Genomic DNA, 57,300 nt, shown 5'->3' with positions numbered 1-57,300 from the left:
ATTCCCCGATTATTGCGGAATACATCGAACTGCTGGGGATCGCGCCCGCGATGCTGCCAGCCGATCCGAAAGCGGCGCTGGCGATGAAGCAAACAGAAGCCCTGGCGGACGGCATTATGGACGCGGCACTTGCCTCCGTGCGCGAGCAGGCAAGGCCAGCAGCCCAGCAGTCGGAAACGGAGCTGCTGCGTCAGCGGGAAAAAATCAGCCGCAGCCTGGACCATTGTGAACAGCTGATCCGGGACGGGAAAATTCAGAATGACGATCTCAACCTGGGAACCATTGCCATTGCCTGCGCCATTGGCTACCTCAACTTCCGCCGGGTTTCGCCTGGCTGGTGCGTAGACCGTCCGCTGCTGGTGAAGCTCGCTGAGACCCTTTTCCAGCGCGAAAGCTTTGCCCGTACCGAACCGCCAAAGGCTTGATGCGGGTTATAACACTTAGCGGCCAGAGGCGTTACAATCCCTCCCATGTTAACTCCCTCTCCCGTCGGGAGGGGGGATGATATCCATTCGCCGGGCGCATCCATGACTACTCATCGTTCTCTCTACAGCCACATTCCTGCTACCGATCGGCTTCTGCGTGATCCCCACTTCTTAACCGTCGTCGACCGTTTCGGCCATACCGCGACGGTCGATATACTGCGTCTGCTTCAGGAAGAGGTGCGGGAACATATTCAGGCAGAGAATGCCTTACCGGACTGGTGCGCGGACTGGGGGCAGGAGGCGGAACGGCGGCTGTCGGCTAACGCGCAGGGTGCTCTGCGTCCGGTGTTTAATCTGACGGGAACGGTACTGCATACCAACCTGGGTCGTGCGCAGCAGGCCGAAGAGGCGGTCGCGGCGGTTGCTCAGGCCATGCGTTCGCCGGTCACGCTGGAGTATGATCTGGATGGCGCTGGCCGGGGCCATCGCGATCGGGCGCTGGCGGATTTGCTCTGCCAGCTCACCGGTGCTGAAGACGCCTGCATCGTGAATAACAACGCGGCGGCTGTGCTGCTGATGCTGGCAGCGACGGCCAGCGGCAAAGAGGTGGTGGTCTCGCGCGGCGAACTGGTGGAGATTGGCGGTGCGTTCCGCATCCCGGATGTCATGCGTCAGGCGGGCTGTGCGCTGCACGAAGTGGGCACCACCAATCGCACCCATGCAAAAGATTATCGCGCGGCGGTCAACGAAAATACCGCGCTGCTGATGAAGGTCCACACCAGCAATTACCATATTGAAGGTTTCACTAAAACGGTCGACGAGGCCGGGCTGGCCGCTATCGGGCGTGAACTGAACGTGCCGGTTATTGCCGATCTCGGCAGCGGTTCGCTGGTGGATTTAAGCCAGTACGGGCTGCCGAAAGAGCCGATGGTGCAAGAGACGATTGCGGCAGGCGTAAGTCTGGTGAGCTTCTCCGGCGATAAGCTGCTGGGCGGGCCGCAGGCCGGGATCGTCGTCGGCAAACGTGAGCTGATTGCGAAGCTGCAACAGCATCCGCTCAAGCGCGCGTTGCGTGCCGACAAAATGACTCTTGCAGCGCTTGAAGCGACGCTGCGGCTCTACCTCCATCCGGAGAAGCTGGCCGAACGGCTACCAACGCTGCGTCTGCTGGCGCGGGATGCCGCCTCGATTCGTGCGCAGGGCGAGCTACTGCTGCCGCAGGTTGCCCCGTACTATGCCGGGTTTGACGTGCGCGTTGAATCTTGCCAGTCGCAGATTGGCAGCGGCTCGCTGCCGGTAGACAGACTGTCGAGCGCCGCGCTGACGTTTACACCACGCGACGGACGCGGCAGCCAGCTTGAGGCGTTATCGGCCCGCTGGCGTGCGCTGCCTGCGCCGGTTATCGGACGCATATACGACGGACGCATGTGGTTAGACCTACGCTGTCTTGAAGATGAAGAACAGTTTCTGGAGATGCTGTTGAAATGATTATTGCCACCGCCGGTCACGTTGACCACGGAAAAACCACCCTGCTGCAGGCCATTACCGGCGTGAATGCTGACCGCCTGCCGGAAGAGAAAAAACGCGGCATGACCATCGATCTGGGCTATGCCTACTGGCCGCAGCCGGATGGTCGCGTGCTGGGCTTTATTGATGTGCCGGGGCACGAAAAGTTTTTGTCGAACATGCTGGCCGGGGTCGGCGGCATCGATCATGCGCTGCTGGTGGTGGCCTGCGATGACGGCGTGATGGCGCAAACCCGCGAACATCTGGCGATCCTACAGCTCACGGGCAATCCGCAGCTCACCGTTGCCCTCACCAAAGCCGACCGCGTGGATGACGCACGCAGGGACGAGGTCAGGGAGCAGGTGCAGGGCGTGCTGCGCGAATACGGTTTTGCCGATGCGCCGCTTTTTGTCACCGTGGCGACCGAGGGGCGCGGGATAGATGCCCTGCGCGACCATTTGCAGCAGCTGCCGTCGCGCCAGCGCGCGAGCCATCACCGCTTTCGCCTGGCCATCGACCGGGCGTTTACCGTCAAAGGGGCGGGTCTGGTGGTCACAGGCACTGCGCTGAGCGGCGAAGTGAACGTCGGCGATACGCTCTGGCTGACGGGCGTGAATAAGCCGATGCGCGTGCGTGGTCTGCATGCCCAGAATCAGCCGGTGGAACACGCCCATGCCGGGCAGCGCATCGCGCTAAACATTGCGGGCGATGCCGAAAAAGACCGCCTTAACCGTGGCGACTGGCTGCTATCCGCTGCGCCACCGGAGCCGTCTGAGCGGGTCATTGTCTCTCTGCACAGCTTCACGCCGCTGACGCAGTGGCAGCCGTTGCACATCCATCACGCCGCCAGCCATATTACCGGGCGGGTATCGCTGCTGGAAAACAACCTCGCCGAGTTGGTGCTTGATTCCCCGCTGTGGCTCGCGGATAACGACCGCCTGGTGCTGCGCGATATCTCGGCGCGGGAAACGCTGGCCGGGGCACGGGTGGTGACGCTGGATCCGCCCCGTCGCGGGAAGCGTAAGCCGGAATACCTGCAATGGCTGGCGGCGCTGGAGCAAGCCGACGATGATAAAGCCGCGCTGCTGACGCATCTCGAACGCGGCGCGGTAAACCTGAGTGATTTCGCGTGGGCGCGCCAGCTGAGCGGTGAAGGCCTGGGGGAACTGGCGCAGGAAGAGGGCTTTATCCAGGCCGGAAACAGCCTGCTCAATGCCCCGGTCGCAGCACGCTGGCAGCGTAAAGTGTTGAACACGCTCGCCACCTACCACCAGCAGCATCAGGATGAACCCGGTCCGGGACGCGAGCGCCTGCGTCGCATGGCGCTGCCGATGGAAGATGAAGCGCTGGTGCTGCTGCTGATTGAAAAAATGCGCGAAAGCGGCGCGATCAAAAGCCACCACGGCTGGCTGCACCTGCCGGAACACAAAGCCGGCTTCACCGCCGAGCAAGAGGCGATATGGCAAAAAGCGGCGTCGTTGTTCGGCGATGAGCCATGGTGGGTGCGCGATCTTGCGCGAGAAACCCACACCGACGAGCAGACCATGCGTCAGGTCTTACGCCATGCGGCGCAGCAGGGGCTGATTGTGGCGATCGTGAAAGATCGTTATTACCGCAACGATCGCATTCTGGCGTTTGCAAACCTGATACGCGATCGCGATCGGGTGCAGGGGTCAACCTGTGCGGCGGACTTCCGCGACCAGCTGAACGTGGGGCGCAAGCTGGCGATTCAGATCCTCGAATATTTCAACCGGACAGGCTTTACGCGTCGTCGGGGCAACGATCATCTGCTTCGCGACGCGCAGCTGTTCCCGGAACAAGGTGAGGCGCGTTAAGCGCGGTTCTGCTTTGCCAGCCAGACGGCACCCAGGCGGCCCGCCTGATTGCCCAGTTTACACGGCAGGATCGGCACCTTGAGCGCCTCCCACTCCTCAAAACGCTGTAAATACTTATCGAGCAGGAGATAGACTTTCTCCTGCTCGCTGATGCCGCCGCCAATCAGCACCGCCTGCGGATCAAACATGGAGATCACGCTGTAGACGCCGCGGGACAAAAAATGCGCCCACTCTTCAATGGCCTCACGCAGATGAACGTCGCTGTCCATACGTTTAAACAGCTCTTCACCGTGGGGCATTTCATCTTCGCTGAGCCGTAACGCGCGGCTGCAGGCCTTCATCAGGCCGCTGGCAGATGCCACCTCGTGCATGCATTCGCCGTTATTGCCGACGGGAAGCACGCCAAATTCACCCGCCCGATAGTGCGAGCCGCGATAAAGGTCGCCTTCCATCACGATCCCGCCGCCGATACCCGTGCCGATGGTGATGCAGACGAAATGCTCGTAATCTTTCCCTGCCCCTTGCCAGCGTTCGCCCAGCGCCGCGCAGTTGGCGTCGTTTTCGATGGTCACGGGCAGGTCGGTCAGCTCTGCAAAAAGCGCACACAGGTTTTTGCCGTCAAGATACTCAAGCGCGCCTGCTTTCGCCGCTTCGCCGGTATGGTGATTGATATGGCCTGGAAAGCTCACCCCGATGCCGACAACGTCATGCTCCTGCTGGTACGCTTCCACCACCGCTTTCCATTTCTGTTTAAAGGATGCTTCATCCTCCGGTGTGTCGTACTCCTCAGACGTCAGTTCCTTGCCGTTTTCATCAATCACGCCGTGTTTGATGTGGGTTCCGCCCACGTCAAAGCCAATAAATAGCTGCATCGCATCGTTCCTCATGAGCCTTTAAGCTATTAAGTATGGCTCAGCGGCAGAAACGAAACGTAAAGTACGGTAATCCGTGATACGGCTCGTAAACCCGTCACCGGCTGGCGAGAAAATAGCCAGCCGGAACTACCCTTGATGTACACCAACAGCAAGGAGACGGTCATGACAAATAATCCTCCCTCATCGCGCATTCAGCCTGGCGAGTATGGTTTTCCTCTTAAGCTAAAACCCCGTTATGACAACTTTATCGGCGGCGACTGGGTGGCCCCCGTCGACGGCGAATACTATTCCAACCTGACGCCCGTCACCGGGCAGCCGCTGTGTGAAATTGCCAGCTCCGGCAAGCGTGATATCGATCTGGCGCTGGATGCGGCGCATAAGGTCAAGGATAAGTGGGGACAGACCTCTGTGCAGGATCGGGCTGCCATCCTGTTTAAAATCGCCGACCGGATGGAGCAAAACCTGGAGCTGCTGGCGACAGCGGAAACCTGGGATAACGGTAAGCCGATCCGCGAAACCATGGCGGCAGACGTTCCGCTGGCGATCGACCACTTCCGCTATTTTGCCTCCTGCATCCGCGCCCAGGAGGGCGGTATCAGCGAGGTCGACAGCGACACCGTGGCGTATCACTTCCACGAGCCGCTAGGGGTGGTGGGGCAAATCATTCCGTGGAACTTCCCGCTGCTGATGGCGAGCTGGAAAATGGCCCCCGCGCTGGCAGCGGGCAACTGCGTGGTACTCAAGCCTGCACGCTTAACGCCGCTCTCCGTGCTATTGCTGATGGAGGTGATTGGCGATCTGTTGCCGCCGGGCGTCATCAACGTGGTCAACGGCGCAGGGGGCGAAATTGGCGAATACCTGGCGACCTCAAAACGCATCGCCAAGGTGGCCTTTACCGGGTCGACGGAAGTGGGCCAGCAGATCATGCAGTATGCGACCCAGAACATCATCCCGGTTACGCTGGAGCTGGGCGGGAAGTCGCCGAATATCTTCTTTGCCGACGTGATGGATGAGGAAGACGCCTTCTTCGATAAGGCACTGGAGGGGTTTGCGCTGTTCGCCTTCAACCAGGGCGAAGTGTGTACCTGCCCCAGCCGGGCGCTGGTTCAGGAATCGATTTATGAGCGCTTTATGGAGCGGGCGATCCGGCGCGTAGAGTCGATTCGCAGCGGCAATCCGCTGGATAGCGTGACGCAGATGGGCGCGCAGGTCTCCCACGGGCAGCTGGAAACCATCCTTAACTACATCGATATCGGTAAAAAAGAGGGTGCCGATGTGCTGACCGGTGGCCGTCGTAAGCTTCTGGGCGGCGATCTGCAGGAGGGCTACTATCTTGAGCCAACGATCCTGTCTGGCAAGAACAGCATGCGCGTCTTCCAGGAGGAGATTTTCGGCCCGGTGCTGGCCGTGACCACCTTCAAAACCATGGAGGAGGCGCTTGAAATCGCCAACGACACCCAGTACGGCTTAGGGGCTGGCGTATGGAGCCGTAACGGTAATCTGGCCTATAAGATGGGGCGCGGCATTCAGGCGGGACGCGTGTGGACTAACTGCTATCATGCCTATCCGGCGCATGCGGCCTTCGGGGGCTATAAGCAGTCAGGCATTGGGCGGGAAACCCACAAGATGATGCTGGAACACTATCAGCAGACGAAATGCCTGCTGGTCAGTTATTCCGATAAACCGTTAGGGCTGTTCTAATCATCCTGTTCAGGCCGCCCGGGGGTGGCCTGAACCAGCTGCTGGCGCAGGCAGTCAAGAATGGCGTCCAGGACGTACTGGACGCGCCAGGGCTGGTACTCGCGTTTTTTGAAGATGGCGGTGAGATCGAGCCACCACTCGTCCTGGTGTGGAAAGCAGGGGACGAGCGTCCCTTGCGTTAACTCGCTTTTCAGGCTCACTTTCGGAGCAAAAACAATGCCCAGATTATTACGGGCCAGCTCCAGCGCGGTTTGGGTATTATCGCAAATATAATTGCCGGTGACTTTATAATCGCAGATGTCGTTACTGCCAGGGACGCGGAAAGGCCAGATATTGGCGTCATTAACCATCATCGAATCGATGAGAATGCAGGAATGATCTTTTAAATCCTGCGGGCTGCTAATAGGATGTTGTTTTAAGTAATCGACCGTTGCAAACGCCGTAACGGAATACTTTCTCAATACCGTTGCCACTAAACTTTCATCTTTTGGCGGGGCGTAGGTAATTAAAATATCGCAGTCGTCGGGAAAAGAGACGCCCTCGGAGAATTCACTGCGCTCAAGATTATAGGTTTTCAACGAGAGGCGGATGTCGCCAATGTCTTCAATAAGATGGATAACGTTGCGCGCCAGGTAGGTCACAATGCCCGTCGGGGCGTATATCGTCACTTTTCCTCGCTTCTCATGTTTATAATCAGCAATGAAATTAACGAGTTGGTTGTTCTTATCCAGTGACGCATTGATGTAGGGCAACAGCGCCTCGCCGAACGGCGTGAGCGCGAGCTGGCGCGTGGTGCGCTCGAACACCTTAAGGCCAATGCGGTTTTCAAAATCAGCGAGATATTTGCTGACGTTGGCCTGCGCCATCCCCAGCAGAGCGGCGGCATCCCCAATGCTGCGCGTTGCGGCGATAATAGAAATTATTTTTAAATCTCGCGGCTTTAACTGCAGGTTAAGCATCTTGCGTATCCATTTATATCATTGCCGATATACTATTATATAATCAGCTGCGTTGCTTTGGTAAATTTGTAACCATTATTATGCGTCTCGTTTACCTGCGTATAAATGGATTACATGGAATGACTGTTAAATATAATTTACTGATTGCTGTCGTGTTATTTTCGTCATTCTCCGCAATGGCTGACGGTTTTTCTCTCGGGGCGGGGGCGGTATTTAATGAATCGCCTTACAAAGGGTATAACCAAAATACGACCGCCTTGCCGTTAATCAGCTATGAAGGCGATCGTTTCTACGTGCGTCAAACCACCGGTGGGTGGATTATGTGGAAGGACGACAAAAACGAACTCAGCCTCACTGCCTCCTGGATGCCCCTGCATTTTGATCCGGACGACAATGACGACCACCAGATGAAACGCCTGGACGAGCGCAAGGCATCCGCTTTCCTGGGCGGCGCATATTATCGTCATGAGCGCTGGGGCAGCCTGAAACTGGCGCTCTCCGGCGACGTGATGGATGAAAGCGGCGGCACGATCGCTGAAATCTCGTATTTCCACCCGATTCGCATGGAACGCCTGATCCTGACCCCCTCCGTCGGCGTGTTCTATAGCGATAAAAGCTATAACGACTATTACTATGGCGTATCCGACAGCGAGTCTCGCCGCTCAGGGCTGGATGATTACACTGCGGATGACAGCTGGACGCCATACGTTGGCCTGGCGGCGAAATATCAGCTGACAAAAAGCCTGTTCATCACGGCCAGCGCGGTATACACGGTTTTACCGGACGACGTGAAGAACAGCCCGATGATCGACCGCGACGACAGCGTCGCGCTGATGACCGGCGTGGCCTGGCGTTTTTGATGTCGAAAGCCGGGTGACGGTTTACGCCCTCTCTCGTGGGAGAGGGCAACAGGCTAGCGCGATTTAGCCTTCATCGACCCAAATCCGCATTTCCCCTTCTCCCCGGTTAGCCCAGCTAAACCACGGAATAAAGGTCAGCGTGCGTGGCTCACGATGTACCGGGGCGCGATCGTACTGCCAGAGCGCGTCTGAATTGGCCTGCGCGGCGCACCGCGCGACGCCCTCTGCCTGAATCACCATTTTATGGGCAAACATGCCTTTTCCTTCAAAAACACGGAATTCGCTGTCAGCGGGCAGGGACAGGTTGTGCAGCCCGGTGCCGTTGTCTGCTTCCTCCAGACAATAGACCAGCGGACCGCGCTGCAAAGCGACTTTACCCGCCTGCTGGCGAACCTGGGGATTACCGTACACCCGACGAACCGGCATCGGCAGCGTCAGCGTTAACACATCGCCCTCCTGCCAGCTGCGGCGCAGGTAGAGGTAGCCACGCGATACCTCACCCGTCACCGCTGCGCCGTTCAGCGATACTTCGGGATTTTCGCACCAGTCCGGCAGCCGGAGCGCCAGCGTGTGGGTGACCGGAACGGGCGAGGCGATCTCAATGTTAACCTGCTCATGCCACGGGTAATTTCCGCTGATACGCAGCCGCAGCTGCTGATCGCCAACCGGGACGGCGATGTCGTTCCCGACATACAGATTGATGAATAACGTTTCCGGATGAAGGGTATAGATGTAATGACCCAGCGACGTCAGCACGCGCGCGATGTTCGGCGGGCAGCAGGCACAGCCAAACCAGCGCTGGCGGACGGGTTTGACATGGTCATAAATATGGTTAAACGCCAGCGTTTTGGGATGCACTTCAAGCGGGTTCACGTAGAAAAAATGCTTACCGTCGAGCGCCATTCCGCCCAGCACCGTGTTGTATAACGCCCGCTCCATCACGTCGGCATACTGGCTGTCTGCCTCCATCTCCAGCATCCGGCGGGCAAACATCATCAGGCCGATAGAGGCGCAGCTTTCTGCATACACCGTATCGTTAGGCAGATCGTAATCGCTGCTGAAGGCCTCGCCGCTGCTTTGCGAGCCGATCCCGCCCGTGATGTACAGCTGGCGCTGGGCCATATTTCTCCACAGCCGCAGGCAATCCTGGCGTTTGCCGTCGTCGTTACTCAGGCGAGCCAGATGCGCCATGCCCGCCATCAGGTACACAAAACGCACCGCATGGCCGATAGCCGTTTGCTGTTCTGAAAGCGGCTGGTGGGCCTGGCTGTAGGCTTTGTCTTTGACCATCCAGGCCGGGCCGTAGTTATGCCAGTGCGAGGTTCTGCCGCGCTTCTCGTATTCGATATCATAGAAATGGGGCGTCGTGCCGCGCGCCTCAATAAAGTAATTCACCAGCGCCATGTAGCGCGGCTCTTGCGTGACGTCATAGAGCCGCATTAGCGCCAGCTCAATTTCCGGATGGCCTGGATAACCATGCAGCTGTTTTTCCCCTGGCCCAAAGACGCTGTCGATATGGTCCGCCAGCTTACAGACGACCTCCAGCAGGCGGCGCTTTCCGGTACCCTGAAACCAGGCCACGCCCGCTTCAATCATGTGTCCGGCGCAGTAAAGCTCGTGGCATTCGGCGAGGTTGGTCCAGCGCTCGCCGGGGGCTTTGACCGTAAAGTAGGTGTTCAGATAGCCGTCCTCGCACTGCGCCGCTGCGACAAGTTCGATCACCTCATCTGCGGTTTGTTCCAGTTCGGGATCGGGTTTTTGGCACAGCGACCACGCCACGGCCTCAAGCCATTTCGCCACGTCGCTGTCCTGAAACACCATACCGTAAAACTCCCCGTCCTCCAGACCTGCCGCAATGCGGAAGTTGGTGATGGCGTGGCTTGTCTCCGCATCCGCAACGCGGTCGTTCAGCGCATTCCACTGATACGGGATCACCACGTCGCGAACCAGCCGCTGGTACTGGCCGAGAAACGGATCGTTAATTTTCAGGTTATGCAGGTTGGCTTCCATTAGGGTCATGACATTCTCCTCAGGACGAGACGTGACGCTGGCGCAGATCGGTGGCAATGCGCGACATCATCGGGTTGTTAAGCCTGCACCAGCGGATAGAGACCGCCAGCAGCAGGTGGAAAAGAGCAGGGAGCAGCGTCTCCATGGCGGTAATGCCCTGCAAAGAGGCCGGCGTCTGGTTACCCGCGCCCGGCTGGTAGGCGACTGCGATGAACACCAGGCTGATGATCCCGGCGCTGGACGCCCACGCAAGCTTGATGAAAAACAGATTGAAGGCGAAGTTCATGCCTGATGAACGCACGCCGTTTTTCCACTCGCCGTAGTCATCGGCGAAGGCCATCAGGGAGAAGTGCAGTGGCAGGGTAAAGCCCAGGATCACGCCGTTGCTGAGAATGACGACCAGCCAGAGCGTTTGATGGGCCGGCCCGCCCGGCAGGAACCACATGCCCAGGGCAACAGCGGCCAGCACCAGGTTGGTGTAATAGTAGAGTTTGACGGTATCAATACGCCGGGACAGCGGATTGACGATCACCGCGCCCAGGATCGCCGCAAAGGTCACCATGGTGAAAAACAGTGAGGTATAAACGGTACTTCCCTGCAAAACGTAGGTGATGAAGTACATGTATCCGCCGCCGCGAATGTTAAAGACGTTTATCAGCAGAAATGACATCACCAGCATCAGCAGTAGCTGATCGTTTTTACGCAGGCCTGCGAGATGCTCGCGTAGCGTGAATTTGCCCATCAGCGCCAGCGGCACGCGCTCTCGTACCCAGAAGAAGCAGCACAGGAACATGATCACGGCGATGGCGCACAGCACGCCGACCCCAAGCTGGTAGCCACGGGCGGTGTTACCTTGCCCCAGCTCAGCGACCAGCCACGGCAGCCCAACCGAGACCAAAAACCCCGCGACGCCGCACAGCACAAAGCGCCATGACTGGCAGGCGATCACTTCGTTGTGACGGGTGGTCATGGTGTTGATCAGCGCGCAATAGGGCACGTTGATGGCGGTATAACCTACGGACAGGAGCAGATAGGTTCCGAACGCCCAGGCGATTTTGACCCCCATGCTGGCGTCCGGAACGGTAAAGGTCAGAACGCCGATAATCCCGATGGGAACCGCCACCCACAGTTGCCAGGGACGAAAACGCCCCCAGCGGCTCTGCGTGCGGTCGGCAATAACCCCCATCACCGGATCGGAAATGGCGTCAAACACGCGCAGCGCAATAAACAGTGTCCCCACCAGCGCGGGGGTCAGGCCAAAAACGTCGGTATAGAAAAAGGTAAGAAAATTCATAATTAAGCAGGTAATCACCGTTCCGCCCGCATCGCCGAGGCCATAGCCTATTTTTTCGCGAATGGATAAACGGTCATCTCTCGCCCGCTGTGCAACATCAGACTTTGTAATCGGTGTGGAAGTCATCAGGTCACTCCTCGGTAATCGAATTTTATTATTTTTTGCAAGGTACCTCTTTTATTCTGCATTGAACGGCTATGCCAACAAGGGAAGGGAAAAGTATAAAAAGATGACGATTCCGACCTGATGATGAAAATGTGAGTTCGATCGAGCAGCGCTGGCACTATTTGTTATTATTCAATAAATAAACGCAATTTCTTCGGAGATAAAAGCGGAATGGTGAATATCTATGCTTGAATTATCCATAGCGCTTCCGATTAAAGTACAAAACGGAGGGTTATTTATTTCCCGGGGCGTGGGACGCCATCCGTCGCGTAAATTAACGTCGTGGGAAATTATCTTTGTCGAAAAGGGGACATTAACGATTCAGGAAGACGACAGGGTGTTTGAGGTAAAAGCGGGCGAGAGTTTACTGCTGTGGCCGGGCCGTCGACACGTGGGGACAGAAGACTTTCCGGGGGATCTGCGTTTCTACTGGCTGCACTTTGATATCGAGCGCGTTAATGAATCCCTGCCGCAGGCGTTTCCGCTCGAAATAGAGCAATATTGCGTTGTCAGGGATCCGCAATATGTCATCGCGCTATTTCGACAATTCCTGAGCGAACAGGAAAAATTACAGCGAAGCGTGGCGCTGGAAATCATCGTGCTGCTGATTTTACAGCAGGTCTCACTTTCCCGGAGCTACGAAGATAAAAGCGATGAAGCGAGTACGGCCATTGCGTGGAAAGCCAAACAGCTTATTCGCACGCAATTTCATTTGCCGCTTTCCACCTCGCAGCTGGCAAAAGCGTTGCACTGTAATGCCGATTATCTCGGCAGGGTATTTCGTAAAACCTTTCATTTAACCCTGACCGAGGCCATTCACCGCCAGCGCATCAGGGCAGCAGAAAAGCTGTTATTAAGCGATGCAGCGTCAATAACCGAGGTTGCCACCCGATGCGGATTTAACGACGTTGGCTATTTCCGGCAGATATTCTCTAAACATACCGGGCTGACGCCCGCCGTCTGGAAACGGCGGTACTGTAAGGAACATATTAATTCCGGGTAATTACTGGCCGTAATAGGCATTCGCGCCGTGCTTGCGCAGATAATGCTTGTCGAGCAGCGCCTGCTGCATGTCCGGTAGCTGCGGTGCAAGCTGGCGCGAGAACAGGCCCATGTAGGCACACTCTTCCAGTACGACGGCATTATGTACCGCATCGGCAGCATCTTTGCCCCACGCAAACGGGCCGTGAGAGTGCACCAGCACCGCCGGAACCTGCATTGGGCTCAGGTCTCTTTCTTCAAAGGTTTTAATGATCACTTCACCCGTCTGGTACTCATATTCATCCTCAATTTCTGCCGTGGTCATCAGCCGGGTGCAGGGTATTGCGCCGTAGAAGTAGTCCGCGTGGGTGGTGCCCCAGGCCGGGAGATCTAACCCTGCCTGCGACCAGATTGTGGCGTGGCGTGAGTGGGTATGGACAATGCCGCCAATCTCCGGATAACGGCGATAGAGCGCGAGGTGGGTTGGCGTGTCTGATGAGGGTTTTTTGCTGCCCTCAACCACCTGGCCCGTGGCGATATCCACGATAACCATATCTTCAGCGGTCATCACGTCGTATTCCACGCCGGAAGGCTTAATCGCCATCAGACCGCTTTCACGGTCAACGGCGCTGACGTTGCCCCAGGTTAATGTCACCAGCCGGTGGGCGGGAAGCGCCAGATTGGCCGCCAGCACTTCGGCTTTGAGTTGTTCTAACATGTCATGCCTCCTTCCTGCATACGGGCTTCAATCCAGCGGCGTGCCTGGATAATCTCCAGCACCGGTTCTTTTGCTTTTTCGGTCCACATTTCAACCAGAAATGCGCCGCGATAGTTCAGCTTCTTCAGCGTGGAAAACACGCCCACGAAATCGACGCAGCCCTCGCCAAACGGTACGTCGCGGAACTGTCCGGGACTTTGTGCGGTAACGGGCTGGGTGTCTTTCAGGTGAATAGCCGCGATACGGTCAATACCCAGCGTCAGTTCGGCGGTGACGTCGTTGCCCCACGCGCTCAGGTTGCCGACGTCCGGATAGACGCTGAACCATGGGGATGCCAGCATCTCGTCCCACTTTTTCCACTTGCTGATGGAGTTCATAAAGGCGGTGTCCATGATCTCCACCGCCAGCATCACCTGCGCGGCAGCCGCCTGCTCAACGGCCCACGCCAGCCCTTCGGCAAAGCGCTGCTGCGTGCCTGCGTCATGCTCTTCGTAATAAACGTCGTAACCCGCCAGTTGAATGGTACGAATGCCCAAATCGCGCGCCAGCCTGATGGCTTTGGTCATGATCTCGCGGGCGCGTTCACGCACGGTTTCGTCGCGGCTGCCAAACGGAAAGCGACGATGGGCGGACAAACACATCGACGGGATCGACACGCCTGTCTCCAGCATGGCTTCGACCAGAGAGGCGCGCTGCGTAGTATTCCATTCCAGACGCGATAGTCTCTCGTCCGTCTCATCAACCGACATCTCAACAAAATCAAACCCGCAGCTTTTCGCCAGAACTAAACGTTCCGGCCAGGAGAGAGCTTTCGGCAGCGCTTTTTCGTATATACCCAACGGATGCTGTCGCATGGTTACTCTCCCCAGATGTCGCGGATTTGCTGGTGGAATACCTGTGCCACCTGCGGCGGATGTTCTGCGCCTGCCAGGGCGCGCCCGGCGATAAACGCCTTAACGTTGATTGACTTAAACAGCGGCAGGTCGGCGGGGGTAATGCCGCCGGTAATCGAGAGCTGCAAACCGATATCGGAGAGGGCCTTCATTCTGGCAAGATCCGCTTCGCCCCACTGTTGCCCACTGGCCTGTGCGTCACGTCCGCGGTGATAAATCGCCTGCTTAACGCCAGCGCGGTGCCAGGCGCGGGCATCTTCCAGCGTCCAGTTGCCAAACAATTCCATCTGGATTTCGCCGCCGCAGCGTTGAGCCACCTCATGACCTTTTTCGACGGTGGCCAGCGGTGCGGCGCAGATGATGGTCATCCAGTTGGCGCCTGCGCCGAACGCCTGTTCCGCCAGCGTCCCTCCGGCGTCGGCCACTTTCCAGTCCGCGACGATGATGTTGTCCGGGCATTGCTGACGCAGCGCACGCACCGCATTCAGCCCTTCGGTCAGACACAGAATGGTGCCCGCTTCGACGATATCAACGCAGTCCGTTAATAACGCGACATCGCGCTGTGCAGCTGACAGTGAAGTGTGGTCGAGCGCCAGCTGAAGTAATGGTCGGCTCATAAGTCATACTCCTTAACGCGGGCGTGATAGCCCTGTAGTGCTGATATCAGTAACTGGTAGCGGTGGTATTTACGCTGGTAGGCCGCATGCGCGTGCATATCGGGTTCGATAACCCTGCAGGCATGGGTGAGGGCGCGCTGCGCGGTGTGAAAATCGGGATAGACACCCGTTCCCACGAGTGCGGCCAGGGCCGCGCCGGAACAGCCGGTCTCCTCTACCTGCGGCAGTTCGATAGCCAGACCACTGACGTCCGCAAGCATTTGCATCCACACATCCGAATGAGCAGGGCCGCCCGTGACGCGCAATGCCCGCACCTGGGTAAAGCGCTCCAGCAACCGGTTAAGGTGAGTCATATGGCTGAACACCACGCCTTCGTAAACGGCCTGGAGAAGGTGCGCGCGAGTGTGCAGCGCCTGCATACCGTAGAACCCGCTGGTCATCTCCAGCCCGGCATTGCTGCCGTAGAGAAATGGCAAGAAGATCACCTCACTTCCGGCTTTCGGCAAGCTGGCGACGGCGCGGTTTATCTCATCAAATGACATATCGCCCCATTGCGCTGTCAGCCATTCGAGATTGCCGGAGGACGTCGGGCTAGCTTCATGGACGATGTAATGCTGCGGGTGAACATAGCGGCCATAGACATAAGGAAATGGCTCGTTGTCGCGAATGCCGTTGGCGATACCGCTGGTGACGGCCCATGTACCCATTACGGCATTCAGGGTGTGTTCATCATGCAGCCCGGCGCAGATCGCGGTGGAAACCACATCAAACAGTCCACCAACGACGGGCGTGCCCGCCGCGAGACCGGTCAGTGCGGCTGCCTGAGCGGTGATTTCCCCGCAAATTTCTGCTGAACCGACAATGGGCGGCAGCGCGCCGTCGATTTCATCAATACCCAGCCAGCGCGTGAGCTGTGGGTCGTACCGGCCTGTCTGCATGTTGTAGAGGTTGGATTCGGAGATATTGCTCTCTTCGCAGCCTTTTACGCCCGTGAGGCACCAGCGCAAATAGTCATGCGCCATCATCACGCAGCCAATCTGTTGATACCGCTGCGGTTCGTTTTCTTTGACCCAGCGCAGAAGCGACACGGGATGCCCCGTCCACAGCGTCTGGCGCGTATGCGGATAGAGTTTTTCGGGAATGCCGTCCTGCTGCCAGCGCTGCACAATCTCCAGGGCCCGGCGGTCGGAGGAGAGCATCGCGTTGCCGAGCGGTTTATCCCGTTTATCGAGAAGAAACAGCCCCTTGCCCTGCGCAGAAATGCCAACGCCTTTGATCTGTTCGCCGTCTACGCCTGAATTTTTCAGCAACCGGGCGACGGTTGCATGGCAGTGCTGCCAAAGCGCGTGCATATCCCGCTCGGCGTAGCCTGCATGTGGGCTGAGCGTGGCCACCGCACGGCGTTCGATACAAACTTCTCTGCCCTGGCTGTTGTACAAACCGGCTTTCAGATAAGTACCGCCACAATCGATACCCAGCCAGAAGGGTTCTTTTTCACTCATCTTTGCTTCCCTTGCTTGCCGGGTGGCGCTTCGCTTACCCGGCCTACGATTTGGTTTTTCCCCTCTCCCGGTGGGAGAAGGGGAAGGACATCAGGCCACATGCTTATGCGGGTTCACCGAGGGATGAGGCTCTGCTCCGGCATCGCATTTTGCCGGTAATAGCAGGGCCAGCAGTGCGGCCAGTGCCAGTGATACCGCCAGGCAGTAAACGCCGGCATCTTTGCTGTAGAGGGTGATCAGCACGCCGACTGCATACGGGCCGCAGAACCCACCGAGATTGCCCAGGGCGTTAATCACGCCGCGCGCGCCGCCCGCCATCTCGGCGCTGAACAAACGCGCCGGAATCGTCCAGAACACCCCTGCGGCCGATTGCAGGAAGAATCCGCAACCCACCAGCGCGGCATAGGCCAGCCAGATGTTCTCTTTTAAGGTCACCGAGAGGAACATGCAGAGCGCAAAACCAATCAGCGGCAGGGAGACGAACAGCTTGCGTTTACCGGTGCGGTCCGAGAGTGATGAGAACAGGAACATGCCTGCAATCGCGCCGACGTAAGGCAGAACGGCGAGCATCCCCACCTGACCGATGCTGGTATGCGTCAGCTCTTTCAGGATGGTGGGCAGCCAGAGGGTGTAACCGTAAATACCGGTCTGATAGAAGAAGTTCAGGGCGATCAGCTGCCACATGGTTTTGTCGGAAAGCACAGCGCTCAGTGACGCGTTTTTTACCTCTTTACCGGCAATCGCGCGCTGCTCTGCGGCCAGCGTTTGCACCAGATAGCGCTTCTCCGCTTCAGAGATCCAGCGAGCTTCCTGCGGTCGGTCGTAAACGGTGAAGGCCCACAGCACCAGTACTACCACGGACATCAGCCCTTCGATGATGAATAACCAACGCCAGTCGAGCGCGGTGATGATCCAGCCCGATAACGGTGCGGTGATGATCCCGGCGATAGGCACAAACATAATCACAATCGCATTCGCGCGACCGCGCTCGGCATCCGGGAACCAGTTGCTGATCATCGTAAGTACCACGGGCAGCATCCCGCCTTCCGCCACGCCGAGTAAGAAGCGCAGGACCAGGAGCTGGTACTGGTTCGTGACGAGGCCCGTCAGCACCGAAATAACCGCCCACGCCACGAGCGACCAGCCGATGAATTTCTTGCCACTGCCGTGAACGGCAATCTTGCCGCCCGGTACCTGGAGAAACAGATAGCCGATAAAGAAGATGCCACCCGCCAGGCCCGCCATCGTGGCGGAAATACCGAGTTCTTCGTCCATACCACCGGGCATAGCAAACGCAATATTTACGCGGTCCATATAGGAAATGATGCAGGCGATAAGAATAGGGGGAATGATTCTTAGCCAGCGCTGGCGCGGAATGTTCGCGTGTAGAGCATGATTAGAAATATTCATATTTAATATCTCAGTGAATGTAACCGGAATAAGTGTTTTTATTTTTATTGTGTTGCGTTATGGAGAGCGCTAATGCCGTCGCGCAATATTGCGATGCGATGGCTGACATCAGCATTAGCATTTATTTCCAGTAATTTAATACCGGAGAATTTCAGGGATGCGGCGTTCGCCGCAGTAAAAAGTGTTTTTGCATGTTCGGTGCTGAGTAAACTGTCGGTGCAGAACGAAGAAAACGGCGCATGCAGATCCTGCCATTCACCGTATTCCCCGCGGGTGGTCGTACCCGAAAACATCAGCGCCCCCAGTTTTTCTGCCCTGACTGCCGCCTGGACATGCACAAGCGGAAGGGTGGTGTTGCGACCTTCGATAGCAGAACGCGCCCAGTTGATGCAGACGCTGATATTCGTTGTGCTCACCACGTCAAGCACCTGCTCTAAAGGTAAGAATCCCTTACGTGGCGCGGGGCCGGTCATGGAATCGCAGTGTTCCAGTATCAGATCGCAGGGCCAGTCCCAGCCCGCGATCTCCTTGATGGAACGGGAGAACGCCTCGGTGGCTTGCCCTACATTGTCGTTGCCCGCCTGCGGTGCCGCCTGCATTTCCAGCGCGATTACTTTTCCCGGAAAACGGGCGTTCACGGCGGTAATTTTCTGATGTAGATGGCGGTAATATTCAACGCAGGCTTTACGCTGGTCTTCGTCGGCTGACGCCAGGCCAAATGCGCCGTTGGTAGCGCGGCGACGCATGGTTTCCATCACTGCTGTCACCACCATGCGCCAGTCGCCTGGGGTGTGCCGGAATAACCATTCATCGCCAAACGGATGAAGGTTTTCAAGGCACGGTTGTTCCAGACCGCGTATATAAGGCGTGTCGGCAAGTTCCCGCCAGAAGGCTTGCTCTTGTTGTTCCCCTTTCTGGTGAAACGAGGGTGCGCAGGGGTACGCACCAATAATAAAACCGGTGTTGGTCATTTCGCGTTCCTGTATTTATCAGTAAATTACTGTAATTCGCTGACTGCTACTTTCACCACAATCTTACGAATTTCAGAACTTGTGTTCTTAATACAGGCAGGACGGTGCACATCCTGCGGGAAAAATATGGCATAGCTGCCGGGTATCATTTCGATAAACGATTCATGCTCGCTGTCGTGATAAAAAATAATATCCCGCTGTTCGAGCAGTGATTCGCTGATTTTGTTATTACCGGTATCAATGGCGATACCTATTTTCTCTTCACCCGATGCCAGAAATTGAATATCCAGATAACGACGATGTACTTCCGGGCGATTTTCATGCGGTTCCCGGGTCGTCAGGTCGAGCACTTGGGCAAAAATAGTGCGTCCATCAATTTCGACGACACCTGGCTCAAACGTGGCGAAATCGGTAGTGCGCAGGAAATTAAGTGCTTTTTCAATTGCCTGCGGCAGGCGGCACGGATTTGGCTGTGAAATATGTCCGAATATCATGGCCCCTCCTTACAGAGACTGGATTTTCGCCCACACGCTGTCGTCGATGGTGATGCCGTCCCGGCGGTTCTCCTCCAGCAGGCGCGTAAACTCATGCCCAGGCAGACGGACGGCGACGTTTTCATCGGCGCGTTCGGCGGTGGTGATGAAGTCCATAATGCGCTGCAGTTTGGCGTCACGGGTTGGGCCGTCGATCAGGCGATCTACCTCGATGGCAATGAAGATTTGCGATACGCCGTACTCATCGCTGTTGTCCTGGGTTACTTCCGCCACGGAGGAGCCGTTGGAAAGCAGGGTGGCGATCATATCCAGCACGATAGAGAGGCCAGAACCTTTCCAGTAACCCATCGGCAGAATGCGGCGATTTTTCTCAATGACGCCCGGTTCACGGGTCAGGTTGCCGTCGTCGTCGAATCCACCGTCCACCGGCAGCTCGCGCCCCGCCAGGCGATTCACTTCCAGCATGCCGTAAGAGAACATCGACATTGACATGTCCACCATGGTGATGGGGTTAGACGGGATCGCCACGATCAGTGGGTTTGTGCCGATACAGCACGCTTTTGATCCCCAGGCGGGCATGACGGCAATCGAGTTGGTCCAGCAAATGCCGATATATCCCTTCTCCGCCGCCTGCCAGCCGTAGCTGCCGCCGCGCATCCAGTGGTTTGCGTTACGAAGTGCTACCAGACCTATCCCGTGATCGGACGCCAGCTCGGTAGCACGATCCATCATTTTCTTTGCCGTCAGGTTACCGATGGCGCGTTGCGCATCCCACTGTTCAATGGCGCCCAGCGTGGTGATCCGTTTTGGCTGGGCGTCAGGAATGATGTCGCCAGCATCAAGTTGCTGAATAAAACGCGGGAAACGGTTCACACCGTGGGAATAGACGCCGGATTCCGTGGTGCGGGCGAACATCTCCGCGCAGGCATCTGCAGTGTCTGCTTGTATGCCGCGCGCGATCAGTACCCGATTGAACGCCGCTTTCAACTCATCAAAGGTCACTTTCATCCCTGTTCTCCTGTGCTTTTAAGGGGCAAGTGTGAGTGCTTTTTTATCTCTAAATTTCACTATGCGAAATCTGATTTCAAATATAACGATCAATTTTTGTCAGATCAACGACATTTATGATTTTCAAAATCGATTAAAATCAACTGGTTGTGTTTTTTCTGTTGAGATCGTGAACTGAGCCACACTTTGCGCTACCATCGGAGCGCGAGAAGAAAGGAGCTAATCAATGAGCATGAAAGAGAGCGAAATGACGCAAGAAAAAGAGAGGCCAGCAGGTAGCCAGAGCTTGTTTCGCGGCCTGATGCTGATTGAGATCCTCAGCAACTATCCGAACGGGTGTCCTCTTGCCCATCTCTCCGAGCTTGCCGGGCTGAATAAGAGTACGGTTCACCGGCTATTGCAGGGGTTGCAGTCCTGCGGGTATGTCACGCCAGCTCCTGCGGCGGGCAGCTATCGTTTGACCACCAAATTTATTGCCGTCGGGCAAAAGGCGTTGTCATCCCTGAACATCATTCATGTGGCGGCACCGCATCTTGAGGCGCTGAACATCGCGACCGGCGAGACGGTGAACTTCTCCAGCCGTGAAGATGACCATGCGATCCTGATTTATAAGCTTGAGCCGACAACCGGAATGCTGCGCACCCGCGCCTATATCGGCCAGCATATGCCGCTCTACTGCTCGGCAATGGGCAAGATTTATATGGCATTTGGCCATCAGGATTATGTTGCAAGCTACTGGGAAAGCCATCAGGACCAGATCCAGCCGCTGACGCGTAACACCATCACTGAACTGGACGCGATGTACGGCGAACTGGCAGAGATCCGTGAGCACAGCATGGCGCGGGATAAAGAAGAGAATGAACTGGGGGTATCCTGTATCGCCGTGCCGGTCTTTGATATTCATGGCCGCGTGCCGTATGCCATCTCCATTTCGCTGTCGACATCGCGTATGAAGCAGGTGGGCGAAAAGAACTTGCTTACCCCGTTGCGTGAAACCGCAGACGCTATCTCAAAAGAGCTTGGGTTTACGGTACGCGAGGGATAACAGACGAATCGGGCTGGTGGGAACCATGCCCGAGCGCTGAACCGCTTCAAAAACGCCAGATTTCGCGCTGAACGGCAGCGAAATCTGGCGAAAGATGCTACTGGCCGCCTTCGCGCCAGGCGTTCTCAATCTCTTCGGCGAGAATTTTCACGCCCGCTTCGATTTTTTCCGGATCCGGCACGTAGTTCATGCGCATGCATTGATGCGTGTGCGGCCACGGCTTATCCAGCCCGGGGAAGAAGTAATTGCCCGGCACCATCAGCACGCCGCGTTTTTTCAGGCGCTGGTAGAGCAGTTCGGTGGTGATCGGCAGGTCTTTAAACCACAGCCACAGGAAAATGGCACCTTCAGGTTTGTGGATCAGGCAGCGTTCTTCCGGCAAATAGCGGCGAATGATCGCGATTGTCTCCTGAACGCGCTGGTAATAGAACGGCTTGATCACCTCATTGGACAGGCGCAGCAGGTCGTTATTTTTAATCATCTCGCACATCATGGCCGGGCCTATACCGCCGGGAGAGAGGCTGATAATGCCGTTCATGTTGGTAATGGCGGTGATGATTTTTTCATTGGCAATAATGATGCCGCAGCGGCTGCCCGGCAGGCCGAGCTTGGAGAGGCTCATGCACAGAACGATGTTCGGGTTCCACAGCGGGCGTGCTTCGCTGAAAATAATGCCCGGGAACGGCACGCCGTAGGCGTTATCGATAACCAAAGGGATGTTGTGCTGATTGGCGAGCGCATCCAGCTTCATCAGCTCATCGTCGGTGATGACGTTGCCGGTCGGGTTGGTTGGCCGCGAAACGCAGATCATGCCCGTCTCTTCACCGATGTGCAGGTGCTCGAAATCGACGTGATATTTGAACTGGCCTTCCGGCAGCAGCTCAATGTTCGGGCGTGCAGAGACAAACAGGTCTTCTTCGAGGCCGGAATCGGCGTAGCCAATGTACTCCGGTGCCAGCGGGAACAGCACTTTTTTGGTGGTGCCGTCGGCGCGACGTCCTGCGAACAGGTTAAACAAGTAGAAAAATGCGCTCTGGCTGCCGTTTGTCAGTGCAATATTCTGCGGTTCGATATCCCATCCGAGCTCGTCACGCAGCATGTTGGCGAGGAGCTTCAGCAGTTCGGTTTTGCCCTGGGGGCCATCGTAATTGCACAGCGCGTCGGTAGCTTTGCCGCTTTCCAGCATCTGCGCCAGCAGCGTCTGGAAATAGGTATTCATCTCTGGGATCTGCGCCGGGTTTCCGCCGCCAAGCATGATTGCGCCCGGGGTGCGCAGTCCGTCATTGAGATCTTCCATCAGGCGGGTAATGCCTGAATGGCGGGTAAATTTGTCGCCGAAAAGTGAAAACGTCATAGCAGGTGTTCTGTCTGGCTTATTATGAAAGTGGGTAACCATAACGCTAGCATCGGACAGGTGCAAATCGGGAGGAGAGGGCAGTGTTGATGTTTTATATGGTGGGTTTTGATTTATTCAGTGTATTGTTCTGATGCTTTTTTCTCTCCTCACCCCGGTCCTCTGCCCAAAGGGGCGAGGATTAGGGTGAGGGGGACGTAGCGCTTAATTTCCTGCCCACACCACCATCGCTTTATCGCCGTTGTGCTCGCGCACAAAGCCGTATCCCTCCTTAAGCGACAGCGTTTTTTGTACGCCTTCGCCTATTGCCGGATGGCGGGCGCGGAACTGGCCTAAAATCTGCCAGTGAGCGACGGTGGCGGCATTTTTACCCGTGACGTCCTGCCAGTTCATGTCCGATCGCGTTCCCTGCAGCGGGTCGGAGCCGGTGGGACCAAATGGCCGCTCTGATTCATCGCCGTAATAGATCTGCACACTCCCCGGTGCGAGCAGGAGCAGCTCTGCCGCACGCTGGCCCCCTTCGCGGAAAAGCCGCGTATCATGCGACGAGAGATAGCTCAGGACGTTAAAGCTCTGCAGTTTTTCGGCCATCTGCTGCCAGATCAGGTCGATGTCGGCCAGGCAGTCCACCGCCTTCGCCGCCTGCTCCTGATAATCAAAGTTGATCATCGCATCGAAACCGTGGCGGTAGTAATCGCTCTGCATAACGCCGTGGCCCCAGGACTCTCCCGTCATCCAGAACGGGGCGTTATCGACTTTTTTATCCGGGTTAGCGGCTTTCCACGCCGCCAGGGCCTGGCCTGCCTGGTCTTTTAGCTGTTGCCACGCGTCAAGCTCAACGTGCTTCGCGGTATCGACCCGAAAACCGTCAATGCCGTAATCACGCACCCACTGGCTAAGCCAGTGCGTCAGGTAGTCACGCGGGGTGAAGCCCGGAATGGCTTTCGCGTTCGTATCAGGCTTGTGCTGATAAAAGTTCGGCAGGCCGGAAGCCTCGGTCGATTCCGTTTTCAGATCCGGTAAAAAGGCCAGCGACATCGTTAAATCGTCAAAGCCAGGGTTGTCATAATCGCCGATGTCGGTGCGGATCCATTTTTTACCCCACCATGCTTCCCACGCGGCTTTATCGCTGAAATTAATGTAATCGTTAAAGCTGTGCCAGCTTTGTCCGGCCCCTGGTTTCCAGTCCGTCCAGCGCTCGCCCAGGGTTTTCTTCAGCTCATCACCCTGCAGGTATAACGCGCCAAACTGAAACGCCTGCATGTCTGCCAGCGTGGCGTAGCCCGCGTGGTTCATCACGATGTCGAACAGAATACGGATGCCGCGCTTGTGCGCTTCATCGACCAGATGGCGCAAATCATCTTCGTTGCCCATGTTGGCATCGAGGGTGGTCCAGTCCTGGGTGTAATAGCCGTGATAGGCGTAATGGGGGAAATCACCTTTGGTTCCACCGCCCACCCAACCGTGGATCTGCTCCAGCGGGGAGCTAATCCACAGCGCATTGACGCCGAGCTGCTGCAGGTAGTCGAGTTTACCGGCAAGCCCTTTGAGATCGCCTCCGTGGAAGGTTCCAATTTCCTGCATGCCGTCTTTATGGCGGCCATAGCTGTTGTCATTGGTAGGATCGCCATTGACGAAGCGGTCCGTCAGCACGAAATAGACGGTGGCGTTTTGCCAGCTAAACGGCGCGGGTTTATCGGTTTCGGCGCGCTCAAGCAGCAGCAGGCCGTTGCTGTTCGCCGCGGGCTGGAGGGTGATTTTGCCGTTTTGCACCGTCGCCGTCTGCTTGCTGTAAAAATCACGCACCACCGAGCCTTCCGGGAAGGTGTGGCTGACGTCGAGCGTAAGCGGTTTGCCGTCCCACGCTGGACACTGGCGGATAACGTTCGCGACGGTTTTTTCCGCCTCGCGTTGTACCGTCAACATCAGCGTCGGCGTGCCTGAGCGGGTATCAATCCGCATCTGGTAGCTGCCGTCGCGAAACAGACGCCACTGCGGCGGCGTGCCTTCGCAAGGTTTGAGCGACAGCATCTCGTTGAGTTTTATCGCATCGGTCGGCTGCCAGCACGCGTTGTCAAAACTGAGCGTCAGTGGGCGGGTACCCTTCGTCAGCGTTGCCTGGCTGGTAAAAACGCCGGTGCCTTCAGCCTTAAACGCGGCAAAGCCCGGTGATGACCAGTCTGCCTGCGCCAGTGCCGGTAAAAGCAGAAAAGCGAGTGCGGTGCGTTTCATTCCAAATTCCTTCGCGGCTTTTTTAACCAGTGTGCCATCGGGAAGACGGGAGCAACTCCTCCCCGCGCACGTTCTGCCAGGAGGATGCGAAAGGATGAGTGATCCCGCGCAAAATTAGGCGGTTATCTGCGATATCGCGCACATTTTTTCAGAATTGATGATTTCGTGAACACGTTTCAGATGACATGGTTTCGGATTTGGACTATTTCTATACGTGCTCTTGAAGTCTATTTTTGCTATGATTTGAGATTCCGCTCTCAAATTCGAGAAAAAAATAAGGTGTTGGAATGATGAAATCCGACCAGGAGACCTAATGATATCGACTCCCATTCGACGATATGGGGCCGCGATACTCATGTTACTCACCATGGCATTTTCGGGTGAGGTGCTTGCGAAGACGCACACGGATACAACGAGTAAGAAAGCCCACGTAATAAAGACGACAAGCAGTAAGGTTAGCAGTAAACAAGAGTATTCTCGCAATAGTGCAAAGAGTAGTTCACTTCCTGATTTGCGAAAATACCCTTCCGGGACACCACGAAAAAAAGCGTTTCTCCGGACAGTAATGCCTTACATCAAAAGTCAAAATGCTGCGATTACCGCAGATCGTAACTGGCTGATCTCGAAACAGTACGAGAGCCGCTGGTCGCCGTCTGAGCGCACGCGTCTTAAAGACATTGCGAAACGCTACAAGGTGAAGTGGAACGGTAACACGCGTCGCGTGCCGTGGAACTCGCTGTTAGAGCGTGTGGACATTATTCCAGGCAGCATGGTCGCCACCATGGCCGCAGCCGAAAGCGGCTGGGGAACCTCGAAGCTGGCGCGTAACAATAACAACCTCTTTGGCATGAAATGCGCAAAAGGTCGTTGTACTAACGCGCCGGGCAAAGTGAAAGGTTATTCGCAGTTTGCATCGGTTAAAGATTCAGTAAACGCCTACGTGGTGAACCTGAATACGCATCCGGCCTACTCGTCGTTCCGTAAGTCACGCGCCCAGTTGCGTAAAGCGGATCAGGAAGTGACGGCCAGCACGATGATCCACAAGCTGAAAGGGTATTCGACTCAGGGACAGCGTTATAACAACTACCTGTTCGCCATGTTTCAGGATAACCAGCGCTTAATCGCCTCGCACATGTAATGTAAAAAAACGCCTTCCATCGGAAGGCGTTTTGTTTTCTAGATTAGCACCTCGCTGTGCCGCTCCCGATACTCTTTCGGGGTGGTGTCATACTCTTTCCTGAACACCGAGTAAAAATACTGAAGCGACGGGTAGCCGCACATCTGTGAGATTTCGTTGATCGACAGCGACGTTGAGATGAGCAGGCTGCGCGCTTTCTCCAGTTTCTCCGCATGGATCACCGCATGGATGGTTTCGCCAACCTCCTCTTTAAACCGCTTCTCCAGGTTCGAACGCGAAATGCCGACGGAATCCAGCACCTGATCGACCTTAATGCCCTTGCAGGCGTGGTTGCGGATGTAGTGCATCGCCTGAATAACGGCCGGATCGCTTAAGGAGCGGTAATCGGTTGAACGGCGCTCCACCACGCGCACGGGCGGGACCAGTAACCGTTGCAGCGGTAGCGATTCGTTATCCAGCAGCCGATGCAGTAGCTTCGCCGCCTGATAGCCCATCTGACGCGTTCCCTGAGCGACCGAGGATAGCGCCACGCGCGACAGGTAGCGCGTCAGCTCTTCGTTATCAATACCAATGACGCACAGCTTTTCAGGCACCGGAATGTGCAGATGCTCGCAGACCTGAAGCACGTGGCGGGCGCGGGCGTCCGTGACGGCAATAATCCCGGTTTGCGGCGGCAGCGTTTGCAGCCAGTCTGCCAGGCGGTTTTGCGCGTGCTGCCAGTTTTCCGGTGCGGTCTCCAGCCCCTGATACACTACGCCGCGATATTTCTCCTGCGCGACCAGTTGACAGAATGCGTGCTCACGCTCCACCGCCCAGCGTTTGCCGCTTGAGGCGGGCAACCCGTAAAAGGCAAAACGGTGCACGCCTTTCTCTTTTAAATGGAGAAAGGCGGCTTCAACCAGGGCAAGGTTATCGGTGGCGATGTAGTGCACCGGCGGGTAGCTGTCGGGGGAATAATACGAGCCGCCGACGCCGACGATGGGGACATCGACGTCCGTCAGCAACTGCTCAATCACCGGGTCGTCATAGTCGGCGATAACGCCATCGCCCAGCCAGTCCTTGATGTTCTCGAGCCGGGTGCGGAAATCCTCTTCAATAAAAATATCCCATTCGGATTGCGACGCCTGCAAATATTCACCAACCCCTTCGACCACCTGACGGTCGTAGGCTTTATTGGCATTGAATAACAACGTAATGCGGTGACGCTTCTCAAACATGGCTGCTTTCCCAAATAAGTAACGATGCTGTTCTCAGGCTCGCCGCTTGGTGGCGGAGTCCATCCAGACCGCCAGCAACAGAATGGCGCCCTTGACGATATACTGCCAAAACGTTGGAACGTCCATCATACTCATTCCATTATCCAGCGAAGCCATAATAAATGCGCCCATCACCGCACCCGCGACGCTACCGATCCCCCCGGCGAGGCTGGTTCCACCAATCACACAGGCGGCGATGGCATCCAGCTCGGCGATGTTCCCGGCTGACGGCGAACCGGCTCCGAGGCGGGAGCTGAGGATCAGTCCGGCAATCGCGACCATCAGGCCGTTGATGGCAAAGACTGCGAGTTTGGTGCGTTCTACGTTGATACCCGACAGACGCGCCGCCTCAAGATTGCCGCCGATGGCATAAATACGCCGGCCAAACGCCGTGCGCGTTGCCATAAACATGCCGCCCAGCAGCAGAAGGGCCAGCAGTAAAACCGGCGTCGGCACGCCGCGATAATCGTTCAGTAGCCAGATTGCCCCCAGCACGATCGCCGCCGTCAGCGCCTGACGCCCCATCACGGCGGTGGACGCAGATGCTGCCAGCCCGAGCGCCTGACGACGCATACGGCCGCGCCACTGCCACGCGATAAAGGCCATCAGCCCGACCACGCCGATCGTAAAGCCGATGCCATCGGAGAGGTAACTCTGCCCAATTTGCGACATGGCGGCGCTGGTAGGAGAGACGGTGGTGCCGTTGGTCATGCCAATCAAAATGCCGCGAAAGGCGAGCATGCCCGCGAGGGTAACGATAAACGACGGGACTTTGCGGTAGGCGACCCACCATCCGTTCCATGCTCCGAGCAGCAGGCCCAGCACCAGCGTGACCGCCACGGTCAGTGGCAGCGGCCACCCGAGCCAGACGTCAAAAATGGCCGCTACGCCGCCGAGCAGGCCCATCATCGAACCGACCGACAGGTCGATTTCTGCGGAGATAATCACGAACACCATCCCCACGGCCAGAATGCCCGTGATGGCCGTCTGGCGCAGCAGGTTAGAGACGTTGCGCGCGCTCAGGTAAGAGCCGTCGGTCATCCAGGTAAAGAACAGCATGATGGCGATAATCGCCGCGATCATCACGAAAACCTGCAGGTTGAGCGCCTTAAGCCCGGAAAACGCGCCGGGCGTCGGAACAGCGACTTTGATATCAGACGGATTGCTTTTCGACATGACGTTCGCTCCTTAAAGCGGCTTCCATCACCTGCTCCTGCGTCAGGCTCTGGTTGATCAGGTTGGCTTTGAGTTTCCCTTCGTGCATGACCAGCACGCGGTCGCTCAGGCCCAGCACTTCAGGTAATTCAGACGAGATGACAATGACGGCAATCCCTTGCTGCACAAGCTGGTTGATCAGCTTGTAGATTTCATATTTCGCACCGATATCAATCCCGCGCGTCGGCTCGTCCAGAATCAGAATCCGGGGGTTGAGCAGCAGACAGCGCGCCAGAATAGCCTTCTGCTGATTGCCGCCGCTGAGACGCCCAATGGCCAGGTCGGGAGAGGAGGTTTTCACCTTCAGCCTGGCGAGCGACTGCAAAATGCACTGCTGCTCCGCCGCGTCGTCCAGGGCCGTCAGTGCACCGGAAAACTGACCGAGCGCGGCAAGCGTAACGTTTTGACCCACGGCCATGACCGGCACAATGCCGTCTTTTTTGCGATCTTCCGGCACCATCGCGATGCCGTGGGCAATCGCCTGCTGGCAGTTGGTGATATGTACCGCCTGACCGTCGATAAAAATGTTGCCCTCCCAGCGTCCCGGCCAGACGCCGAAGAGACACTGAACGGCTTCGGTCCGTCCTGCGCCCACTAACCCTGCAATACCGAGGATTTCGCCACGGTGCAGCGAAAAGGAGAGGGTGTTGACGCGCTTGATATGCCGGTTAACGGGGTGCCACGCGGTGAGGTTTTCGACACGCAGGATCTCCTCGCCCACGGTATGTGGCTCGTTCGGGTACAGCGCGGTCAGTTCGCGGCCAACCATCATGGTGATGATGTCATCCTCACTCATCCCGGCGGCGTCGCGCGTGCCGATGTGCTGCCCGTCGCGGATCACACAGATGGTATCCGAGATGGCTTTCACCTCATTAAGCTTGTGCGAAATATAGATGCAGGCAATGCCGTGATTTTGCAGGTCGCGGATGATGTTAAGCAGAACCGCCGTTTCCTGCTCGGTGAGTGAGGCGGTAGGCTCATCAAGGATCAGCAGGCGTACCTGCTTGTTCAGCGCCTTGGCGATCTCAACCAACTGCTGCTGGCCCAGACCCAGATCGCCCACGCGCGTGTCGGGTGAAATGGCGAGGCTGACCTGCGCCAGCAGTTTTTCACAGCGCAGCGTCATGGTGTCGTAATCCAGCACGCCGTGACGGGAAATTTCAGCCCCGAGAAAGATGTTCTCCAGCACGGTAAGATGCTTCACCAGCGCCAGCTCCTGGTGAATAATGGCAATCCCTTTGCGCTCGGTATCGCGGATGTGCGCGGCCTGGAGCGTTTCGCCGGCAAAAACAATTTCGCCTTCGTAGCTGCCGTGAGGATAGATCCCGCACAGGACTTTCATCAGCGTGGACTTCCCCGACCCGTTCTCGCCGCACAGCGACATCACTTCGCCAGGGTTGAGCCTGAGGCTCACGTTGTCGACGGCCTTCACGACGCCAAACGCTTTGGTGATGCTTTTCATTTCAAGTAAATAAGACATAACTGCTCCGCTGACCCGATAAAGAAACAGGACATGTCGATGCGCCCCCGCAGAGCAGGGGCCGCGCTGGGTTACAGTTCACTCTTTTTGTGGAAACCGTCTTTAATGACGGTGGCATCAATATTGTCTTTATTGACTTCAATAGGGGTAAGCAGGCGAGCCGGAACGTCTTTCAGGCCGTTGTTAAGCGAGGTATCGGCTTTAGGCTGTTGACCATTCCCCAGCTCAACGGCAATTTCTGCCGCCGTGTTCGCCAGTTCGGTGATGGGTTTGTAAACCGTCATGGTTTGGGTGCCTGCGATAATGCGCTTCACCCCGGCGAGGTCGGCATCCTGGCCCGAAATAGCCACTTTCCCTGCAAGCCCCTGCGCGCTGAGCGCCTGAATCGCCCCGCCTGCGGTGGCATCGTTCGACGCCACAACGGCATCAATTTTGTTATTGTTCGCGGTTAAGGCATTTTCCATAATTTTCAGCGCGTTTTCAGGCAGCCAGCCGTCAGCCCACTGATCGCCGACGACGTGAATTTTGCCCTCGTCGATATACGGCTTAAGCACTTTCATTTGCCCTTCGCGGAACAACTTGGCGTTGTTATCGACCGGCGAACCGCCCATCAGGAAATAATTCCCCTGAGGCACTTTGTCGACCAGACTTTTTGCCTGTAATTCGCCGACTTTTTCATTATCAAACGAAATATAAAAATCAATATCCGCATTATTAATCATGCGGTCATAGGCCAGCACTTTTATGCCTTCCTGTTTTGCTTCTTTAACCACATTACTGAGTACCTGGCCGTTATAAGGGATAATGACCAGCACATCGACGCCACGGTTAATCATATTTTCAATCTGTGACATCTGGGTTTCTTCGTTGCCGTTAGCGGATTGCACAAACACTTCGGCACCCAGTGATTCCGCTTTTTTAACAAAAATATCGCGATCTTTTTGCCAGCGCTCCAGGCGCAGGTCGTCAATCGCCATACCGATTTTGACCTCTTTGGCGTGTCCGGCAAAGCTTGCTAGCAGGAGGGTAGTGCAGAGAGTAAGGGTCAGGTTCTTTATCTTCATAATTATCAGGCCTTTTTGTAGGGGTATGTGTTGCTGAGATAAAAGAAACATTCACTGCTGAGACGCAGCAAATTCTTAACGTGGAGAGGCCTGCTGGCAATTACAGATTTTTATCTTCTCATTATGATATTTGGTTTATTTCCGAATTTATGACCGCGATCGGATTTTAAAATGCGTAACGTACTAATTACATTTGATTCTGGAATAAGCGCAGAAAAAGCGTTGCCAGCGCATTATTTTGCGAGCCAGCGCACAGTTGTGCATTCTCTCAATAGCAGTGTGAAATAACGTAATTGAGCAACGTTAAATGTCTATTCACTATTACTCCTGTCGCACTCTTACGCCGCATACCCTGATTATGGAGCTGAATATGCAAGCTTATTTCGACCAACTCGATCGCGTTCGTTACGAAGGCACGAAAACGACCAATCCTTTAGCATTTCGTCACTACAACCCGGATGAGCTGGTGCTGGGTAAGCGCATGGAAGATCATCTGCGCTTTGCCGCCTGTTACTGGCATACCTTCTGCTGGAACGGTGCCGACATGTTCGGCGTGGGCGCGTTTGACCGCCCGTGGCAGCAGCCGGGTGAAGCCATTGAACTGGCGAAGCGTAAGGCAGACGTTGCCTTTGAATTCTTCCACAAGCTGAACGTGCCCTACTACTGCTTCCATGATGTGGACGTGTCGCCGGAAGGCGCATCGCTGAAAGAGTACCTGAACAACTTTGCGCAGATGACGGACGTGCTGGCTGAAAAACAGCAGCAAAGCGGCGTAAAACTGCTGTGGGGCACGGCGAACTGCTTTACCAACCCGCGTTACGGCGCAGGCGCCGCAACCAACCCGGACCCGGAAGTGTTTAGCTGGGCTGCCACGCAGGTGGTGACGGCGATGAATGCCACGCACACGTTAGGCGGCGAAAACTATGTGCTGTGGGGCGGACGTGAAGGCTATGAAACCTTGCTCAATACCGACCTGCGTCAGGAACGTGAACAGATTGGCCGCTTTATGCAGATGGTGGTCGACCATAAGCACAAAATCGGCTTCCGCGGTACGCTGTTGATTGAGCCGAAGCCGCAGGAGCCCACCAAGCACCAGTATGATTACGACGTGGCAACCGTGTATGGCTTCCTGAAGCAGTTTGGTCTGGAAAAAGAGATCAAAGTGAACATCGAGGCTAACCACGCAACCCTGGCGGGCCACGCCTTCCACCATGAAATCGCCTCGGCTATCGCGCTCGGCATTTTCGGCTCCGTGGATGCCAACCGCGGTGACCCGCAGCTGGGCTGGGATACCGACCAGTTCCCGAACAGCGTCGAGGAGAACGCGCTGGTGATGTATGAAATCATCAAAGCGGGCGGCTTCACTACCGGTGGCCTGAACTTCGATGCCAAAGTACGTCGTCAAAGCACCGACAAATACGATCTGTTCTACGGCCATATCGGCGCGATGGATACCATGGCGCTGGCGCTGAAAGTTGCCGCCCGTATGATTGAAGACGGTGAACTGGATAAACGTGTGGCGAAGCGCTACAGCGGCTGGAACAGTGAGCTGGGTCAGCAAATTTTGAAAGGCCAGTTATCGCTTGCCGAGATCGCCAGGTACGCTGAACAGCATCAGCTGGCGCCGCAGCATCAGAGTGGCCATCAGGAGCTGCTGGAAAATCTAGTCAATCACTATCTATTCGATAAATAACAGGTCTCGCCGGGCGGTGCGTTGTGTGCCCGGCCTCCGGTTTTTGTAGGCCCGGTCAGCGCTGCGCTACCGGGCATGTTCAGTTAAGGAACCCACAATATGTACATTGGGATCGATCTGGGTACGTCGGGCGTGAAGGCCATCCTGTTAAGCGAGCAGGGAGATGTGCTGGCCTCGCAAACCGAGAAATTGCAGGTTTCGCGCCCGCATCCGCTGTGGTCGGAACAGGACCCGGAGCAGTGGTGGCAGGCGACGGATCGCGCGATTCAGGCGTTAAGTGAACAGCACAGCCTGCACGAGGTGAAAGCGCTGGGAATTGCCGGGCAGATGCACGGCGCAACGCTGCTGGACAGCCAGCACCGCGTGCTGCGGCCCGCCATTCTCTGGAACGATGGCCGCTGTGCAGAGGAGTGCGCACTCCTCGAAGAACGCGTGCCTGCCTCTCGCGAAATAACCGGCAACCTGATGATGCCAGGGTTTACGGCACCCAAACTGCTGTGGGTGCAATGCCATGAACCGGAGATTTTCCGCCAGGTGGCGAAGGTTTTACTGCCAAAAGATTACCTGCGCTTTCGCATGACGGGCGAGTTTGCCAGCGACATGTCTGACGCGGCGGGCACCATGTGGCTCGACGTGGCGAAGCGCGACTGGAGCGCAGCCATGCTCGATGCCTGTCATTTGACGCGCGACCATATGCCTGCGCTCTTCGAAGGCAGCGAAGTGACCGGAACTTTAACGCCGACGGTGGCGCAACGCTGGAAAATGCCAGCCGTGCCCGTCGTCGCCGGTGGCGGAGATAACGCGGCGGGAGCGGTTGGCGTGGGAATGACCGAGGCAGGGCAGGCGATGCTCTCGCTGGGCACCTCCGGGGTCTATTTTGCCGTGAGCGACGGCTATCGCAGTAACCCTGAGAATGCGGTTCACAGCTTTTGCCATGCGCTACCGGGTAAATGGCATCTGATGTCGGTGATGCTGAGCGCCGCCTCCTGTCTCGACTGGGCCGCAAAACTGACCGGCATGGCGGACGTTCCGGCGCTGATTGCCGCCGCGCAGCAGGCGGATGATCAGGCTGGCGCGGTGTGGTTCTTACCCTATCTCTCCGGGGAGCGTACGCCGCATAACAATCCGGAAGCGAAAGGCGTGTTCTTTGGTTTAACGCATCAGCACGGCCCGGCCGAGCTGGCACGCGCGGTGCTGGAAGGCGTCGGTTATGCGCTGGCGGATGGCATGGGCGTGGTGCATGACTGTGGTCTTACGCCGTCGAGCATCACTCTGATTGGCGGCGGGGCGCGCAGCAGCTACTGGCGGCAGATGCTTGCTGATATTAGCGGGTTCCAGCTGGATTATCGTACCGGTGGTGATGTCGGTCCTGCGCTGGGTGCGGCGCGTCTGGCGCAAATTGCGCTGAATCCTGAAAAGTCTCTGTCGCAACTTCTGCCCCAGTTGCCGCTTGAGGCGCAGCATTTTCCTGATGAGAAAAACCATGCTCGCTACGGCGAGCGGCGCGACGTGTTCCGCAAAATTTATCAGCAGCTTTTACCGCTGATGTCTTAAACAGGTGCCGGGTGGCGCTGACGCTCACCCGGCCTACACTCCACCTGTATCGGGTTAGCTCACAAACCTGCGCGTATCGATTTTCTGCAACAGCATGGACAGCAGCAGGCTCGCTGCCAGCGTGGCGGAAAAAATCCAGATAATGTCCAGCAGTGGCCAGCTTTTCAGCTCAACGCCGCGCGTACGAAGCGCGTGGATCACCAGCGCGTGAAAACCGTAAATCCCCAGCGAGTGGCGTGAGATAAAGCCCAGCACCGGAAGCGGGCGGCTGTTCAGGGTATTTTTCACAAGCGTGAGCAGGGAAACCGCACAGATAAACACCATCGGCCCACAGTACAGGTACCAGGTATCGGCAAAGTTGCCGCGCCACTGCAGTTCGTGCAGCGTGCCTCGTGAAATTATCCCCACGCTGAGGATAAACGCCGCCCCGCAAAGCAGGTTTAGCCCCCGTTTGCCGGTATCCATCATGCCGATGGCGCGCCCCAGCATGCCGTACAGCACGTAGTAAAACGTGTCGCCGTTGATATAAAGATCGACGGGCAGCCACTCAAAACCAGCGACTTTCTGCGAGACGGTATTCGGGTTTGCCACGATGCCAATCACAACCATTAAAGCCAGCAGCATTTTGCCGCCAATATGTTTTACCTGGATCAGCGGAGAGACCAGATAGATAACGATAATGGCGAAGAAAAACCACAGATGATAGAACACCGGTTTTTGCAGCAGATTTTTCAGCGACAGCCCGGCGTTGATTGACGTAAACAGCGTGATGTAGAGCAGCGCGACGGCGCTGTAAAACAGCAGACACGAAGCGATGCGGATAAAGTGTCTTGGCTGTGCGCTACGCTCGCCAAAAAAGAGAAAGCCGGAGATCATAAAGAATAACGGCACGCTGACGCGGGAGGCGGAGTTAAGAATATTCGCGATATCCCAGTTAACCTGACTGATACTGTGCGCGTTGGTGACATACCAGGTGGTCGTGTGGATCATCACCACCATCAGGCACGCTATGCCCCGCAGGTTATCAATCCAGTTAATTTTTGACTGCATCAGGCCCTCTGTTGTCCGGATAAAGAAAGTGTGACCATCATTGTCTTAATGCTTTCCCTTGGAAAAATCTGAGTTTTATTCATTAAACTTGTCGTCGAGACGAGAGGTTCGCAGAATGTTGACACATAATCTATAAAAGCGTTGATACTAAAAATAACAGCCCCAGACGAGGCCGGTAATAAAAATGATGATGAAGCGTGTAGTGTCTCTCTTTCTGCTGTTGATGCTCGCAGGATGCAGTACGTCGCAGGAAGCCCCGGTGCAAAAAGCACAGCAGGGGAAAATTAGCCCGGAACGCACGCTGGGCATGGAGCAACTCTGTAAAGATCGGGCGGCCCATCGCTATAACGCTGAGGCGCAAAATATTGCCGTCACCGGCTTTGAGCATTTTCAGGGGAGCTATGAGATGCGGGGGCATACCGCGCGTAAAGAGGGCTTTGTCTGTTCATTTGACGCGGACGGCCAGTTTTTACACCTCTCGATGCGCTAGAGTGCGCGTATAATCAACAATCAGGCCGTTCATGGATTTTAGCGTGGCGGCTTATTTCCCAATTTTCCCTAAACAACCCCGTTTCGTACTGTATATCTTGCAGCCAGCGGGTATACTGATCCCTTCCTTTTGAAACCACACGTATCCAGCACGAAATACTATGCAAAAGTTTGATACCAAGACCTTCCAGGGCCTGATCCTGACCTTACAGGATTACTGGGCTCGTCAGGGCTGCACCATTGTTCAACCTTTGGACATGGAAGTCGGCGCCGGCACTTCACACCCAATGACCAGCTTACGCGCATTGGGGCCAGAGCCAATGGCTACTGCCTATGTTCAGCCTTCCCGTCGTCCGACCGATGGCCGTTACGGCGAAAACCCGAACCGTCTGCAGCACTACTATCAGTTCCAGGTGGTGATTAAGCCATCCCCGGAAAACATTCAGGAACTGTACCTTGGGTCGCTGAAAGAGCTGGGCATGGATCCGACCATTCACGATATTCGTTTCGTGGAAGATAACTGGGAAAACCCAACGCTGGGTGCCTGGGGTCTGGGCTGGGAAGTGTGGCTGAACGGTATGGAAGTGACGCAGTTCACTTACTTCCAGCAGGTGGGTGGTCTGGAATGTAAACCGATCACCGGTGAAATCACCTACGGTCTGGAACGTCTGGCGATGTACATTCAGGGCGTAGACAGCGTTTACGACCTGGTCTGGAGCGACGGCCCGCTGGGGAAAACAACCTACGGCGACGTGTTCCATCAGAACGAAGTGGAGCAGTCCACTTACAACTTCGAATACGCGGACGTGGACTTCCTGTTCACCTGCTTCGAGCAATACGAGAAAGAGGCGCAGCAGTTGCTGGCGCTGGAGACTCCGCTGCCGCTGCCCGCCTACGAGCGTATTCTGAAGGCCGCCCACAGCTTCAACCTGCTGGACGCCCGCAAAGCCATCTCCGTGACTGAACGTCAGCGCTATATCCTGCGTATTCGCACCCTGACCAAAGCCGTTGCAGAAGCTTACTACGCGTCCCGTGAAGCCCTTGGCTTCCCGATGTGCAACCGAAACAAATAAGAGGCGGCCATGTCTGAGAAAACTTTCCTGGTGGAAATCGGAACCGAAGAGCTGCCACCAAAAGCCCTGCGCAGCCTGGCTGAATCTTTCGCTGCGAACGTAACGGCCGAGCTGGATAACGCTGGCCTGGCACACGGTAAAATTGAGTGGTTTGCTGCACCGCGTCGTCTGGCGCTGAAAGTGGCAAATCTGGCGGCGTCACAGCCGGATCGTGAAGTGGAAAAACGTGGCCCGGCGATTGCTCAGGCGTTCGACGCGGAAGGCAAACCGAGCAAAGCGGCTGAAGGCTGGGCGCGCGGCTGCGGTATCACCGTTGATCAGGCCGAGCGTCTGACCACTGACAAAGGCGAGTGGCTGCTGTATCGCGCTCATGTTAAAGGCGAAAGCGCAGAAGCGCTGCTGCCAAACATGATTGCAACCTCGCTGGCTAAGCTGCCTATTCCAAAACTGATGCGCTGGGGCGCGTCCGACGTGCACTTCGTGCGTCCGGTTCACACCGTGACCCTGCTGCTCGGCGATACCGTTATTCCTGCTACCATTCTCGGCGTCGCGTCCGATCGCGTGATCCGTGGCCACCGCTTTATGGGCGAGCCGGAATTCACTATCGACAATGCCGACCAGTACCCGCAGATCCTGCTGGAGCGCGGTAAGGTCATTGCCGACTACGAGCAGCGTAAAGCCAAAATCAAAGCGGATGCCGAAGAAGCGGCACGCCAGATTGGCGGCAACGCAGACCTGAGCGAAAGCCTGCTGGAAGAGGTGACCTCTCTGGTCGAATGGCCGGTTGTGCTGACCGCGAAGTTCGAAGAGAAATTCCTCGCCGTTCCGGCTGAAGCGCTGGTGTACACCATGAAGGGTGACCAGAAGTACTTCCCGGTTTACGCCAACGACGGCAAACTGCTGCCAAACTTCATTTTCGTGGCGAACATCGAATCGAAAGATCCGTCCCAGATTATCTCCGGTAACGAGAAAGTGGTGCGTCCGCGTCTGGCAGATGCTGAGTTCTTCTTCAATACCGACCGTAAAAAGCGTCTGGAAGACAACCTGCCGCGCCTGCAGACCGTGCTGTTCCAGCAGCAGCTGGGTACGCTGCGTGACAAGACCGACCGTATTGCGGAGCTGTCCGGTTGGATCGCCCGTGAAATCGGTGCAGACGTCAATCACGCTACCCGCGCGGGCCTGCTGTCCAAGTGCGACCTGATGACCAACATGGTGTTCGAATTCACCGACACCCAGGGCGTGATGGGCATGCACTACGCGCGCCATGACGGTGAAGCGGAAGACGTGGCTGTCGCCCTGAACGAGCAGTACCAGCCGCGCTTTGCGGGTGACGATCTGCCGTCCAATCCGGTGGCTTGCGCCGTCGCGATCGCCGATAAAATGGATACCCTGGCGGGCATCTTCGGTATCGGTCAGCATCCGAAAGGCGATAAAGACCCGTTTGCGCTGCGTCGTGCCGCACTTGGCGTGCTGCGTATCATCGTTGAGAAGAACCTGAACCTGGATCTGCAGACCCTGACCGAAGAAGCGGTGCGCCTGTACGGTGACAAGCTGACAAACGCGAAGGTTGTGGATGACGTTATCGACTTCATGCTGGGGCGTTTCCGCGCCTGGTATCAGGATGAAGGCTACACCGTTGACACCATTCAGGCGGTGCTGGCGCGTCGTCCAACCCGTCCGGCAGATTTCGATGCGCGCATGAAGGCGGTTTCTCACTTCCGTACGCTGGACGCGGCGGCTGCGCTGGCTGCGGCCAACAAGCGTGTCTCTAACATCCTGGCGAAATCCGACGAGACGCTGAACGAGCGTGTTAACGCCGCTACGCTGAAAGAGCCGGAAGAGATCGCTCTGGCGATGCAGGTTGTGGTTCTGCGTGACAAACTGGAACCGTTCTTCGCCGAAGGTCGCTACCAGGAAGCGCTGGTCGAGCTGTCTGAACTGCGTGAAGCGATTGATGCTTTCTTCGAGAAAGTGATGGTGAACGTAGAAGATCAGGAACTGCGTATTAACCGCCTGACCATGCTCGAAAAACTGCGCGAACTCTTCCTGCGCGTAGCGGATATTTCGCTGCTGCAGTAATGCGCCTTTTGTTACAAATGCTAAAAACCCGCTTCGGCGGGTTTTTTATTACGTACCGCTGAAAATTTAACCTTGAAATGGTCAACAAATTACCGTTATCCTTACTCCTGCTAACGTCTTTCCGCTGGAGCGCCCCCCAAAAATGAACAAACACGACTGATGAATTTCGAGCCTTGCTAAACGCTACCGCGTGAGCAGGGGATGTTTTGATTTCATTCAGGAGTGCTTATGGCTCATTTTGCGCAGTCCCCTTCTTTTATTTTGCATCAGGTCACCTGTCAGTTTGCGACGGGCGATATCCTTTTTGGTCCGCTGAATTTGTCACTGGAACCCTCTCTGTGCGCGCTGGTTGGGCGCAACGGCAGCGGTAAAACGCGCCTGCTGCGTCTGCTGGCGGGGCTGGATCTCCCGGCTGGCGGCCACATTGAGCGCTTCGGAACAAGCGCGTATGTGGCGCAACAGCACGTTATTTCTCCGCAGCTTACGCTGGCTGAACTGCTCGGCTATGAGACGATTTTCGCGGCGCGAAAGCGTGTCGACAGCGGCGATGCTGAGCCCGAGGATCTGGATATTCTTGACGGGTACTGGGATCTGGCGGAACGGCTGAGCGACGCGTTTATCGCCGCTAAACTTCCGCCTTTTGATCCCGAAAAGCGGGCTGATGAGCTGAGCGGTGGGGAGCGCATTCGCGCCCTGCTGTGCGGCGCGTTTATCGCCGGCGCAGATTATCTGCTGCTGGATGAGCCCACGAACCACCTCGACAGAGAAGGCCGGGCGTGGTTCTACGACCAGCTTGCCCGCTATCCGGGGGGCGTGCTGGTGGCGTCTCACGATCGTGAGTTACTGGCCCGGGTGCCGCGCATACTTGAGCTGAGCGCGTCCGGCTTGCGCAGTTTCGGCGGGAACTATGCCACCTGGCAAACCCAGCGCGAGGCAGAACAACAGGCCGCCCGCGCGGCGCTGGAACATGCGGCGACCGAGCGCAAGCGTACCCGTGCCCGCATACAAAAAGAACATGATGACAGCCAGCGGCGTTCGGCTAAAACGCTGCGCACGGTGGATACGCTGAATATTGCCTCGTTTGAGCGCGTGAAATACAAAGGGGCGGCGAAAGAGCGTGTGGGATCCTGGAAAAAACAGCATAGCGATCAAAATGACGCGCTGAATGCTGCGGTTAACAAGGCGCGCGAGCGGGTTGAAGAAGAAAATCCCGTGATGTTTACCCTGCCGGAAAGCCATATTGCGCAGGGGAAACAGGTTCTGGTGATGGACAATCTGGTTCTGCCCTATGTCGAACTGCCGCCAACAGACTGGCGGATGGATGGTCCGATGCGCGTGGCGCTGCGTGGGCCGAACGGCTGCGGAAAATCGACGCTGTTGAAGGTCATTCTGGGGCAGGTCGCGCCGCTGTCAGGCACCTGCCGTCTGTCGGTATCATGCGCGTATCTGGATCAGCATCTTACGCAGCTGGATCTCTCCCGGTCGGTGATGACGCATCTGAACCTGCATAATACGCCGCTTGAAGAGGGCACGCTTCGGACCCGGCTGGCCCAGCTTCAGCTGGGTGCGGACAAAGTTACGCTTCCGCTGGCCGAACTGAGCGGAGGCGAGCGACTAAAAGCGGCGCTCGCCTGCGTTTTATGGCGAGAAGAGGCGGCCCAGTTGCTGCTGTTAGATGAACCCACCAACCATCTAGATTTGGCGTCGGTGCAGGCGATTGAAGCGGCGCTGGCCGATTTTCCCGGTGCGCTGCTGGTGGTGTCCCACGATGAGGCTTTTCTCAAAGGATTAAAACTGACGCATGAACTGGTGTGGCAGGAATCGGGATGGCGGTGCGAAAGCCTCTAAAACACAAACCCCCGCAAGGGCGGGGGCGGGTTATCTTTATTACGCTATTTGCTTACTAAGGGCAGGGTTGGCTTGAATCAGGCGCATCAGCTTTAATTCAGCCGGCGTGGGTTTTTCACGTTTTGATTCCCATTCCAGCACCATCGATACGCTGACACCCATCGCTCTTGCGAATTCATCCGTTTTAAGTCCTGACGCTTTACGTAACCGCTCAAATTCAGTAAAGGGATTGGACTTTTGTTTCAGGGTAATCGTCTGCGGTACATCTTTAAAAATAATCTGTTCCAGGCTGCTCAGCAGCTCAAACTCAGGATCTTTATATTCCATTGAGAACTCCTCATAAATCTCACAGCGGGATCATGAACATCAGAGAGCCTGTTAAGAATAGTCCTTATTGCAAATCGTGGATCGTCACGGCTGTGATTATTTGTACAGTAAGGGTAGGTTGATTCGTTTCAGCGAAGTGGATAGTTATGCTAATCCACTGATTACACATCCTTAGGCTGCTATAGGTATTTTTTTGTAAATACTCAGCACGAAAACGGTAATAGCCGTTTTGCATGAAAAGGGTATCTTGCAGGGCTGACCTGGACTATTCTTGTAAGCCGTCAGGCACGCGTGTGCCGGTGTGCGCTTTTTTGGGTGAAAGGAGTATTAAAATGGCGACAGGAAAGTCCTGCTCTCGCTGGTTTGCGCCTATTGCGGCGTTGTTGATGGTTGTTAGCCTGAGTGGGTGTTTCGATAAAGAAGGCGATCAGCGCAAAGCGTTTATCGATTTTCTGCAGAATACGGTGATGCGCAGCGGCGAGCGTTTACCAACGCTGACTGCGGATCAGAAAAAACAGTTTGGTCCTTTTGTTTCTGATTACGCCATTCTTTATGGTTATTCACAGCAGGTGAGCCAGGCGATGGATTCCGGTCTTCGTCCGGTGCTGGATAGCGTTAACGCGATCCGTGTGCCGCAGGATTATGTGACCCAGCGTGAACCGCTGCGCCAGTCCAACGGTGCGCTCGGCGTGCTCAGCCAGCAGTTGCAGAATGCCAAAATGCAGGCCGATGCTTCGCGTTCTGCGCTGAAGCAGGGCGAGGATCTCAAGCCGGTCTTTGATAAAGCGTATGAGAAAGTGGTCATCAAACCTTCCGACGCTTTGCAACCGCTGATCCCGGCCGCGCAGATCTTTACGCAGCAGCTGGTGCAGGTAGGGGACTTTATTAACGAACAGGGTACGCAGGTGAGCTTCGTCTCTAACGGTATCCAGTTCCCGACCTCACAGCAGGCAAGCCAGTACAATACGCTGATCGGGCCGCTGGCGTCGCAGCACCAGGCCTTTAGTCAGGCGTGGACGGCAGCCGTCGCGGCAACCGAGTAAACAAAAAAACCCCGCATCAGGCGGGGTTTTTTATAGATAATAAAAATAATGCTTGTCATTCACCTACCACATCGGTATAACTATCCCCGTCGGTTTGTTACACAGACCTAAAGCAGTTTAGTTAAGCAGTCCAGATTGTTATCCATAGATACCCTTCGTAGTGACCCTTCCTTCATCGCTTAAAAATCTGTAACGCAACCATCGCGCCGGAAGGCACAACAAATTTTTAATAAGGTAATTTCTATGTCTGGTAAAATGACTGGTCTGGTAAAATGGTTCAACGCTGATAAAGGTTTCGGCTTCATCACTCCTGACGATGGCTCTAAAGACGTGTTCGTACACTTCTCTGCTATCCAGAACGAAGGCTACAAATCTCTGGACGAAGGTCAGAAAGTGTCCTTCACCATCGAAAGCGGCGCTAAAGGCCCAGCAGCTGGTAACGTTGTAAGCCTGTAAGCTTCCAACTCAGCAGCAAAGAATTCTAAAACCCGCCTTCTGGCGGGTTTTTTCGTTTCTACTGTTGCACCTGCGGGTTAACGCAGTTCTGTTTAACCTTACCGCCTAGCGCGGCAATCAGGTTATCTACTGCGGTGGCCGCCATGTTGTAGCGTGTCTCGTGCGTTGCTGAGCCAATGTGGGGCAGGGCCACAACGTTGGGCAATGTCAGCAGCGGTGAATCGACCGGCAGCGGCTCCTGCTCAAACACATCCAGACCGGCTGCATGGATCTCACCATTTTGCAGCGCCTCAATCAGCGCCTTTTCATCCACAACCGGACCACGCCCCGCGTTGATGAAAATGGCCGACGTCTTCATCTTCTCAAACGCCGATTTGCCAATCAGATGATGGGTTTCGTCCGTCAGGGGCAGGATCAGGCAGACGTAATCCGCTTCCTGAAGCAGTGTATCCAGCTCGCAGTAGCGCGCGTTGAAGCGTTCCTCGGCTTCGACGTGATGACGGCGGGCGTTGTAGAGGATCGGCATGTTGAAGCCGAAATGCGCGCGCTGCGCCAGCGCCAGTCCGATGCGGCCCATGCCGACGATCCCCAGCGTTTTGCCATGAACGTCCACGCCAAACCAGTCCGGGCCAATGCTCTTCGTCCACTCGCCCGCTTTGACGCGTTCAGCAACCTCCACGACGCGGCGGCCAGTGCTGAGCACCAGCGCCATCAGCGTGTCGGCCACGGTTTCAGTCAGGGCATGTGGCGTGTGCATCAGCAGGATCTTGCGGGCGTTAAGGGCATCCACGTCAAAGTTGTCATACCCCACGGAAACCGTAGAGGTGGCACGAAGCTTCGGCATTTTTTCCAGCAGTGCGGCATCCACTTTTTCGCTGGAGCCCAGCAGCCCTTCGGCATGGGCGAACGCATCGGCGTGTTGCGTCACGGTCTGCGGGCTAAGGTCTTTCACCTGGGTCACGGTGAAATGTTCTTCCAGGCGGTGGTGTAGATCGTCAGGCAAGGCTTTATACAAAATGACGGACGGCTTCATGCTAATCTCCGTAGATGTGAAAGGGTTTAGGCGTGGCGTGCGCCGACGGGTAGCTGTTGATTATTAGCAGGCTTAACAATCAGAGTTAGCCACACTGAGACGAAAAGCGCTACCCCCATAAATATGTACGATGCTGACGGGCTGCCGGTTGCGCCATTAAGATAACCAACGAACCACGAACCAAAGAACGACCCCAGCGCGCCCATGCTGTTAATTAAGGCCATTGCGCCGCCCGCCACGTTACGCGGCAGCATCTCCGGGATAATCGCGAAGAATGGACCATAAGGTGCGTACATGGCGGCACCCGCAATCACCAGCAGGGTGTAAGAGGCCCAGAAGTGATTAGCCCCGACGGCCCAGGAACCGATAAACGCAAAGGCAGCAATCAGCAGCAGCGGCCAGACGAACAGTTTACGGTTTTGCAGCTTGTCCGAGGCCCATGAGGCGATAATCATCGCGATGGTCGCCGCCAGATAGGGCACCGACGACAGCCAGCCCACTTCGACCATGCCGAGATTTTCGCCGCCGCTGCGGATAATGGACGGCAGCCACAGCACAAAGCCATACACGCCAATGCTCCAGGTGAAATACTGTGCGCACAGCAGAATGACGTTGCGCGAGCGGAAGGCCTCGCCATAGTTGCGTACCGCCTTCAGGCCTTGCTGCTCTTTGTCCAGCTGCGCCTGAAGCGCGGCTTTTTCATCTTCCGAGAGCCATTTCGCCTGAGACGGTTTGTCTTTCACCAGCACCCACCAGCAGAATGCCCAGATAACCGCCGGGACGCCCTCGATGATAAACATTTCGCGCCAGCCGAAAGACTGGATCAGGTAGCCAGACACCACGGACATCCACAGTACCGTCACCGGGTTACCGAGGATCAGGAACGTGTTCGCCCTGGAGCGTTCAGATTTAGTAAACCAGTTGCTGATGTAAATCAGCATTGCGGGCATAACCGCGGCCTCCACCACGCCGAGGATAAAGCGAATGGCGGCCAGCGCAGGAATGTTGTTCACCACGCCGGTCAGTGACGCACATCCCCCCCACAAAATCAGGCAGATGAAGATCAGTTTACGCACGCTGCGGCGTTCGGCGTAGATAGCGCCTGGGATCTGGAAGAAGAAGTAGCCGAGGAAGAAAAGCGCGCCCAGCAGCGAGGAGACGCCTTTGGTGATCCCGAGATCCTCGGTGATCCCTGCGGCGGATGCGAAGCTGAAGTTGGCACGATCGAGATACGCCAGGCTGTACGTGATGAACACGATAGGCATGATGTACCACCAGCGTTTTACTGCATTGGTCGAACTGTTCATAGGCTTGCCTCTGTTGTTGAGGTTGTTACCGCCGTTGTCTGTAGGGTACACGGTGGTTTAATTGTGTGGTGCGGTCTGTTGCCCTCACCCTGGCCCTCTCCCACAGGGAGAGGAAATTAAGATTCTAGCTGTACGCGCGTCGGTAACCCTTCGCTGTCGCCCTGGACCTGAATGGCCAGCGAGCCGATTTTGTTCCCCCGGGCGATAGCCTGCGGTAAGGCTTTACCTTCCAGCAGTGCGCTAATAACGCCCACGGCAAAACCATCGCCTGCGCCCACGGTGTCGACCACGTTCTCAACCTTGATCGCAGCGACGGCACCCTGCTCGCCGTCGGCGGTTTTGAACCATGCGCCATCCGCACCGGTTTTCATCACCACGGCTTTTACCCCCTGGTTCAGATAAAAGTCGGCAATCCCTTCCGGCGTGCTTTCGCCGGTGAGGATCATTCCCTCTTTGATGCCGGGGAGCACCCAGTCGGCCTGGAACGCCAGACGGTTCAGCTTCTCGACCATCTCCGCTTCACTTTTCCAGAGCACCGGACGCAGGTTCGGATCGAAAGAAATGGTTTTTCCCTGCGCTTTCATGGCAGTCGCAGCGTGATCCAGTAGCGCATATGAGCTTGCCGAAAGCGCAGCCGCCACGCCGCTCAGGTGCAGATGGCGCGCCGCAGAAAAGTAGGGCGCATGGTAGTCCTCGACGGAGAGATGGCTTGCCGCCGATCCTTTACGGAAATACTCCACGTTGGGATCGGTTCCATTTTCAACTTTCGATTTGAGCTGAAAGCCGGTGGCGAAACGCCCGTCGAGCGTCACGCCTGCGGCATCAATGCCCTCTTTTTTTAAGGTGTCGAGAATGAAATGACCAAAGCTGTCGTCGCCCACGCGGCTGACCCAGCCGACGTTCAGGCCCAGACGGGCAAGCCCGGTGGCGACGTTCAGCTCTGCTCCCGCCACGCGCTTCATAAAGTGTTCTACCGTGCTCAGCTCGCCCGTTTCGGTGGCGACAAACATCGCCATGGCCTCGCCGACAGTGATGACATCCAGCGTCTTGTGCATGGTTTACTCCTCGCGCAGCAGGTTAACGTAATGACGGGTGACGGCCATTAAATCCGCCCCTTCCAGTGGGAACTCAATGCCGCGCGGTGCATCGGCTGGAAGCTGGTTGAGCAGATCCAGCCAGCGCGCGTCGGCGTGGTCCGGGGGAACGGCGCGGAACTGCGCGTTATGCGCAACGGCGGCTTTAACGTGGATATAGCTCACCGCGGGAGCCAGATGGCGCGCGGCCTCCTCCGGTGAGTCACCGACCCAGAGCCAGTTGCCCATGTCGAACGTCAGCGTGACGGGCAGCGCCATCACCCGGCAGGCCGCCTTGAAGCGCTGCATCGGGGCGAGTTGACCGCAGTCGGTTTGGTCGTTTTCCACCACCAGCGCCATGCCGCTTGCATTCAGCAGGGCGCGCAGAGCCTCGAGAGGCTGCTTGTCGTTGAAATGACCCAGAGAGACTTTCAGCCAAAGCGCGTTTAAGGTGCTGGCTTCCGATAAATAACGCGGGAGGTCCGGGTTAAGCGTGCCGTCCGGCATAAACAGGGCGGCAGGGGCGGAGTAGCACGCCAGCAGGCCCAGCAGTTCGATCGTTTCGCTCAGCGCGGGCAGCGTCAGCAGCTCGTCATGGCTGAACAGTTCGCGGCGGATCTCCACGCCGTCGGCACCGGCTCCAGCAATCACGGGGAGCATCGCCCGTTGACCGCCTGCCTGCCGGACCTGGTCTGTGCCATAGGCGGCGGTGACCACCATTATTTTCCTGCTCATTGCCTGACTCCATCGCAACATTGATACTATTACGCTAGATGGAACCGGTTCCAAAGAAAAGTTCAGGATGTTGAATTTATGATCGGCATCACGGAGGGAGGGTTAACGGGCGGTAGAGCCGCGAACGATCAGTTCCCCGGAGAAGACCTGTTCACGCACGGCCTCGCTGGCCCCTTCAATGCGGCGAACAACCTGTTCCACGGCGGCGTAGCCTATCTGCCAGGTCGGCTGTTTGAGGGTGGTAATGCCCACGCCGGCCAGTTCCGCCCACTCCAGTTCATCAAACCCGAGCAGGCCAATATCGCTGCCCCAGTGCAGGCCGATGCGTTTCAGCGAGCGGGCAACCTGGAGCGTCAGCGCCCCGTTAGCGGAAATCACCGCTTTGCGCATCCCCCGGTGGCGGGTGTGAAACTGGCGCAGGGTGTTATCGAGCTGGCTGGCTTCGTGAAGCGCGACTTCCGCATTTTCAGCGATCGCGCCGGTATACCGCTCCAGCGTGCTGCGAAATGCCGCGAGTCGTTCACGGCGGGTGTTGACCATCCCCAGCGGCTCGCTGAGGAACAGGATCGCCTCGAAGCCTTGTTCAATCAGATGCTCGGTGGCGGTGGTGGCGGCCTGCGTGTTATCCAGCCCAACGACATCACAGGCGAACTCCGGGATTTTCCGGTCGATCAGCACCATCGGCAGGGAGGATTGCTGCAGGCGATTTAACCCCTCTTCACGCATTCCCACCGCGTTGACCACGATGCCTTCCACCTGGTAGCTGCGCAGCAGGTCAAGATAGTGCAGCTCCTGGTCCACTTCGTTATTGGTATTACACACCAGCGGCGTAAAGCCTTTTTCGCGGCAGGCTGCTTCGATACCGCTCAACACGTTAACGGAGTAGGGGTTGGTGATATCGGCGATGATCAGACCAATAAGGCGGGTGCGTCCACGCTTGAGGCCGCGCGCCATGATGCTGGGCCGGTAGTCGAGTTCGGCAATGGCCTGTTCAATACGTGCCAGCAGCGCGTCGGACAGCAAATGTTTCTCACCGTTGAGATAGCGTGAAATGCTGGTTTTACCGGTTCTGGCGGCTTTCGCCACGTCGCTGATGGTGGCCCGTGTTGATTTGCTCATCGCTGATTTCCCTGAAGTGCGTGAGAACACCTTAGCGGGAAAATCTGACGAATCAAGTCATTTGCCCGGTGGCGCTGCGCTTACGAGAGGTTGCGGTCTGATGCCCTCACCCCAACCCTCTCCCACGGGAGAGGGCGCAAACACTAAAAACGGCAACGGGGTTGCCGTTTTGCTTTTACCTACTGCACAGGACTTAACGTAATCTCTACGCGGCGGTTCTGCGCTTTGCCTTCCGCCGTGCTGTTGCTGGCGATCGGATTCGCTGGCCCCATGCCGCTGGTGCGGATACGGTTCGCGGCGACGCCCTGGGTGATCAGGGCGCTGGCCACGGAATCAGCACGCTGCTGGGACAGACGCATGTTCAGATCCTGGCTGCCGGTGCTGTCGGTGTAGCCAATCACGTTCACGGCGGTTTTGCTGTACTCTTTCAGCACCATCGCCACGCCGGTCAGGGTGTTTGCGCCAGCCGGTTTCAGCGTTGCGCTGCTGCTGTCGAAGGTGACGTTGTTTGGCATGTTCAGAATGATGTTATCGCCGCTGCGCGTCACGCTAACGCCGGTACCCTGCATTTTGTCGCGCAGTTTCGCTTCCTGCACGTCCATGTAATAACCGACGCCGCCGCCCAGCGCCGCCCCGGCTGCTGCGCCAATTAACGCCCCTTTACCGCGATCTTTCTTAGAGGAGGAGAGCGCGCCAACGCCCGCCCCGACCAGCGAGCCAATGCCCGCGCCGATGCCGGATTTACCCGCTTCGCGCTCACCGCTATAAGGGTTTGTTGTGCAGCCTGAAACCGCCAGGGCGCCGCTCACCAGAGCAGCAATGACGAGTACACGTTTCTTCATCTTATTTCCTTAATCCTTTTTATTCTTTGCCACTACGCGCGTGGCAGTTGATTATGACGTCCGGATCTGGAGAAAATTCCGGGTATAACTCTGAAATTTGTGACAAACCATAAACAGCCTCAGTAAGAAGGCCGTCAACCTGCACGCAACCAGTAGCGCACGCTTTGAGCACCTCGATAAAAACCATTCTGACCGCTGCCCACTGGGGGCCGATGCTGGTCGAAACGGACGGCGAAAATGTGCTGTCATCCCGCGGGGCATTGCCTACGCAACACCCTAACTCCCTGCAGACCGCCGTTCGCGATCAGGTGCACAGCAACGCCCGCGTGCGCTGGCCGATGGTGCGTAAAGGGTTTCTGGCGTCGCCGGATAAGCCGCAGGGCATTCGCGGCCAGGACGAGTTTGTCCGAGTAAGCTGGGACGATGCGCTGGCCCTAATCCACACGCAGCATAAGCGCATCCGCGAGAGTTACGGACCCTCGTCGATTTTTGCGGGATCGTACGGCTGGCGTTCTAACGGCGTGCTGCATAAAGCCGCGACGCTGCTGCAACGCTATATGAGCCTGGCGGGCGGCTATACCGGACATCTGGGCGATTACTCGACCGGCGCGGCGCAGGCGATCATGCCTTACGTGGTGGGGGGTAACGAGGTCTATCAGCAGCAGACCAGCTGGCCGCTGGTGCTGGAGCACACTGAGGTGGTTGTGCTGTGGAGCGCCAACCCGCTCAACACGCTTAAAATTGCGTGGAATGCCTCCGACGAGCAGGGCATGTCCTACTTCGACGCGCTGCGTAAAAGCGGCAAGCGCATCATCTGTATTGACCCCATGCGTTCAGAAACCATGGATTTTCTCGGCGACAGCGCCGAATGGCTGGCCCCGCACATGGGCACCGACGTGGCGATGATGCTGGGGATTGCCCATACGCTGGTCGAAAAAGGCTGGCAGGATGAAACATTCCTCAACCGCTGTACCACCGGTTTTGATCGCTTCGCGGAATACCTGATGGGGAAATCCGACGGCATCGCCAAAACGGCGGAGTGGGCGGCGGACATTTGCGGTATTGATGCCGATAAACTGCGTGAACTGGCCGCGTTATTCCACAACCACACCACCATGCTGATGTCCGGCTGGGGGATGCAGCGTCAGCAGTATGGTGAGCAGAAGCACTGGATGCTGGTGACGCTCGCGGCCATGCTGGGGCAGATTGGCACGCCCGGCGGGGGTTTTGGTCTTTCTTATCACTTTGCCAACGGCGGTAACCCAACGCGTAAAGCGGCGGTACTGGCGTCGATGCAAGGCTCGGTGCAGGGCGGCGTGGATGCGGTCGATAAAATTCCGGTGGCGCGCATCGTTGAAGCGCTGGAAAACCCAGGAGGTTTCTATCAGCACAACGGTATGGATCGCCACTTCCCGGATATTAAGTTTGTCTGGTGGGCGGGCGGGGCAAACTTTACCCACCATCAGGACACCAACCGCCTGATCCGCGCCTGGCAAAAGCCGGAGCTGGTGGTGATCTCCGAGTGCTTCTGGACCGCGGCAGCTAAACACGCCGACATCGTTCTGCCTGCGACCACCTCGTTTGAGCGTAACGATCTCACCATGACCGGGGATTACAGCAACCAGCATATGGTGCCGATGAAGCGCGTCGTCCCCCCGCGTGATGAAGCGCGTGACGATTTTGAGGTGTTTGCGGCGCTGAGCGAGCGTTGGGAAGCGGGTGGCCGCGAGCGCTTCACCGAAGGTAAAACGGACCTTGAGTGGCTGGAAACCTTCTACCAGATCGCCGGAGAGCGCGGCGCAGCCCAGGGCGTGACGCTGCCGCCTTTTGCCACCTTCTGGGAAGCGAATGAAATTTTTGAGATGCCGGAGAGCGAACAGAACGCCCGGTTTATCCGCTTCGCGGAGTTTCGCCGGGATCCGGAACGGTACCCTCTGAAAACCGAGAGCGGGAAAATTGTTATTCACAGCCAGCGCATTGCCAGCTTTGGGTATGCCGATTGCCCGCCGCATCCGATGTGGCTGGAGCCGGACGAGTGGCACGGCAACGCGCAGCCAGAACAGTTGCAGGTGCTTTCTGCCCATCCGGCGCACCGTCTGCACAGCCAGCTGAACTACAGCTCACTGCGCGAACAGTATGCGGTTGCCGGGCGAGAACCCGTCACGCTGAATAATGCTGATGCAAAAGCGCGGGGAATAGCCGACGGCGACGTGGTACGCGTCTGGAACGCACGCGGGCAGGTGCTGGCAGGCGCAGTGGTGAGCGAGGGCATCCGCCCTGGCGTTATCTGTATTCATCAGGGAGCATGGCCTGACCTGGAGCCGAGCGAAGGCGGGATCTGTAAAAACGGTGCCGTTAACGTCTTAACCAAAGATCTCCCCAGCTCGAAGCTGGGGAACGGCTGTGCGGGAAACACGGCGCTGGCCTGGGTTGAAAAGTATCAGGGGCCGGCGCTTACGTTAACGGCGTTTGATCCGCCTGCCAGCACATGATCCACGTCGGGTGGTGGGTATCATCCTGCCAGGCGCTGTCTTCAATACGAAAGCCCTGTGCGTGATAGAAATTCACCGCCCGCTCGTTCTTCTGATACACCTCCAGGCTTAAATAGGGGTAGCGCTGCTGTACATGGTTCAGCAGCGCGCGCCCAATCCCTTTGCCAATAAAGGCTGGCGCGACAAACAGCGCGCCGACAAACTGCGAGTGCATCACGCTGATAAACCCGCAGAGTTGCCCCTCATCTTCCCATACCCACGTTTGCGCTGCCGGGAGATAGACGTCCCGCACCATCGCTTCGTTCTCTTTCCAGTACTCTGCGTCGATAAAGGGATGCGCGACGGTGGTGCTTTTAAGCCACAGACTCAGGAGCGGAGCGGTATTTTCACTTTGCCATTGGCGGATCATCATGGCCCCCCGGATGGCAGAAGCATTCCGTAATATGGTCGTTCACCAGCCCGCAGGCCTGCATAAAGGAGTAGCAGATGGTGGTGCCGGTGAATTTGAAGCCGCGTTTTTTCAGCGCCTTTGAGAGGGCGTCCGAGGCGGGCGTAGAGGTTGGGATCTCCGCAAGCGTTGCGGCCCGGGTCACGATGGGGGTGTTATTCACAAACGACCAGACAAACGCCGAGAACGGTTCGCCGTTTTGCTCCATGGCAAGCCAGGCACGGGCGTTACCAATAATGGCCTGAATCTTCCCGCGATGGCGGATAATGCCGGCATCCTGCAGCAGCCGTTCGACATCCTCGTCGGTCATGGCGGCGACGGCGACAGGGTCAAACTGATGGAAGGCATTGCGGTAGTTTTCCCTTTTTTTCAGCACGGTGATCCACGACAGGCCCGCCTGTTGCCCCTCCAGACAGATCATCTCAAAGAGTTTTTTGCCATCGGTTTCCGGTACGCCCCATTCCTTGTCGTGATAGTCGATATAAAGCTGATCCTGGCTTACCCAGCCGCAACGTTGCATAGGTTATCTCCCTTATAGCTTCAGAAAGTGCAAAATTTTCAATCTGTCAGGCTTGACGTGTCTGCTAAAAAGACAATAGTTAATACAAGGCTATCTGCCTGCAAACTCTTCCCAAATAATGACAAATATCGCCGAATTCGGCTCTCTCTGGAGTCGCTTTGATGATGATAAATACGATCAGTGGTCGCCATGCTGTTTTTGGCCTGGTGGGTATCTCAGCGTGCGTGCTTTATTCGCATAGCGCGTTTGCCTGGCAACAGGAATATATCGTTTCAGACGCACACAATAATACGGCAGAACGTTATACATGGGACGCCGATCACCAACCGCGTTATGAAGATATTCTCGCAGAACGCATTAATACGTCGCAGAATTCGGCGGGCTTTACCCTGAATACCGCCTCTGGCTTACCCTCCGAAGCGCCGGAAGGGGTGAGCATCGGGTGGAATTTCCCCCTGCAGGGGCAGATGACGACAGGGCCGGTTGCGGAATGGCGCTACGATGGCTCGGCACCTTCGATGGCGAATGAGTTTGGCGATACGCTAACAACCCAGTCGCTGACCGACCCGCTATGGCATGCCAGCATCAGTTCGCTTGGCTGGCGTCTGAACACAAAGGTGGGCGATCTTCGCCCCTGGGCGCAAATCAGCTACAACCAGCAGTTCGGAGAAAACCAGTGGAAATCGCAGTATGGGATGCCCCAGACCCCCGCACCTGCGCAGAGCGGCAGCTGGATGGATGTGACCGTCGGAACGGATATCCCATTCAATACCCATATGGCAGCCTATGCGTCTTTAGCCCAGGGCGAGGGGAACATCGCGGGTGAGGAGACGCTCTATACGCTCGGCGTGAGCGCTAAATTTTAACAATGCGTTTTTTTTTAACGTTGGCTTTACATTGCAAACATAATATTCACGCGGTTTTCAGCGATAGTAGACACTAACATTATTACGCTTCGTTCGCTGGCAAGGCCGTTCATTCCCGATTAATGGCATTTCATTCCCGTCTTCCTGCATTTCATGCCGTTTTCCCCCAGGTAAATCACGGTTTTGTTTATCGTTGTCCATAGCGAATTCCCTTACTTTCTCTTGCAGGACAACTGCCATGAACACATCGACATATAACCGCACCCGTTGGTTAACGCTATTTGGCACTATCGTTACCCAGTTTGCGCTGGGATCGGTCTACACCTGGAGCCTGTTTAACAGCGCACTCTCCGATAAGCTTGGCGCATCGGTAAGCCAGGTGGCGTTCTCCTTCGGCTTGTTGAGCCTCGGGCTGGCGATCTCCTCCTCGGTTGCCGGTAAGCTTCAGGAGCGCTTTGGCGTGAAGCGCGTGACCATGGCGTCCGGTATTCTGCTGGGCCTGGGCTTTTTCCTGACGGCACATTCCAATAACCTGATGATGCTCTGGCTGAGCGCCGGCGTGCTGGTCGGGCTGGCGGACGGTGCGGGCTATCTGCTTACCCTGTCGAACTGCGTTAAATGGTTCCCGGAGCGTAAAGGCCTTATCTCCGCCTTTGCCATCGGCTCTTATGGCCTGGGCAGCCTCGGTTTTAAATTTATCGACGCCCATCTTCTGGCCTCTGTGGGCCTCGAAAAAACCTTCATGATTTGGGGCGCTATCGTCCTGGTGATGATCCTGTTCGGCGCAACGCTGATGAAAGATGCTCCTCAGCAGGAGGTCAAAAGCGTTAACGGCGTGGTGGAGAATGACTTCACGCTGGCGCAGTCCATGCGTAAACCGCAGTACTGGATGCTGGCCGTCATGTTCCTGACCGCCTGCATGAGCGGCCTGTATGTGATTGGCGTGGCGAAAGATATCGCGCAGGGCATGGTCAAACTGGACGTGGCGACGGCAGCTAACGCGGTGACCGTGATTTCCATCGCTAACCTCTCTGGCCGTCTGGTGCTGGGTATTCTGTCGGACAAAATCGCCCGTATCCGCGTCATCACGCTGGGGCAGGTGGTGTCGCTGGTGGGCATGGCGGCGCTGCTGTTTGCTCCGCTGAATGAAGTGACCTTCTTTGCGGCGATTGCCTGCGTGGCCTTTAACTTTGGCGGCACTATTACCGTGTTCCCGTCACTGGTGAGCGAATTCTTTGGTCTGAACAACCTGGCGAAGAACTACGGTGTGATTTACCTGGGCTTCGGTATCGGCAGTATTTGCGGGTCGCTGATTGCCTCTCTGTTTGGCGGTTTCTACGTGACCTTCTGCGTCATATTCGCGTTGCTGATTATTTCCCTGGCACTGTCGACTACAATCCGCCAGCCGCAGCGTGAGGTGTATAACGAAGCACATGCCTGATGCAGCAAAAAGAGGCCGTCACGGCCTCTTTTTTTGCGCGGCAGAATGCGCTTCCAGACTTGTTTTTTTGTAAAAATTTACACGAATCACATTCTCTGCTGCCACTTTTCTCTTCCGCTGTGGTCTACTTACCGCGCTTGTAGACGTTTCTGATAACGCTTTCCTACGCACATACTTACTCTGTCTGCTTTCTCCATGAGATTCAGCGGGTCTTTATACCCCTTCCCCCAGGGTTGTTTGCATGAAATACATTAGGTCTCTTACCCAGCAAAGATTATGTCTGATGCTGGCTGTCTATATCGGATTATTTCTGAATGGCGCGGTACTGTTCAGACGAGTGGAAGGTTATTTCGAACACCTCACCGTAAGAAATGGAATTTTTGCTGCTATTGAAGTGTTCGGCTCTATCCTCGCCACATTCTTCCTGTTACGCCTGCTCTCTCTTTTTGGCCGACGCACCTGGCAAATTCTGGCCTCGTTGGTGGTGATCATTTCTGCCGCCGCCAGTTATTACATGACCTTTATGAATGTGGTCATTGGTTACGGCATTGTGGCGTCGGTAATGACCACCGATATCGATCTCTCGAAAGAGGTGGTCGGAAAAGGCTTTATCGTCTGGACGATTTTAACCTGCCTGGTCCCGCTCTTCTTTATCTGGAGTAACACCTGTCGTTATACGCTGTTACGTCAGCTGCGCACGCGTGGGCAGCGGGTCCGTAATGTCGTCGTCGTGTTGCTGGCCGGCCTGCTGGTGTGGGCGCCTATTCGCCTGATGGAAAAACAGCAAAAGAGGATCGAAAAAGCGACGGGCGTGGATATGCCAAGCTACGGCGGCGTGGTGGCCAACTCCTATTTGCCATCAAACTGGCTGTCGGCTTTGGGCCTGTATGCCTGGGCACAGGCGGATGAATCCAGCGATGTGAAATCGCTGATTAACCCAACGAAAAAATTCACCTATCAGGCACCGGCTGACGGGCTTGATGATACCTACGTCGTCTTTGTCATCGGCGAAACGACGCGCTGGGATCATATGGGTATTCTTGGTTACGATCGTGATACCACGCCAAAACTGGCGCAGGAGAAGAACCTGGTGGCTTACCGGGGTTATTCCTGTGATACCGCGACCAAACTCTCACTGCGCTGTATGTTTGTTCGCGAAGGCGGAGCCAGTGATAACCCGCAGCGCACCCTGAAAGAGCAGAACGTGTTTGCTGTGCTCAAGCAGCTTGGGTTCAGTTCAGACCTGTTCGCCATGCAAAGTGAGATGTGGTTCTACTCGAATACCATGGCGGATAATATCGCCTACCGCGAGCAGATTGGTGCCGAGCCGCGTAACCGTGGCAAAAATGTGGATGACATGCTGTTGCTTGCAGAGATGTCACAGTCTCTGAAGAACCATCCGCAAGGTAAGCACCTGGTTATTCTGCATACCAAAGGGTCGCATTACAGTTATTACCAGCGTTACACGCGCGATTTTGCCAAATGGCAGCCTGAGTGCGTGGGCATTAATAAAGACTGCAGCAAGCAGGAACTGATTAACGCCTATGATAACTCGGTGCTGTATGTCGATACTTTCCTGAGCCGGGTGATTGACGAGCTGCGCGATAAGAAAGCGATTGTTATTTACGCCGCCGATCACGGCGAGTCTATCAATGAAAAAGAGCACTTGCACGGTACGCCACGCAAGCTGGCACCGCCTGAGCAGTTCCGCGTGCCGATGATTATGTGGATGTCCGATAAGTATCTGGAAAACCCGGAGAAGGCGAAGATGTTTGCGCACCTCAAGAAAGAGGCAGAGATGAAAGTCCCACGCCGACACGTTGAGCTGTACGACACCATTATGGGCTGCCTGGGGTATACCTCACCGAACGGTGGGATTAACGAAAATAACAACTGGTGTAAAGTTCCCGATAACGCTGCAAAAGCCGCGCAGTAGCGGGGCTGGCGAGATTATCGCCAGTTGAATGGCTTTTTTAAATTAAGGGATTGACGGGGGCGCACCTCAGCAGTAAGATGCGCTCCGCATTCGGCGAGTAGCGCAGCTTGGTAGCGCAACTGGTTTGGGACCAGTGGGTCGGAGGTTCGAATCCTCTCTCGCCGACCACATTCGAAACCCTGCTCTTTTGAGCAGGGTTTTTTGCCTCTGAAGTTAAGAGGATGAGAATCTCCGGGGAAGGAGGTTCGACCCGAGCGAAGCGAGGGAACGTTGCTTTAGCAACGGCCCGAAGGGCGAGCCACGCAGTGGCGAGTCATCCTCTCTCGCCGACCACATTTAAAAAAGGGCTAACCGCAAGGTTAGCCCTTTTTGCATTAGAGATTTAACACGCTCGATTGGCCAAAATCCCCGGTAGCCCTGCATCTTCCTGCCTGATAACTATTTTGTGACATAATCCATTGTATTTTTTTATATATGGATTGATCTTTTTTTGCGTTGCTTATGGATAACCTCAGCATTTTTCGCTGTGCGTTTTAACGTTCGCGGAATTTAGTGCTCAGATATTCACCATTCCGCAAGAAAATTTACCCGATCTGAATAAAAGTTAATCACTGGATGTTGCAGAATATGAAGATATTTGTGCTGCAACATGGCGAGTAGCATAAATTTCCCTGCTGAAAACGAGCCTCGAAGGTTTTTTTAATCTTTGTTTGCGGTTTCTCACACTCCGCGTAAATCCCCGCCACCTGTATTGACGTTTTCACATTCTGTTGACAGATTGTAGGGCATGAGGGGCATTTCAGGGAGGATCTGCGCTGCAACTCAAACGCTCTTCTGAAAGGATTCTCCATCCCTTTAACGCCTACGG

48 protein-coding genes, 1 tRNA gene and 1 other RNA gene (1 of these 50 only partly in view) are annotated in these 57,300 nt (G+C 56.2%); 22 read left to right on the top strand and 28 right to left on the bottom strand.

The genetic code is table 11. The features are described from left to right. From I6L58_RS11820 to selB, 3 genes are all read left to right on the top strand, one after another. On the top strand, window positions 1-425 hold the 3' portion of the coding sequence (locus I6L58_RS11820; protein WP_088209012.1) for a glutathione S-transferase. 184 nt of this gene lie to the left of the window's left edge; the window shows 425 of its 609 coding nt (coding positions 185-609); its start codon lies beyond the left edge, outside the window; its stop codon occupies window positions 423-425. A 102-nt stretch (window positions 426-527) separates the two neighbouring features. After that, a complete protein-coding gene (gene selA / locus I6L58_RS11815) occupies window positions 528-1,913 on the top strand; it encodes an L-seryl-tRNA(Sec) selenium transferase (RefSeq protein ID WP_088209013.1) in 1,386 nt (461 codons plus the stop codon). Beyond that, window positions 1,910-3,766: a selenocysteine-specific translation elongation factor gene (gene selB / locus I6L58_RS11810; protein ID WP_088209014.1), complete on the top strand. Its 1,857-nt coding sequence runs from the start codon at window positions 1,910-1,912 to the stop codon at window positions 3,764-3,766. The genes selA and selB overlap by 4 nt, the downstream gene beginning before the upstream one ends. Here the strand turns inward: selB and I6L58_RS11805 are convergent. After that, a complete protein-coding gene (locus tag I6L58_RS11805) occupies window positions 3,763-4,638 on the bottom strand; it encodes an ROK family protein (RefSeq protein ID WP_042321363.1) in 876 nt (291 codons plus the stop codon). The genes selB and I6L58_RS11805 overlap by 4 nt on opposite strands. A gap of 165 nt (window positions 4,639-4,803) precedes the next feature. On the opposite strand from I6L58_RS11805, the gene aldB reads away from it, so the two are divergent. Continuing rightward, window positions 4,804-6,342: an aldehyde dehydrogenase AldB gene (gene aldB, locus I6L58_RS11800; protein ID WP_088209015.1), complete on the top strand. Its 1,539-nt coding sequence runs from the start codon at window positions 4,804-4,806 to the stop codon at window positions 6,340-6,342. Here the strand turns inward: aldB and I6L58_RS11795 are convergent. Next, window positions 6,339-7,301, bottom strand: a complete 963-nt coding sequence (locus I6L58_RS11795; RefSeq protein WP_088209016.1) for a LysR family transcriptional regulator — start codon at window positions 7,299-7,301, stop codon at window positions 6,339-6,341. The genes aldB and I6L58_RS11795 overlap by 4 nt on opposite strands. Before the next feature lie 119 nt (window positions 7,302-7,420). Between I6L58_RS11795 and I6L58_RS11790 the strand changes: the two genes are divergently transcribed. Next, complete coding sequence (locus I6L58_RS11790) at window positions 7,421-8,161, top strand: MipA/OmpV family protein (RefSeq protein ID WP_088209017.1); 741 nt, start codon at window positions 7,421-7,423, stop codon at window positions 8,159-8,161. 63 nt (window positions 8,162-8,224) lie between these two features. Here the strand turns inward: I6L58_RS11790 and I6L58_RS11785 are convergent, their stop codons facing one another. Then, the gene (locus I6L58_RS11785) at window positions 8,225-10,180 is read right to left on the bottom strand and encodes a glycoside hydrolase family 127 protein (RefSeq protein ID WP_088209018.1); all 1,956 of its coding nucleotides are present in this window, start codon (window positions 10,178-10,180) and stop codon (window positions 8,225-8,227) included. Between the two features lie 10 nt (window positions 10,181-10,190). Then, window positions 10,191-11,591 carry an MFS transporter gene (locus tag I6L58_RS11780; RefSeq protein WP_088209019.1) on the bottom strand — a complete coding sequence of 467 codons (1,401 nt, stop codon included), beginning with the start codon at window positions 11,589-11,591 and terminating at the stop codon, window positions 10,191-10,193. A 223-nt stretch (window positions 11,592-11,814) separates the two neighbouring features. Here I6L58_RS11780 and I6L58_RS11775 point away from each other — a divergent pair, with 223 nt between their 5' ends. Beyond that, the gene (locus tag I6L58_RS11775; RefSeq protein ID WP_088209020.1) at window positions 11,815-12,633 is read left to right on the top strand and encodes a helix-turn-helix domain-containing protein; all 819 of its coding nucleotides are present in this window, start codon (window positions 11,815-11,817) and stop codon (window positions 12,631-12,633) included. Here I6L58_RS11775 and araD read toward each other — a convergent pair whose 3' ends face one another. The 8 genes from araD to yiaK form a co-directional block, all read right to left on the bottom strand. Then, window positions 12,634-13,329 carry an L-ribulose-5-phosphate 4-epimerase gene (gene araD, locus I6L58_RS11770; protein ID WP_088209021.1) on the bottom strand — a complete coding sequence of 232 codons (696 nt, stop codon included), beginning with the start codon at window positions 13,327-13,329 and terminating at the stop codon, window positions 12,634-12,636. It abuts the gene before it with no gap. Continuing rightward, window positions 13,323-14,183, bottom strand: a complete 861-nt coding sequence (locus I6L58_RS11765; RefSeq protein ID WP_088209022.1) for an L-ribulose-5-phosphate 3-epimerase — start codon at window positions 14,181-14,183, stop codon at window positions 13,323-13,325. The genes araD and I6L58_RS11765 overlap by 7 nt, the downstream gene beginning before the upstream one ends. 2 nt (window positions 14,184-14,185) lie before the next feature. Beyond that, window positions 14,186-14,839 (bottom strand): 3-keto-L-gulonate-6-phosphate decarboxylase UlaD, encoded by a 654-nt coding sequence (ulaD, locus tag I6L58_RS11760; protein WP_088209023.1) that lies wholly within the window; start codon window positions 14,837-14,839, stop codon window positions 14,186-14,188. Next, window positions 14,836-16,341: an FGGY-family carbohydrate kinase gene (locus I6L58_RS11755; protein WP_088209024.1), complete on the bottom strand. Its 1,506-nt coding sequence runs from the start codon at window positions 16,339-16,341 to the stop codon at window positions 14,836-14,838. The genes ulaD and I6L58_RS11755 overlap by 4 nt, the downstream gene beginning before the upstream one ends. Before the next feature lie 90 nt (window positions 16,342-16,431). After that, window positions 16,432-17,751: an MFS transporter gene (locus I6L58_RS11750; RefSeq protein WP_088209025.1), complete on the bottom strand. Its 1,320-nt coding sequence runs from the start codon at window positions 17,749-17,751 to the stop codon at window positions 16,432-16,434. A 44-nt stretch (window positions 17,752-17,795) separates the two neighbouring features. Next, the gene (locus tag I6L58_RS11745) at window positions 17,796-18,722 is read right to left on the bottom strand and encodes a DUF4862 family protein (protein ID WP_088209026.1); all 927 of its coding nucleotides are present in this window, start codon (window positions 18,720-18,722) and stop codon (window positions 17,796-17,798) included. 26 nt (window positions 18,723-18,748) lie between these two features. After that, window positions 18,749-19,216, bottom strand: a complete 468-nt coding sequence (locus I6L58_RS11740; protein WP_088209027.1) for a YhcH/YjgK/YiaL family protein — start codon at window positions 19,214-19,216, stop codon at window positions 18,749-18,751. A 9-nt stretch (window positions 19,217-19,225) separates the two neighbouring features. Next, complete coding sequence (gene yiaK, locus I6L58_RS11735) at window positions 19,226-20,224, bottom strand: 3-dehydro-L-gulonate 2-dehydrogenase (protein WP_088209028.1); 999 nt, start codon at window positions 20,222-20,224, stop codon at window positions 19,226-19,228. A gap of 226 nt (window positions 20,225-20,450) precedes the next feature. Here yiaK and yiaJ point away from each other — a divergent pair, with 226 nt between their 5' ends. Beyond that, on the top strand, window positions 20,451-21,269 hold the full coding sequence (gene yiaJ, locus I6L58_RS11730) for an IclR family transcriptional regulator YiaJ (RefSeq protein WP_088209029.1): 819 nt from the start codon (window positions 20,451-20,453) through the stop codon (window positions 21,267-21,269). Between the two features lie 97 nt (window positions 21,270-21,366). Here the strand turns inward: yiaJ and avtA are convergent, their stop codons facing one another. Both avtA and I6L58_RS11720 read right to left on the bottom strand, forming a co-directional pair. Further along, window positions 21,367-22,623 (bottom strand): valine--pyruvate transaminase, encoded by a 1,257-nt coding sequence (gene avtA, locus I6L58_RS11725; RefSeq protein ID WP_088209030.1) that lies wholly within the window; start codon window positions 22,621-22,623, stop codon window positions 21,367-21,369. A 204-nt stretch (window positions 22,624-22,827) separates the two neighbouring features. Next, complete coding sequence (locus tag I6L58_RS11720; RefSeq protein WP_088209031.1) at window positions 22,828-24,855, bottom strand: alpha-amylase; 2,028 nt, start codon at window positions 24,853-24,855, stop codon at window positions 22,828-22,830. Window positions 24,856-25,168: 313 nt separating this feature from the next. Here I6L58_RS11720 and I6L58_RS11715 point away from each other — a divergent pair, with 313 nt between their 5' ends. Further along, on the top strand, window positions 25,169-25,993 hold the full coding sequence (locus I6L58_RS11715; RefSeq protein WP_072208901.1) for a protein bax: 825 nt from the start codon (window positions 25,169-25,171) through the stop codon (window positions 25,991-25,993). A gap of 38 nt (window positions 25,994-26,031) precedes the next feature. Here the strand turns inward: I6L58_RS11715 and xylR are convergent, their stop codons facing one another. The 4 genes from xylR to xylF all read right to left on the bottom strand — a co-directional run bounded on the left by xylR (window position 26,032) and on the right by xylF (window position 31,008). Then, window positions 26,032-27,210, bottom strand: coding sequence for a D-xylose utilization transcriptional activator XylR (xylR, locus tag I6L58_RS11710; protein WP_088209032.1), 1,179 nt, complete (start codon window positions 27,208-27,210; stop codon window positions 26,032-26,034). A gap of 33 nt (window positions 27,211-27,243) precedes the next feature. After that, window positions 27,244-28,425 carry a xylose ABC transporter permease XylH gene (gene xylH, locus I6L58_RS11705; RefSeq protein WP_088209033.1) on the bottom strand — a complete coding sequence of 394 codons (1,182 nt, stop codon included), beginning with the start codon at window positions 28,423-28,425 and terminating at the stop codon, window positions 27,244-27,246. Then, window positions 28,403-29,944 (bottom strand): xylose ABC transporter ATP-binding protein, encoded by a 1,542-nt coding sequence (locus I6L58_RS11700; protein WP_088209034.1) that lies wholly within the window; start codon window positions 29,942-29,944, stop codon window positions 28,403-28,405. The genes xylH and I6L58_RS11700 overlap by 23 nt, the downstream gene beginning before the upstream one ends. Before the next feature lie 71 nt (window positions 29,945-30,015). Next, a complete protein-coding gene (xylF, locus tag I6L58_RS11695) occupies window positions 30,016-31,008 on the bottom strand; it encodes a D-xylose ABC transporter substrate-binding protein (protein ID WP_058610518.1) in 993 nt (330 codons plus the stop codon). A gap of 370 nt (window positions 31,009-31,378) precedes the next feature. Between xylF and xylA the strand changes: the two genes are divergently transcribed. Next, window positions 31,379-32,701, top strand: a complete 1,323-nt coding sequence (gene xylA / locus I6L58_RS11690; protein ID WP_088209056.1) for a xylose isomerase — start codon at window positions 31,379-31,381, stop codon at window positions 32,699-32,701. A 99-nt stretch (window positions 32,702-32,800) separates the two neighbouring features. Then, a complete protein-coding gene (gene xylB / locus I6L58_RS11685) occupies window positions 32,801-34,255 on the top strand; it encodes a xylulokinase (RefSeq protein ID WP_088209035.1) in 1,455 nt (484 codons plus the stop codon). 54 nt (window positions 34,256-34,309) lie between these two features. Here the strand turns inward: xylB and I6L58_RS11680 are convergent, their stop codons facing one another. Beyond that, window positions 34,310-35,305 carry an acyltransferase gene (locus I6L58_RS11680; protein ID WP_006177782.1) on the bottom strand — a complete coding sequence of 332 codons (996 nt, stop codon included), beginning with the start codon at window positions 35,303-35,305 and terminating at the stop codon, window positions 34,310-34,312. A gap of 184 nt (window positions 35,306-35,489) precedes the next feature. Here I6L58_RS11680 and I6L58_RS11675 point away from each other — a divergent pair, with 184 nt between their 5' ends. The 4 genes from I6L58_RS11675 to I6L58_RS11660 all read left to right on the top strand — a co-directional run bounded on the left by I6L58_RS11675 (window position 35,490) and on the right by I6L58_RS11660 (window position 40,794). Then, the gene (locus I6L58_RS11675) at window positions 35,490-35,795 is read left to right on the top strand and encodes a YsaB family lipoprotein (protein ID WP_006177783.1); all 306 of its coding nucleotides are present in this window, start codon (window positions 35,490-35,492) and stop codon (window positions 35,793-35,795) included. Between the two features lie 160 nt (window positions 35,796-35,955). Beyond that, window positions 35,956-36,867, top strand: coding sequence for a glycine--tRNA ligase subunit alpha (gene glyQ, locus I6L58_RS11670; RefSeq protein ID WP_006177784.1), 912 nt, complete (start codon window positions 35,956-35,958; stop codon window positions 36,865-36,867). Window positions 36,868-36,876: 9 nt separating this feature from the next. Then, the gene (glyS, locus tag I6L58_RS11665) at window positions 36,877-38,946 is read left to right on the top strand and encodes a glycine--tRNA ligase subunit beta (protein WP_088209036.1); all 2,070 of its coding nucleotides are present in this window, start codon (window positions 36,877-36,879) and stop codon (window positions 38,944-38,946) included. Window positions 38,947-39,174: 228 nt separating this feature from the next. Continuing rightward, window positions 39,175-40,794 carry an ABC-F family ATP-binding cassette domain-containing protein gene (locus tag I6L58_RS11660; RefSeq protein ID WP_088209037.1) on the top strand — a complete coding sequence of 540 codons (1,620 nt, stop codon included), beginning with the start codon at window positions 39,175-39,177 and terminating at the stop codon, window positions 40,792-40,794. 39 nt (window positions 40,795-40,833) lie between these two features. Here the strand turns inward: I6L58_RS11660 and I6L58_RS11655 are convergent, their stop codons facing one another. After that, window positions 40,834-41,121 carry an HTH-type transcriptional regulator gene (locus tag I6L58_RS11655; RefSeq protein WP_006177790.1) on the bottom strand — a complete coding sequence of 96 codons (288 nt, stop codon included), beginning with the start codon at window positions 41,119-41,121 and terminating at the stop codon, window positions 40,834-40,836. A gap of 332 nt (window positions 41,122-41,453) precedes the next feature. Between I6L58_RS11655 and I6L58_RS11650 the strand changes: the two genes are divergently transcribed. Together I6L58_RS11650 and cspE are read left to right on the top strand one after the other, a co-directional pair. Next, the gene (locus tag I6L58_RS11650; RefSeq protein WP_006177791.1) at window positions 41,454-42,164 is read left to right on the top strand and encodes a DUF3053 domain-containing protein; all 711 of its coding nucleotides are present in this window, start codon (window positions 41,454-41,456) and stop codon (window positions 42,162-42,164) included. Window positions 42,165-42,407: 243 nt separating this feature from the next. Beyond that, window positions 42,408-42,620 carry a transcription antiterminator/RNA stability regulator CspE gene (gene cspE, locus I6L58_RS11645; RefSeq protein WP_006177792.1) on the top strand — a complete coding sequence of 71 codons (213 nt, stop codon included), beginning with the start codon at window positions 42,408-42,410 and terminating at the stop codon, window positions 42,618-42,620. A gap of 58 nt (window positions 42,621-42,678) precedes the next feature. On the opposite strand, the gene ghrB is transcribed toward cspE, so the two are convergent. From ghrB to I6L58_RS11615, 6 genes are all read right to left on the bottom strand, one after another. Next, window positions 42,679-43,653: a glyoxylate/hydroxypyruvate reductase GhrB gene (gene ghrB / locus I6L58_RS11640; protein ID WP_088209038.1), complete on the bottom strand. Its 975-nt coding sequence runs from the start codon at window positions 43,651-43,653 to the stop codon at window positions 42,679-42,681. 26 nt (window positions 43,654-43,679) lie between these two features. Then, window positions 43,680-44,960 (bottom strand): MFS transporter, encoded by a 1,281-nt coding sequence (locus tag I6L58_RS11635; RefSeq protein ID WP_006177794.1) that lies wholly within the window; start codon window positions 44,958-44,960, stop codon window positions 43,680-43,682. Window positions 44,961-45,076: 116 nt separating this feature from the next. Further along, complete coding sequence (locus I6L58_RS11630) at window positions 45,077-46,015, bottom strand: sugar kinase (protein ID WP_088209039.1); 939 nt, start codon at window positions 46,013-46,015, stop codon at window positions 45,077-45,079. Window positions 46,016-46,018: 3 nt separating this feature from the next. After that, entirely contained in the window at window positions 46,019-46,768 is a 750-nt protein-coding gene (locus I6L58_RS11625) for a sugar phosphate isomerase/epimerase family protein (RefSeq protein ID WP_058610524.1), read from the bottom strand. Window positions 46,769-46,870: 102 nt separating this feature from the next. Further along, the gene (locus I6L58_RS11620; RefSeq protein ID WP_088209040.1) at window positions 46,871-47,887 is read right to left on the bottom strand and encodes a LacI family DNA-binding transcriptional regulator; all 1,017 of its coding nucleotides are present in this window, start codon (window positions 47,885-47,887) and stop codon (window positions 46,871-46,873) included. 179 nt (window positions 47,888-48,066) lie between these two features. After that, on the bottom strand, window positions 48,067-48,729 hold the full coding sequence (locus tag I6L58_RS11615; protein ID WP_006177799.1) for an OmpA family lipoprotein: 663 nt from the start codon (window positions 48,727-48,729) through the stop codon (window positions 48,067-48,069). 212 nt (window positions 48,730-48,941) lie between these two features. Here I6L58_RS11615 and I6L58_RS11610 point away from each other — a divergent pair, with 212 nt between their 5' ends. Further along, window positions 48,942-51,221, top strand: a complete 2,280-nt coding sequence (locus I6L58_RS11610) for a molybdopterin guanine dinucleotide-containing S/N-oxide reductase (RefSeq protein WP_254082163.1) — start codon at window positions 48,942-48,944, stop codon at window positions 51,219-51,221. On the opposite strand, the gene I6L58_RS11605 is transcribed toward I6L58_RS11610, so the two are convergent. Together I6L58_RS11605 and tag are read right to left on the bottom strand one after the other, a co-directional pair. After that, a complete protein-coding gene (locus I6L58_RS11605; RefSeq protein WP_088209042.1) occupies window positions 51,184-51,630 on the bottom strand; it encodes an N-acetyltransferase in 447 nt (148 codons plus the stop codon). The two genes, I6L58_RS11610 and I6L58_RS11605, sit on opposite strands and share 38 nt — an antisense overlap. Beyond that, window positions 51,608-52,189 carry a DNA-3-methyladenine glycosylase I gene (gene tag / locus I6L58_RS11600; protein WP_058610527.1) on the bottom strand — a complete coding sequence of 194 codons (582 nt, stop codon included), beginning with the start codon at window positions 52,187-52,189 and terminating at the stop codon, window positions 51,608-51,610. Before tag ends, I6L58_RS11605 begins: the two co-directional genes overlap by 23 nt. A 161-nt stretch (window positions 52,190-52,350) precedes the next feature. Between tag and I6L58_RS11595 the strand changes: the two genes are divergently transcribed. From I6L58_RS11595 to I6L58_RS11575, 5 genes are all read left to right on the top strand, one after another. Beyond that, the gene (locus tag I6L58_RS11595) at window positions 52,351-53,055 is read left to right on the top strand and encodes an autotransporter domain-containing protein (RefSeq protein ID WP_088209043.1); all 705 of its coding nucleotides are present in this window, start codon (window positions 52,351-52,353) and stop codon (window positions 53,053-53,055) included. Between the two features lie 238 nt (window positions 53,056-53,293). Further along, window positions 53,294-54,496 carry an L-lactate MFS transporter gene (locus tag I6L58_RS11590; protein ID WP_088209045.1) on the top strand — a complete coding sequence of 401 codons (1,203 nt, stop codon included), beginning with the start codon at window positions 53,294-53,296 and terminating at the stop codon, window positions 54,494-54,496. A gap of 241 nt (window positions 54,497-54,737) precedes the next feature. Further along, window positions 54,738-56,432 (top strand): kdo(2)-lipid A phosphoethanolamine 7''-transferase, encoded by a 1,695-nt coding sequence (gene eptB / locus I6L58_RS11585; RefSeq protein ID WP_088209046.1) that lies wholly within the window; start codon window positions 54,738-54,740, stop codon window positions 56,430-56,432. Window positions 56,433-56,523: 91 nt separating this feature from the next. Further along, window positions 56,524-56,600: transfer RNA gene (locus I6L58_RS11580), tRNA-Pro, on the top strand. A gap of 32 nt (window positions 56,601-56,632) precedes the next feature. Next, a non-coding RNA gene (locus tag I6L58_RS11575) (RtT sRNA) lies at window positions 56,633-56,765 on the top strand. The last annotated feature ends 535 nt before the right edge of the window (window positions 56,766-57,300 follow it).

This window comes from Enterobacter cancerogenus (assembly GCF_019047785.1).
In the GTDB taxonomy this organism is placed as follows: Bacteria; Pseudomonadota; Gammaproteobacteria; order Enterobacterales; family Enterobacteriaceae; genus Enterobacter; species Enterobacter cancerogenus.
This window is presented reverse-complemented; position numbering and strand designations above follow the sequence as displayed.

What these genes read in the sequence shown, in the direction of transcription:
- I6L58_RS11715 (WP_072208901.1), top strand. Translation starts at nt 25,169, where the DNA reads ATGATATCGACTCCCATTCGACGATATGGGGCCGCGATACTCATGTTA.
- yiaK (WP_088209028.1), bottom strand. Translation starts at nt 20,224, where the DNA reads ATGAAAGTGACCTTTGATGAGTTGAAAGCGGCGTTCAATCGGGTACTG.
- I6L58_RS11675 (WP_006177783.1), top strand. Translation starts at nt 35,490, where the DNA reads ATGATGATGAAGCGTGTAGTGTCTCTCTTTCTGCTGTTGATGCTCGCA.
- I6L58_RS11660 (WP_088209037.1), top strand. Translation starts at nt 39,175, where the DNA reads ATGGCTCATTTTGCGCAGTCCCCTTCTTTTATTTTGCATCAGGTCACC.
- ghrB (WP_088209038.1), bottom strand. Translation starts at nt 43,653, where the DNA reads ATGAAGCCGTCCGTCATTTTGTATAAAGCCTTGCCTGACGATCTACAC.
- I6L58_RS11700 (WP_088209034.1), bottom strand. Translation starts at nt 29,944, where the DNA reads ATGTCTTATTTACTTGAAATGAAAAGCATCACCAAAGCGTTTGGCGTC.
- xylA (WP_088209056.1), top strand. Translation starts at nt 31,379, where the DNA reads ATGCAAGCTTATTTCGACCAACTCGATCGCGTTCGTTACGAAGGCACG.
- I6L58_RS11765 (WP_088209022.1), bottom strand. Translation starts at nt 14,183, where the DNA reads ATGCGACAGCATCCGTTGGGTATATACGAAAAAGCGCTGCCGAAAGCT.
- aldB (WP_088209015.1), top strand. Translation starts at nt 4,804, where the DNA reads ATGACAAATAATCCTCCCTCATCGCGCATTCAGCCTGGCGAGTATGGT.
- I6L58_RS11790 (WP_088209017.1), top strand. Translation starts at nt 7,421, where the DNA reads ATGACTGTTAAATATAATTTACTGATTGCTGTCGTGTTATTTTCGTCA.
- I6L58_RS11655 (WP_006177790.1), bottom strand. Translation starts at nt 41,121, where the DNA reads ATGGAATATAAAGATCCTGAGTTTGAGCTGCTGAGCAGCCTGGAACAG.
- I6L58_RS11630 (WP_088209039.1), bottom strand. Translation starts at nt 46,015, where the DNA reads ATGCACAAGACGCTGGATGTCATCACTGTCGGCGAGGCCATGGCGATG.
- I6L58_RS11720 (WP_088209031.1), bottom strand. Translation starts at nt 24,855, where the DNA reads ATGAAACGCACCGCACTCGCTTTTCTGCTTTTACCGGCACTGGCGCAG.
- I6L58_RS11620 (WP_088209040.1), bottom strand. Translation starts at nt 47,887, where the DNA reads ATGAGCAAATCAACACGGGCCACCATCAGCGACGTGGCGAAAGCCGCC.
- I6L58_RS11595 (WP_088209043.1), top strand. Translation starts at nt 52,351, where the DNA reads ATGATGATAAATACGATCAGTGGTCGCCATGCTGTTTTTGGCCTGGTG.
- I6L58_RS11635 (WP_006177794.1), bottom strand. Translation starts at nt 44,960, where the DNA reads ATGAACAGTTCGACCAATGCAGTAAAACGCTGGTGGTACATCATGCCT.
- I6L58_RS11755 (WP_088209024.1), bottom strand. Translation starts at nt 16,341, where the DNA reads ATGAGTGAAAAAGAACCCTTCTGGCTGGGTATCGATTGTGGCGGTACT.
- xylR (WP_088209032.1), bottom strand. Translation starts at nt 27,210, where the DNA reads ATGTTTGAGAAGCGTCACCGCATTACGTTGTTATTCAATGCCAATAAA.
- xylF (WP_058610518.1), bottom strand. Translation starts at nt 31,008, where the DNA reads ATGAAGATAAAGAACCTGACCCTTACTCTCTGCACTACCCTCCTGCTA.
- selB (WP_088209014.1), top strand. Translation starts at nt 1,910, where the DNA reads ATGATTATTGCCACCGCCGGTCACGTTGACCACGGAAAAACCACCCTG.
- I6L58_RS11610 (WP_254082163.1), top strand. Translation starts at nt 48,942, where the DNA reads ATGCTGGTCGAAACGGACGGCGAAAATGTGCTGTCATCCCGCGGGGCA.
- I6L58_RS11785 (WP_088209018.1), bottom strand. Translation starts at nt 10,180, where the DNA reads ATGACCCTAATGGAAGCCAACCTGCATAACCTGAAAATTAACGATCCG.
- ulaD (WP_088209023.1), bottom strand. Translation starts at nt 14,839, where the DNA reads ATGAGCCGACCATTACTTCAGCTGGCGCTCGACCACACTTCACTGTCA.
- glyS (WP_088209036.1), top strand. Translation starts at nt 36,877, where the DNA reads ATGTCTGAGAAAACTTTCCTGGTGGAAATCGGAACCGAAGAGCTGCCA.
- glyQ (WP_006177784.1), top strand. Translation starts at nt 35,956, where the DNA reads ATGCAAAAGTTTGATACCAAGACCTTCCAGGGCCTGATCCTGACCTTA.
- I6L58_RS11590 (WP_088209045.1), top strand. Translation starts at nt 53,294, where the DNA reads ATGAACACATCGACATATAACCGCACCCGTTGGTTAACGCTATTTGGC.
- tag (WP_058610527.1), bottom strand. Translation starts at nt 52,189, where the DNA reads ATGCAACGTTGCGGCTGGGTAAGCCAGGATCAGCTTTATATCGACTAT.
- araD (WP_088209021.1), bottom strand. Translation starts at nt 13,329, where the DNA reads ATGTTAGAACAACTCAAAGCCGAAGTGCTGGCGGCCAATCTGGCGCTT.
- I6L58_RS11750 (WP_088209025.1), bottom strand. Translation starts at nt 17,751, where the DNA reads ATGAATATTTCTAATCATGCTCTACACGCGAACATTCCGCGCCAGCGC.
- yiaJ (WP_088209029.1), top strand. Translation starts at nt 20,451, where the DNA reads ATGAGCATGAAAGAGAGCGAAATGACGCAAGAAAAAGAGAGGCCAGCA.
- I6L58_RS11680 (WP_006177782.1), bottom strand. Translation starts at nt 35,305, where the DNA reads ATGCAGTCAAAAATTAACTGGATTGATAACCTGCGGGGCATAGCGTGC.
- I6L58_RS11795 (WP_088209016.1), bottom strand. Translation starts at nt 7,301, where the DNA reads ATGCTTAACCTGCAGTTAAAGCCGCGAGATTTAAAAATAATTTCTATT.
- I6L58_RS11650 (WP_006177791.1), top strand. Translation starts at nt 41,454, where the DNA reads ATGGCGACAGGAAAGTCCTGCTCTCGCTGGTTTGCGCCTATTGCGGCG.
- xylH (WP_088209033.1), bottom strand. Translation starts at nt 28,425, where the DNA reads ATGTCGAAAAGCAATCCGTCTGATATCAAAGTCGCTGTTCCGACGCCC.
- I6L58_RS11775 (WP_088209020.1), top strand. Translation starts at nt 11,815, where the DNA reads ATGCTTGAATTATCCATAGCGCTTCCGATTAAAGTACAAAACGGAGGG.
- I6L58_RS11615 (WP_006177799.1), bottom strand. Translation starts at nt 48,729, where the DNA reads ATGAAGAAACGTGTACTCGTCATTGCTGCTCTGGTGAGCGGCGCCCTG.
- cspE (WP_006177792.1), top strand. Translation starts at nt 42,408, where the DNA reads ATGTCTGGTAAAATGACTGGTCTGGTAAAATGGTTCAACGCTGATAAA.
- eptB (WP_088209046.1), top strand. Translation starts at nt 54,738, where the DNA reads ATGAAATACATTAGGTCTCTTACCCAGCAAAGATTATGTCTGATGCTG.
- avtA (WP_088209030.1), bottom strand. Translation starts at nt 22,623, where the DNA reads ATGACGTTTTCACTTTTCGGCGACAAATTTACCCGCCATTCAGGCATT.
- xylB (WP_088209035.1), top strand. Translation starts at nt 32,801, where the DNA reads ATGTACATTGGGATCGATCTGGGTACGTCGGGCGTGAAGGCCATCCTG.
- I6L58_RS11740 (WP_088209027.1), bottom strand. Translation starts at nt 19,216, where the DNA reads ATGATATTCGGACATATTTCACAGCCAAATCCGTGCCGCCTGCCGCAG.
- I6L58_RS11805 (WP_042321363.1), bottom strand. Translation starts at nt 4,638, where the DNA reads ATGCAGCTATTTATTGGCTTTGACGTGGGCGGAACCCACATCAAACAC.
- I6L58_RS11745 (WP_088209026.1), bottom strand. Translation starts at nt 18,722, where the DNA reads ATGACCAACACCGGTTTTATTATTGGTGCGTACCCCTGCGCACCCTCG.
- I6L58_RS11605 (WP_088209042.1), bottom strand. Translation starts at nt 51,630, where the DNA reads ATGATCCGCCAATGGCAAAGTGAAAATACCGCTCCGCTCCTGAGTCTG.
- I6L58_RS11780 (WP_088209019.1), bottom strand. Translation starts at nt 11,591, where the DNA reads ATGACTTCCACACCGATTACAAAGTCTGATGTTGCACAGCGGGCGAGA.
- selA (WP_088209013.1), top strand. Translation starts at nt 528, where the DNA reads ATGACTACTCATCGTTCTCTCTACAGCCACATTCCTGCTACCGATCGG.
- I6L58_RS11625 (WP_058610524.1), bottom strand. Translation starts at nt 46,768, where the DNA reads ATGAGCAGGAAAATAATGGTGGTCACCGCCGCCTATGGCACAGACCAG.